This is a genomic window from Shewanella sp. SM73, from assembly GCF_025653795.1.
GTDB lineage: Bacteria > Pseudomonadota > Gammaproteobacteria > Enterobacterales > Shewanellaceae > Shewanella > Shewanella oncorhynchi.
The window spans coordinates 634,388-692,058 of record NZ_JAKKRY010000001.1 but is presented as its reverse complement, the minus strand read 5'-3'; the positions used below and the strand labels follow the sequence as shown (position 1 = coordinate 692,058).

Sequence of the window (57,671 nt, the reverse complement as noted above, 5' to 3'; positions counted from 1 at the left end):
ACACTGACATGTGTCGTGGACCGCACGTACCTAACATGCGTTTCTGCCAACATTTTAAATTAATGAGCATTGCCGGCGCTTATTGGCGTGGGAACTCAGAAAACAAGATGTTGCAACGTATCTATGGTACCGCTTGGGCCGACAAAAAAGCCCTGAGTACGCACTTAACCCGTCTTGAAGAAGCGGCTAAGCGTGACCACCGTAAAATCGGTAAGCAGCTCGACTTGTATCACATGCAAGAAGAAGCACCGGGTATGGTGTTTTGGCATAACGACGGTTGGAGCATTTTCCTCGAATTAGAAAGATTCATTCGCCGTAAGCTAAACCAATACACTTACCAAGAAGTGAAAGGTCCATTAATGATGGACCGCGTGTTGTGGGAACGTTCTGGTCACTGGGATAAATACTCAGAAGCCATGTTCACGACCAGCAGCGAAAACCGCGAATACGCCATCAAGCCAATGAACTGCCCAGGCCACGTGCAGATCTTCAACCAAGGGTTGAAATCTTACCGCGATCTGCCATTGCGTATGGCGGAATTTGGTTGCTGTCACCGTAATGAACCTTCAGGCTCGTTACATGGATTAATGCGTGTACGTGGTTTTACGCAAGACGACGCCCATATTTTCTGTACTGACAGCCAAGTTCAAGAAGAAGTGAGTGCCTGTATCCAGATGGTTTACGATACTTACGCCACCTTCGGCTTTGAAAATATCGTAGTAAAACTGTCGACTCGCCCAGAGAAACGTATCGGTGACGATGCGATGTGGGACAGAGCGGAAGAAGCACTTAAGCAAGCTCTGCGTGCCAATAATATTGAATTCACTATTTTGCCAGGCGAAGGCGCGTTCTACGGACCAAAAATCGAATTTACTTTACACGATTGTTTGGACCGAGCGTGGCAATGTGGTACTGTGCAGCTCGATTATGCGTTGCCAAGCCGTCTTGGTGCAACTTACGTTGCCGAAGATAACAGCCGTCAGACCCCTGTGATGATCCATCGTGCTATTTTAGGCTCTTTGGAACGATTCTTGGGTATCTTGATAGAAGAATATGCAGGACGTTTCCCAACTTGGTTAGCCCCAATGCAAGTTGTCGTGATGAATATCACCGATAAACAGGCTGATTATGTTGAAGAAGTCGTAAAATTCTTCAAAGAACAAGGTATTCGAGCGTCTTTTGACTTGAGGAATGAGAAAATAGGCTTTAAAATACGCGAGCACACCTTAAGGCGTGTCCCTTATTTGTTGGTCGTTGGCGATCAAGAAATGGAAAATAAGGAAGTAGCGGTGCGTACCCGTGATGGTATCGATTTAGGTAAGATGCGACTTGAAGATTTCGCCACTAAAATCCATCAACAGATTTCGCTCCGTAGTCTCAAATTGTTGGAGGAATAGGTCATAAAGATCAAAAAAACAGCAGGGCGTCAGCCGGCCCCTAATAGAATCAATGAAGAAATCACAGGTGTACCAGAAGTACGCTTAACAGGCATTGATGGTGAAGCTATTGGTGTGGTAAGCATCAGAGATGCTCAGAATTTGGCAGATGAAGCAGGTGTAGACCTAGTAGAAATCAGCCCAAATGCTGAACCTCCAGTATGTCGCATTATGGACTACGGTAAGTTCCTTTTTGATAAGGCTAAGTCAGCCAAGGAACAAAAGAAGAAGCAAAAGCAGGTTCAGGTCAAGGAAATTAAATTCCGTCCTGGAACTGACGAAAACGACTATCAGGTAAAACTACGCAACCTGATACGTTTTCTGGAAGACGGGGACAAAGCGAAGATTACGCTTCGTTTCCGAGGTCGCGAAATGGCACACCAAAACCTAGGTATGGATCTATTGAACCGTATCAAGGCTGATTTGGACGAGTATGCGGTTGTTGAATCTTTCCCGAAAATGGAAGGCCGACAAGCAATTATGGTGCTAGCGCCTAAAAAGAAATAAGTAGGGCAAAACTTAAAGTAGCAAAGGTCTATGGCCTTTGCTCGCCTTGCTTTTTATTAAACATCCCAATGCGGAGTTTTAGAAATGCCTAAAATGAAAACAGACAAGGGTGTAGCGAAGCGTTTTAAGAAAACCGCTAATGGTTTCAAGCGCAAGCAAGCACACTTACGTCACATTTTGACGAAAAAAAGCACTAAACGTAAACGTCACTTACGTGCCAAATGTTTAGTATCAAAAGCTGACGTTCCAGCAATCGCGCGTCAATTACCTTACGCTTAATTTAGGAGATTAGAAAATGCCAAGAGTTAAGCGTGGTGTAACCGCTCGTGCTCGTCACAAGAAAGTTTTAAAACTAGCTAAAGGTTATTATGGCGCTCGTAGCCGTACTTACCGTGTTGCTGTTCAAGCAGTAACTAAAGCTGGTCAATATGCTTACCGTGACCGTCGTCAGAAAAAACGTCAATTCCGTCAACTTTGGATTGCACGTATTAATGCTGCCGCTCGTCAAAATGGTCTGTCTTACAGCCGTTTCATCAACGGTCTGAAAAAGGCGTCTATCGAAATCGATCGTAAGATTTTGGCTGACATCGCTGTATTCGACAAAGTTGTATTTGCAACTTTAGTTGAAAAAGCAAAAGAAGCGTTAAACTAAGAAATTAGTTTGTTGCTGTAGAGAAGGGACCATTTGGTCCCTTTTTTTGTGCGCCATTTTTGACTTAACCTAATGATGTTATTTACCTAAACACTTATAAGCGCCCATCTAACTGGTACAAGATTAAGAATCGTGAAGGAAAGACACGTGCGCGCGTGAACAGTACTTACTGGTAAGCCCGCAAAAATTTTGCTATTGCTTAACGATTTTGACCTAAAAAAATAGCAGGCTAAACCTGCTATTCGTTGAAAAATCGAGTCTAGTTACTTCTTAGCGTCTAAATAACGCTCTGCATCGAGTGCAGCCATACAGCCTGTGCCGGCAGAAGTAATGGCTTGACGATAATGTTGGTCCATCACATCACCACAGGCATAAACACCTTCGATACTGGTTTGCGTGGCGTTACCTTGCAAGCCACTCTGAACTTTTAAATAACCGTGGTTCATTTCCAACTGGCCTTCAAAAATACCAGTATTAGGGCTGTGACCAATAGCGACGAACACACCAGCAACGGCTAAGTCAGTGATCGAGCCATCTTTAGTGCTCTTCATCTTCAGACCTGTCACACCCATGGCATCACCAACCACTTCATCCATGGTTTGATCTAAGTGAAGGATGATGTTGCCATTGGCGACTTTGTCCATCAGACGGTCGATTAAGATTTTTTCTGAGCGGAAGGTGTCACGGCGATGGATAAGGTGAACTTCAGCAGCAATATTGCTTAAATACAATGCTTCTTCAACGGCGGTGTTGCCGCCACCGATAACTGCGACTTTTTGATTGCGATAGAAGAAGCCATCACAGGTTGCACAGGCTGATACACCGCGACCTTTGAAAGCTTCTTCTGACTCTAACCCTAAGTAACGGGCAGAAGCGCCAGTTGCGATGATCAGTGCATCACAGGTGTACTCGCCATTGTCGCCTTTCAAGCGGAAAGGGCGCTCGGTTAAGGTGACTTCGTTAATGTGATCGAACAAGATTTCAGTATCGAACTTTTCAGCATGCTTCTGCATACGTTCCATCAAGGCTGGACCCGTTAAGTCGTCCGCGTCACCTGGCCAGTTTTCAACTTCAGTCGTCGTGGTTAATTGACCGCCTTGCTGCATACCTGTGATCATCACAGGTTTTAAATTCGCACGCGCAGCATAAACGGCTGCGGTATATCCTGCTGGGCCTGAACCCAAAATCAATAAGTTACAATGTCTGACCTGGCTCATTTTTATCTCCGTGCCTTTAGCAAATTGCAAGGATTGTAGGGAATTTACCTGTGGGGGTAAAGTGTTGGAGGGCGATTCTTTTAGATTGCACTAATCGAGTCCATCCGTTTTAGTATGGAGAGTGTCAGTTTTACTTTACTGTGAATAAATAGCTTAAGTGTGAACCACGAAATGAAGCACGGGATGAGCTTGTATAAATATGATGGTGCGATCGTAGTGGAGCCTATTTCTACCCAATAAAAAATCGGCCTCAATAGTATCGAGACCGATTTGAATTACATACTAAGTAAAGCCAGCTTAAATCCACATAAAAAGTTAAGTTAATTAAAAACTTATACTAATAGTGTCGCAGGAGATGTGAACGCTAAGTTTAGGGCGTGAGCCACTTCCTTACACACCACTTTACCGTGCATGACGTTTAAGCCATTAAGAAAATGCTTGTCTTGCAACAGCGCTTCTTTATAGCCTAAATTTGCTAACTTGAGAATGTACGGTAAGGTTGCATTATTAAGCGCAAATGTTGAAGTACGAGCGACCGCACCAGGCATATTTGCAACACAGTAATGCACAACATCATCAACGATATAGGTAGGATCTTGGTGAGTAGTTGCATGTGAAGTTTCAACACAACCGCCTTGATCGATCGCCACGTCAACGATAGCGCTGCCAGGCTTCATACGTGAAATCATGCTACGAGTAACCAATTTGGGCGCCGCAGCACCTGGAATTAGTACACCACCGATTACAAGATCGGCTTCAATAACATGACGTTCAATTGCATCCGCAGTTGAGTAAATGGCTTTTACAGCAGAACCGAATTGCACATTTAAACGACGTAGAGCATCAATACTGCGATCAAGCACAACAACATCAGCACCCATACCAACTGCCACCTGTGCTGCATTAGTACCAACCATACCGCCGCCAATAATGACGACTTTAGCAGGCTCAACCCCCGGTACGCCGCCCAATAACATACCGCGGCCACCAGAAGATTTCTCTAATGCCATAGCACCAGCTTGGATTGACATACGACCAGCGACTTCAGACATAGGAGCAAGCAAAGGCAGGCCACCACGATCGTCTGTCACAGTTTCGTAAGCGATACATACGGCACCACTTTTGATTAAATCTTCAGTTTGCGGTAAATCTGGAGCAAGATGCAGATAAGTAAATAAAATCTGATCGTGACGCAACATAGCGCGTTCAACTGCTTGAGGCTCTTTTACTTTTACAATCATCTGCGCTTTAGCAAAAACTTCAGCAGCAGTCGCTAAAATTGTGGCGCCAGCATCAATATAATCTTGATCTGAAAAACCAATACCTATGCCTGCATTTGTTTCAACAAAAACGTCGTGACCTTTGATCGCCAACTCGCGAACACTAGAAGGAACCATACCGACACGATATTCGTGGTTTTTAATTTCCTTGGGAACACCAATAATCATCTTTGAGCCTCAATTGCCTGAAATCCCACTTTTAATGGGCATAATTGTTATTTTATCGTGACCTGAACGTGATTAATTCAGGGATATCTAGTATAGTATCGGCGACGCAGTTTATGCTGCTGAACTTTCGGCATACGTAGAATAAAATGTTGTTTTAGTGATAAAGCAAGGTTAAATAAATGGCATATAATAAAAAGAGTCCTGTAAAAGACTTGGATCGCATCGATCGCAACATTCTTAATGAACTACAACTTGATGGCCGCATTTCAAATGTGGAATTGTCAAAAAGAGTCGGACTAAGTCCAACTCCGTGTTTAGAAAGAGTAAAACGTCTCGAAAAGCAAGGTTACATCAATGGCTATACCGCATTGGTGAATCCTCATTTCTTGGGTGCATCCCTACTGGTATTCGTGGAAATCACTTTAAGCCGTGATACTCCCGAAGTGTTTGATAAGTTTAACCGTGCAGTGCAACTACTCGATGATATTCAAGAATGTCATCTGGTTTCAGGCGATTTTGACTACTTACTGAAAACTCGTGTTTCAGATATGTCGGCTTATCGTCGCTTGTTAGGTGAAACTTTATTGAAATTACCTTCTGTTTCCGACACGCGTACTTATGTTGTGATGGAAGAAGTTAAGCACACCAGTCGTGTAGCGATAAATCATCTACTCTCAGATATCTAAATTACCCTGATTGTTTGGTTTTACAATAAGGGGCTTAGGCCCCTTATTTATCAGTAACGTCGATATATCCATCTCATTTAACGCTTATTGCTATTAGCCTTGTATTGCCCTTAAGTTTGCTAACTTAGGGGCTTCTTTTTGTGGCATTTTTAAACAAATTTGTTAACGGAAGTGTTTGTGTAATAACTCATTCCTTCCCCAAAGCACACTAAAACACCTCAATAGACCAAATTTTGCCAATCATGACCAATTCTGTATAGAAAAACAGGCTAATGTGCTCCACATTTAGTGGGATTCTGGTATCGTTAGCCCACCTGTTTTCACTTTTATGGATTACGTCGTTTGTCTCAAGGAAATAGTGTACGCACGCTCACTGGCCTGCAACGTCTGCTGGAAGGCGGACTCATCATTTGTTGTGTTCTCGCCACTTATATTTTGCTCGCATTGACGAGTTTTAGTCCGTCTGATCCTGGTTGGAGTCAGTCGCATTTTCAAGGCGATATTAAAAACTGGACCGGAGCAGTAGGGGCTTGGATTGCCGATATTCTGTTATATTTCTTCGGCGTTACGGCTTATATCATGCCAATCATTGTCGCATCGACGGGTTGGTTATTGTTCAAACGTGCCCATCATTTACTTGAAATTGATTACTTTTCAGTGGCCCTGAGATTGATTGGATTTTTACTGATCATTCTAGGATTTTCTGCTTTGGCGAGTATGAATGCCAACAACATCTACGAGTTTTCGGCAGGCGGAGTGGCGGGTGATGTCATAGGCCAAGCCATGTTGCCGTATTTTAATAAACTCGGCACTACCTTATTACTGCTGTGTTTCTTGGGCTCAGGCTTTACGCTGTTGACTGGGATTAGCTGGCTGACTGTGGTCGAGAAAATCGGCTTAGTCTCTATTTGGATTTATAAAAAGTTAAAATTATTGCCGCAAGCGATGAAGCGTGAGCATGAAACCGAGGATACCCGTGGTTTTATGTCCGTGGTGGATAAGTTTAAACAGCGCCGTGAATCCCAGTACGTGCTAGAAAAGCCCCCCATAGTTGAAAAGCCTAAGGTGCGTGAGCGTCATATTGGTCGTAGAGCTGAGATAACCCCAACGCTATATGCTGCCACTGATGATATGGTCATTGAACCTGAAGGTATTATTACTGAAACTGAGAATAATTCGTCGCCAAAAAACAAACTATCGGCGCTTGCAAAAATTCTGAGCTTGAATGGCAGTAAAAGTAAGAGTGCACAACGGGTTGAGCCACAAATCGATAATGATGATTTGGCCGCCCATGGCAATTTTGAAGCGCCACCTTGGTTAGCTGAGCCTCAACATTCAAATGCCAATGAGCAAGACAGTGCCGATTTTAATTCGCATTCATTCGATCATGATGACAATGAGCCAGTGTTTAGCAGTCAAGCATTTACAGAAGATGAGGATGATGAAAGTCTAGGTTTTAGCGATGATGACGTCATTGATTTTGATACTAAAGTGTCAACAGGTGCAGTGAATCAAGCGCAGCGTAATAAGCAAGATCAAAAAGCTAAAATTGTCGATGGCATTGTGGTATTGCCAGGACAAGAAGACAAACCCGCACCGAAAAAACCGATGGATCCTCTGCCGAGTATTAACTTGCTCGACATACCTGACCGTAAGAAGAATCCGATCAGCCCAGAGGAATTGGATCAAGTCGCTCGCCTTGTTGAGCTTAAATTGGCCGATTTCAACATCATCGCCAATGTAGTGGGTGTGTATCCAGGTCCTGTGATCACACGCTTTGAATTAGAATTAGCGCCGGGCGTTAAAGCGTCAAAAATCTCTAATCTATCAAAGGATTTAGCTCGCTCATTACTGGCTGAAAGTGTGCGCGTGGTTGAAGTTATTCCGGGTAAGGCTTATGTCGGACTTGAATTGCCCAATAAATTCCGCGAAACCGTGTTTATGCGCGATGTGTTAGATTGTGCTGCCTTTACTGAGAGTAAATCCAACTTAACTATGGTGTTAGGTCAAGATATTGCCGGTGACCCAGTTGTTGTTGATCTTGGTAAAATGCCACATTTATTGGTAGCCGGTACTACAGGCTCTGGTAAGTCTGTGGGTGTAAACGTGATGATCACCAGCTTACTGTATAAGTCTGGCCCAGAAGATGTACGCTTTATCATGATCGACCCCAAAATGTTGGAATTGTCTGTCTATGAAGGCATTCCGCATTTGCTATGTGAAGTCGTGACCGACATGAAAGAAGCTGCCAATGCGCTGCGTTGGTGTGTCGGCGAGATGGAACGTCGCTACAAGCTGATGTCTATGATGGGCGTGCGTAACATCAAGGGCTATAACGCTAAAATTGCCGAAGCGAAAGCCAATGGCGAAGTGATTTTAGATCCTATGTGGAAGTCATCCGACAGCATGGAGCCTGAAGCGCCTGCGTTAGATAAGCTGCCATCGATTGTTGTCGTGGTCGATGAATTTGCTGACATGATGATGATTGTTGGTAAAAAAGTTGAAGAGTTGATTGCCCGTATTGCCCAAAAAGCGCGTGCCGCAGGCATACATTTAATTCTTGCAACCCAAAGACCGTCAGTGGATGTGATTACCGGCTTGATTAAAGCCAACATTCCCACACGTATGGCGTTCCAAGTGTCATCGCGTATCGATTCGCGCACCATTTTAGATCAACAGGGTGCCGAAACCTTGCTTGGTATGGGTGACATGTTATTTTTGCCACCGGGTACTGCGGTACCGAATCGTGTTCATGGTGCGTTCGTTGATGATCATGAAGTTCACCGTGTCGTTGCCGATTGGTGCGCCCGTGGCAAACCGCAATATATCGAAGAAATCCTCAACGGTGCCAGTGATGGTGAACAAGTATTATTGCCTGGTGAAACCGCTGAATCAGACGAAGAATACGATCCGTTATACGATGAAGCAGTTGCCTTTGTTACAGAAACTCGTCGCGGCTCAATTTCAAGCGTACAGCGTAAATTTAAGATTGGTTATAACCGTGCAGCCCGCATTATTGAACAGATGGAAGCACAAGGTATTGTTTCTGCTCAAGGCCACAACGGTAACCGTGAAGTCTTAGCGCCGCCAGCACCAAAACATTATTAAGCCGCGCTAAGGCGTAGCTTTGATACACCCAAGGGTTTTACAGGGTAAGGAATAAAATGAAAAAACGATTATGCGCTGTGTTGTTAGCTTCACCTTTGCTATCTAGCGCGGCTGTGTTTGCCGATGATGCGCAGCAGCTTAGGGAAAAATTGATTGGTACCGCGTCACTAAAAGCCGATTTCAAACAAACCGTAACAGATGTCAATAAAAAGGTTATTCAAACGGGGTCTGGCATTTTTGCCTTAGCGTATCCGAATCAATTTTATTGGCATTTAACCCAGCCCGATGAATCACAGATTGTCGCTGATGGTAAAGATTTGTGGATCTACAATCCTTTCGCCGAAGAGGTGGTCATCATGGATTTTGCTGAAGCAATCAATGCATCACCCATCGCATTGCTCGTCCACCGCGACGATGCGACTTGGTCACAGTATTCTGTGTCCAAGAAACAAGATTGCTATGAGATCAAACCTAAGGCGATTGATTCGGGCATATTGTCCGTTAATGTTTGTTTCAAAAATGCCCAGTTAGTCAACTTTAATGTTGCCGATGATAAAGGTAATTTAAGCCTGTTTGATTTAAGCAATCAGCAAGCCATCACAAATAAAGACAAAGCCTTGTTCACCTTTGTGATCCCAGACAGCGTCGATGTTGATGATCAACGTCGTAAAGCAGCGCATTAGGCTATCGCGTGAGCAGTTTATCGTTTAATTTTGCGCCCGACTTTCGTCCCTTGGCCGCGCGCATGCGCCCAAGAACGATTGGCGAGTACATAGGTCAAGCCCATTTACTGGGTGATGGCCAACCACTACGCAAAGCATTGGAAGCAGGGCGCGCCCATTCCATGATGTTGTGGGGACCGCCGGGCACAGGTAAAACAACCTTAGCTGAATTAATCGCACATTATTCAAATGCTCACGTTGAGCGCATTTCCGCGGTCACCTCTGGCGTTAAGGACATTCGCGCCGCGATTGAGCAAGCAAAAGCCGTTGCAGAATCCCGTGGCCAACGTACTCTATTGTTTGTCGATGAAGTCCACCGATTTAATAAGAGTCAGCAGGATGCCTTTCTGCCATTTATTGAAGATGGCACAGTGATCTTTATCGGCGCGACCACAGAAAATCCGTCTTTTGAAATCAACAATGCCTTACTCTCGCGGGCAAGGGTCTATCTTATCAAGCGCTTAAGCCATGATGAAATCGCCCATATAGTGACTCAAGCCTTAAACGATAACGAGCGCGGTTTAGGCCTACGACAATTTGTAATGCCAACCGATGTGCTCACCACATTGGCACAACTTTGTGATGGTGATGCCCGTAAAGCGTTAAATCTTATTGAGTTGATGAGTGATATGCTCATTGACGGTGGCACCTTTACCACTGAAATGTTAATTCAAGTGGCGGGGCACCAAGTTGCTGGTTTTGATAAGAACGGTGATCAGTTTTACGATTTAATCTCGGCTGTACATAAATCCATTCGCGGCTCAGCACCCGATGCCGCGTTGTATTGGTTTTGTCGAATATTAGAAGGCGGTGGCGATCCGCTTTACGTGGCAAGGCGCTTACTGGCGATTGCCTCTGAAGATGTGGGCAATGCCGATCCTGCAGCGATGACTATCGCACTGAATGCCTGGGATTGTTTTCACCGTGTTGGCCCCGCAGAAGGTGAGCGAGCAATAGCACAAGCCATTGTTTACCTTGCCAGCGCGCCGAAGAGCAACGCTGTGTATACCGCATTTAAGGCGGCGCGTGCGTTAGCTCACGAAACAGGGCAAGTCGAAGTGCCGCACCATTTACGCAATGCACCGACTCAGTTAATGAAAGACATCGGTATGGGAGCAGGGTATCGATATGCCCACGACGAAGCGAATGCCTATGTCAGTGGTGAAAATTATTTCCCCGAATCCCTGCAAACAGCACAGTTTTATTTTCCGACTGAGCGAGGGTTCGAGAAACGGATCAAAGATAAATTGGCGCAATTAGTCCAGTTAGATCAAGCCAGTGAGAACAAAAGATATGACTAACATCTTATTAGTGGCTTTCGGTGGGTCAATTGGAGCAGTTTTACGCTATCTTATTTCAATATTCATGATCCAAGTATTTGGCAGCAGTTTTCCTTTTGGTACACTGTTGGTTAATGTTATAGGTTCATTTTTTATGGGCGTAATTTACGCTCTGGGGCAAATGAGTCATATCAGCCCTGAACTCAAAGCGCTTATAGGTATCGGTCTATTAGGTGCTTTGACAACGTTTTCGACTTTCTCTAATGAAACCTTGTTGCTGATGCAAGAAGGGGATTGGCTGAAGGCGATTTTGAATGTGGTGTTGAATCTAAGTCTATGTTTATTCATGGTGTACTTAGGTCAACAACTGGTTTTTTCTCGCATTTAACTATTAAGAATATATCACATGTTAGATCCTAAATTTTTGCGCAACGAATTAGAAGTTACCGCTGAGCGACTGGCTACCCGTGGCTTTATTTTAGACATAGCTCATCTCATTCAATTAGAAGAAAAGCGTAAGTCACTGCAAGTGGCTACCGAAGAATTACAAGCGTCGCGTAATGCCATTTCCAAATCCATTGGCCAAGCTAAAGCCCGTGGTGAAGATGTTGACGCGATTATGGCGCAAGTGGGCGATTTAGGTTCACAGTTGGATGCCAAAAAGATTGAACTGGCCGCCGTACTTGAAGAAGTCAATGCCATTGCCATGTCTATGCCTAACCTGCCTGATGAATCAGTACCAATGGGTGCCGATGAAACAGAGAACGTTGAAGTGAGACGTTGGGGTACGCCACGCACTTTTGATTTCCCGATTAAAGATCATATCGATTTAGGCGAAGGCCTAAACGGCTTAGATTTTAAAAATGCCGTTAAAATTACTGGCTCACGTTTTATCGTAATGAAAGGCCAAGTCGCCCGCTTAAACCGCGCCATTGGTCAGTTCATGTTGGACTTACATACCATAGAGCACGGTTATACCGAAGCCTATGTGCCATTACTGGTTAACGAGGCAAGCTTACTCGGCACAGGCCAGCTACCTAAGTTTGGTGAAGATTTATTCCACACTAAACCTGCAACTGAAGAAGGCCAAGGTTTGAGCCTTATCCCAACTGCAGAAGTGCCATTAACGAACTTAGTTCGCGATAGCATTGTTGATGAAGACGAGCTGCCAATAAAGTTAACAGCGCATACTGCATGTTTCCGCAGCGAAGCGGGCTCATACGGCAAAGATACCCGTGGTCTGATCCGTCAGCACCAATTCGATAAAGTTGAAATGGTGCAAATTGTTAAGCCTGAAGATTCAATGGCGGCACTTGAAGCGCTGACAGGTCATGCTGAAACTGTATTGCAGCGTTTAGGTTTACCGTATCGAACAGTGATTTTATGTACTGGCGATATGGGCTTTGGCTCAAGCAAAACCTACGATATCGAAGTCTGGTTACCAGCACAAAATACCTATCGTGAGATTTCTTCTTGCTCAAACATGAAGGATTTCCAAGCCCGTCGTATGCAAGCACGTTACCGCGTGAAAGCAGATAATAAGCCTGCGCTATTGCATACGTTAAACGGCTCAGGTTTAGCTGTAGGTCGTACTTTAGTGGCTATTTTAGAAAACTATCAAAATGCTGATGGCAGTATCACAGTCCCTGAAGTTCTGCGTCCTTACATGGGCGGTTTGACTCAAATAGGCTAATGGAACACAAAATAATACTATGGATAAAGGCCAGCGCTATCTCCGTTGGCTTTCCTATACCGCTGTGATTGCAGTATTTTTTGCTGTAATGCTTGCCACCGTAGGCAAAGCCATCTGGGTTGTGTTAGAAAACGTCAAATAACCCTATCAACTTTGTTCAAGTAAAAAGAAAGGCATGTTTCCCAAGGAAACATGCCTTTTTGTTTGTATCATGTTTACGTGATGACTTATTAAATACACTTAGCTGGTTTGGGCAGGCCAGCGATTTTCGTTGCTTGTTTCGCAGGTCCAATCGGGAATAGGGTATATAAGTATTTAGAATTGCCTTTGTCTGGTCCTAAGGCTTGGCCAATGGCTTTAACTAATACACGGATAGCAGGGCTAGTTTTATATTCGAGATAGAAATCTCGAACAAAGTTAATCACTTCCCAATGGGCTGGCGTAAGTACAATTTGCTCTTCTGCCGCTAACAACAGGGCCATATCGGGTTGCCAATCGTTAAGATTTTTTAAATAACCTTGATGGTCACGGGCGATTTCTGCGCCATTAAATTGCAATGGATTTACCACGTTATCACCTTGTCATGGAGTAATGATTGAGCCACAAACTCATTGTAATCGATAAGCATCACGTTCTTTAAACGTTCGGATAGGCCACGTGCGATAACATCGTCTTTTAAGACCATCAACTTGAAGGGCGATAATGCCATTGCCCACTGGCGCAGCAGTAACGCGTTAACGCCATCGCTCGATAATAAAATCGCATCTTCCTTACAGGCGTAACGTAAACAAAGTTTTAGCGCGCTATCTCGACTGGGAGATGTTTGAATATGATGTAAAATCATTAGAATACTAAGACCTCATCCACTTGGTTTAAATGGGCTGCGATGGCTTCATCGTTGACCACTGTCACTGGGATCGACAGTAAGCCATGGCTTAAGCCGTAATCGGCTAAAGATTGCTTACAGACAAACACAGAGCCAATATCATACAGCGGCAGTGCTTTAAAGGTGGAGATGTAATCTTTAGCACCGATAAGCTCAGGCTGTTGATCTTTAATCAAATGCAACACACCTTCATCCACAAACACTAAACTCACTTCTTGTTCGAAGCTAGCGCTAAGCAGGGCAAGATCTAAACCTTCGCGGCCACGAACAGTACCATGTGGCGAGCAGCGAAATAGAATACACAATTTTTTCATAGTAGCCCTGAGAGTTAAAAACTGATCAAACGATCGGCCGATTCAATACCTGTGATTAGCTCACCTAAACCGCCCATGATAAATGACTCGCCCACATTCCAGTGGCTTAGGCCATTCTCGCAGGCATCTTGCTGACTCACAATGCCACGACGTAGCGCTGCAGAAACGCAATTGACTAACGGGACCTGATGGGATTGCGCCAGCTGTTTCCAGTCACTGATCACATCATTTTCATCGGAGGCGGGTAAGCTTAAATCTGTGGAGTTATAAACGCCATCTTGATAAAAAAACACACAGATAATCTGATGCCCAGCTAAAAGTACAGCTTGGGAGAAGCGTAAGGCGTTAACACTCGCCGACGTGCCATAAGCGGGCCCGTTCACTTGGATAATAAATTTGCTCATTTAAAATAAAAATGGCCCTAAAAGTAGGGCCATTCTAACGCAAGTTAAGCTAAAAATCGCTAACTAGGATTAGTCATCATTGCCTATGCCCATCAGGTGCAACAGCGCGATGAAGAGGTTTAAGAAGTCTAGGTATAATGAGATAGTCGCGCGAATGTAGTTAGTTTCGCCGCCATTGACGATACGGCTAGTATCAAACAGGATAAAACCTGTCATCAGTAACGCCAAGCCTGCGTTAATTGCCATAAAGGCAACACTGTTACCCATAAAAATATTAATCACAGCGGCGGCGATCACCACAATCAAGCCGGCGAACAAGAATCCACGTAGGAAAGAGAAATCTTTCTTAGTGGTCACGGCATAGGCTGATAACGCAACAAAAATCACTGACGTTAACCCCAGTGCTTGCATGATCAGCTGTGGACCGTTTGCCATACCCGCGTAGTGATTGAGCATGTAGCCCAGTGAGGCACCTTCCATACCTGTAAAGGCAAACACCCAGAAGATACCCGCTGCAGACTCGGCTTTACGTAAAGTGACAAACAACAGTACTAGGCCACCAATCGATAAACCAATGGAGACTAACGGACTGATATTTAATGCCATTGCTAAACCCGCACACAGGGCAGAGAAGGCCAATGTCATCGATAACAGCATATAAGTGTTTTTAAGAAGTTTGTTCACTTCCAGTGTTGACGCACTCGTCGAATATAAGGTTTCTTGGGTCATGTTGATCTCCGTTGACACATTTCCAAACTGATCATTTTGATTTTTTACAGCACACTAAGTTCCCGTAAAATCCTAAAATGAACTTAACTGGTGCAATGATACCGTACATGAGATACGGGTGAAAGTCATAGAACCATGAATAACAAATTGTTAATCTTCAAAATTTTACTCAATTATTTATTTCAACTTTAACTGCAAAGCAAAAAAAATAAGATTCTTGTATCTGCGTCTTCATCCACTATGAAGGTAAAAATTTAGTCTGTACATAAGCAGACGGTACACAATCACACTCAATGCTGATTTCAATGACTAGATCAGCATATTGAGTTTAAACCAAGCTTAAGCCAGCCACTCTTTGTGCAATTTTTCAGTATCGCCAAGATATTCCAGCACCCAAGCGAGTGCAGGCGACATCTTGTCAGCATTCCACGCCAAGCAACAAGGGCTTGTCTGCTTTGGATTTTCCAGTTGTTTTTCAACAAGCGCACCCGCCTTAATAAACACGCTCGCTAAATGCACTGGCATATAACCGACGCCTAAACCTTCGCGGAAACAGTTAATGGCACGGATCCAATCAGGTACGACTAACCTGCGTTGATTCTCTAGCAACCAAGTCATACGTTTTGGAATTTCCCGAGAGGTATCTTCTAAACAAATCGAGGGAAAAGGGCGCAGCTCATCGTCACTTAATGGGCGGTCAATACTGGCCAAGGGATGATTTTTACTAACAAGAAACGCCCACTCAATATCCCCCATGTCTTTATATTGGTAAACACCACCGACTGGAATTGCGGTTGTCGCACCAATAGCAATATCACTGCGACCCGTGGCGAGCGCTTCCCAAACCCCGTTAAAGACCTCAATGCGAATAATTAATTCAATATCATGGAAGTGTCGATAAAAGTCAGCAATTAATACGCTGATCCTGTCGGCACGGACGATATTATCAAGGGCTATGGACAAGGTGGGTTGCCAACCATTTGCCACGCGCTGAGTGCCACGTTTCATCTCGTCCATCTGCGTGAGCAAGGTTCTGGCTTGCTTCACAAAATGTTCACCCGCTGGTGTTAAGGTTACACTGCGATGATGCCGTTCAAAAAGAATGACGCCGAGTTCTTCTTCTATTTGCTTGACCGCGTAGCTCACGGCAGAGGGCACTTTATGTAGCCGATTCGCCGCCGCGGTGAAACTACCTACACGAGCCACAATATCAATGAGTTCTAGCGCTTGTTCTGAGAGCATAACTGACGTCCATTCCAATGAAAATAATTGATAGCACAAGTCAAAAATAAACGTTTCCAATAAATTTAACAAGTCTTTAGACTGCACACTTTAGTCAATCTGACCCGATTATTTTATGAAAACGTCTAGTAACACCTTTGTAAACATAAAGTTCTTTATGTTTCTATTCTATTTAGCCATGTTGAGCATGCTTGGCTTTATTGCCACTGACATGTATTTGCCTGCTTTCAAAGCAATTGAAGGCTCATTTGACAGCACACCATCGCAGGTGGCAATGTCACTGACCTGTTTCCTTGCGGGTCTTGCCTTAGGTCAGCTGCTTTACGGCCCGTTAGTCAATAAAATCGGCAAACGTTGGGCACTGATCTTTGGCCTTGTTTTATTTGCCATTGCTAGCGTGTTTATTGCCAACAGTGATTCTATATTAATGCTCAATACCGCGCGCTTCTTCCAAGCCATTGGCGCCTGTAGTGCAGGGGTTATTTGGCAAGCTATTGTGGTTGAACAATATGATGCCGATAAAGCCCAAGGTATTTTCAGCAACATTATGCCATTGGTCGCATTATCGCCTGCATTAGCACCGATCCTTGGCGCTTATATTCTGAACGAATTAGGCTGGCGTGCAATCTTTATCTCCTTGTGTGTTATCGCATTTCTGCTGGTATTGATGACCTTGTACTTTGTTCCAGGCAAGAGTCAACATAAACACAGTGAACATGCTGCAGTATCTTATGGGCAAATTTTGAAAAACACCCGCTATTTAGGCAACGTCGTGATCTTCGGTGCCTGTTCCGGTGCTTTCTTTGCCTATTTAACTGTGTGGCCGATTGTGATGGAAATGCACGGTTATCAAGCGACTGAAATTGGGTTAAGTTTTATCCCGCAAACCATCATGTTTATTGTCGGTGGTTATGCGAGTAAGTTACTGATAAAACGCATTGGCGGGCATCAAACACTCAATATCTTGTTGTCGGTTTTCGCAGCCTGCGTTATTTCGATCATCATGTTCACGCTGATTTATCCCGCGAGCACGATTTTCCCACTGCTTATTTCGTTCTCGATTTTGGCCGCAGCTAATGGCGCTATTTACCCAATAGTCGTGAACAGCGCGCTACAGCAGTTTAGTCAGAATGCCGCTAAGGCCGCAGGATTACAGAACTTCTTACAGATCAGCATTGCCTTTGGTGCATCAAGCTTAGTCGCTATGTGGGCAAGTCTTGGTGAAGTGGCGATTGGTTGGGGTATCCTATGTTGCGCTATTTTAGTTGTGGTCGGCTATATACTTAAGAGTCAACAAGAGTGGGGCGACTTTGCCAAACATTTCACTAAGCCAGACCCCGCACGGGTAGGCATAATGTCCGATGTGAAGCAAAATCCAGCGGATTGAGTGTAATAGCAACAATTGACGCATAATTGAGAGTTAGTGCTTTACAGTCAACAGACTTACTTATATTATGCGCCTCGTTCGGAGGGGTGGCAGAGTGGTTTAATGCACCGGTCTTGAAAACCGGCGTGGGTTTATAGCCCACCCAGGGTTCAAATCCCTGCTCCTCCGCCATATTTAGTCAAAAAGCCGCTAAGCAATTAGCGGCTTTTTGCATTTTAGCTATTTTAGCCTTGCGTTTCTGATCCGAAACGCAGTGTTTCAGCCATATTTCACAAGCAAAGCCATCAGCAATGATGACTTTGCTTGTATTATTAAACTCTAGATTTCCTCATTCAACATGATGCCTGACAATCTCAGCCATCATTACACTTTGGGGAGTTTGTGTTGGATCATGGCAAGAGCAAAGGAATGCCAATCTGCATTAGCATAGCTGCTCACCAGATCTCGCAGGATAGTCGGTTCGCCAGCATTATCCACTGGTTGAAAAATTATCGGCAAATTCAGCGCATTGCAGTAATCTCGCCGCTCCACCACACAAAACTGCTTCTTGTAGGGGAATAGCAATGTGTCTTCAGCTTGCGCATTAAAATCACGCGCGGCTAAATAGCCAGTAAACCAATGATTGAGTAATGTGTCGCATTGCTTAGTGTGGAATAAGCCTCCCCAATCATCCCCGAGTGTGGCTTGACCCGACAGGACTCGCTGGCAATGATGAAAATCGATAAAACCTAGCTCACGTGTAATCACTTGTTGGCAATGCTTAAGCTGAAGATCTGAATGTGATATGCCCAATTTCGCCATTAAGGTCGCGACTCTTTGCTTGGCTAACGGCTCATCCTGCTGACATGCTTTGAGCAGTTTTTTAGCGCGAACTTTGGTTTCATTTAATGCGATGGCGCTTGAGTCTTTCATCTTGGCTAACTTCATTTTGCATTACCTCCATGACTGACTCGATTTGCTCGCGGCACGTGAATGAAAGGCCAAATATTGATGATCAATAAACTCAAGAGACAAGCTAAAATGTCCGCGATTGGAAAGGCCATCCATAACTCAATCAAAGCGTTTGGCATGATATTAATGTTTAATGCACCTGTGATAAATGAAATATCTGTAAAGGATAGTTGAGGTAACAGAACCAGCAGGGGCAGTAACAAACCATAGATTTTTATCCCAGATAATAGCAATGCAAGCTTAGGGCGATTTGTGCCTTGATACACAGCAATCGCAATACCTGTGATCCCCGCCAAAGGTAAAGCGATAAACGTCACACTCGAAATCTTAATACAAGCGTCAATGAGTGAGGGATCATCGGTGAAAATACCAAAAACCGAGGTAGGAAACTCCATAAATATAATTGTCACTACACTCAGATAACAGCAGGTCAAGACGATTCCCCATTTAGCACACGCTAACACCCGAGAAGATGCCATCGCCCCATAGTTATACGCACTGATCGTTTGCGCTGCGCTGGTAAGTGCCATGAGCGGCAGGGCGATAAAGATATTAAAGCGTCCGATCAAACCATAAGCGCTGATCATGTACGCGACCTCATTCGCGGCTGGCGTATTGGGCGTTACATTGGCTAAATGACTGACTAAAATATGATTTACCGATGAGATCACACAGGCAATCCCAAGATATGATAATAATATTGGGCTACCCAAGCCAAGAATCGCTTTTATCTCAGTGAGGTTGAGCTTTATCTGCTCCATTCTAAAATAAATAGGCTGGGTAGCTTGCTTATGAAGCACCTGTTTACTAGCAAAGCGGTTATTTGGGACAAAATAGACAACAGCGATAAATAGACTCACACACTGGCCCGCCACCGTTGCCCACGCCGCACCACTTACGCCCATCTCCAATACGGCAATAAAGAGTGTATCGAACAGAATGTTCATGACTGCCGACAACAAGATAACCAGCAGCATCATCACGACTTTGCCTTGTGCTCTGAGTAAATCGCCGCTAAGGGATAACAAAAAAGTGAATAGACTAAAACAGAGAATGGGTTGTAGATACTCTGTAGCAGCTAAGGCAAGTGTTGAGCTTACCCCAATAAACGCCAATAAATGATCAAGCTGGGCGAGTGACAAGATAGTCACTATCAGGCCGCAAGCTAGGGCTAACGCAAAACCAGTGTTCGCGATTTGACTCGCCTTATCAAACTCGTTTGCCCCTAAAAATCGGCTTACTAAGGTCGCAGTACCATTTCCTATCATGCAGGCCAAAGCAAAAATCATCATTTGTAACGGGAAGGCAATCGTCACCCCAGCCAATGCATCGGCACCGATGTATTTCAAAATAAAATAAGAGTCGACTAAGTTGTAGCTGCCGCTGAGCATCATGGCCAATGCCATGGGTAATGCAAAGCGCAAATACAAAGTAGGGATAGCTAACGTACCTAAGGACTCAGTTGACTGAGATTTCCTGTGGGAAGACGTTTCGGTGGCCTCCAAGGGTACAATGTCAGAAGGTTCAACATTGATACCGGCGGGTTTGAAAGTGTTAGCGGTTGCATGTTTCACAAACAATTCTCCTAAGTTTATTGGCATTCCGCTAAGCCAAACTTATTTGATTGCTGTGGGTTCGATATGAAATCGATTCGCAACGCTGTTAATTTATCAGAGTGATATCATCTTTTGCGGACAGGCTTCTCTGCAACCTGCCGCGTATTATTCTTACTCATCCGCCCGATGTCAATCATCAGCTTGTCGTATTTGACGGAGGCATTTAACCACTTCCCAGTAGATGAGCGATAAATTAATTACGTCATCCAACAAGCCACTTAAACCACTTTCTGTACCACAAGTTATCGCAAATTCAGTGCCTAGCGATGATATAAGAGTCCGTTGTACAAATACCTTTTAGTTGCGACACAAGCTGTCGCATCTATGCGTATAATATTAAAAAATAACGAATTGAGGTGCACTATGGATGGTCTAGTTATTGAGTCAATCAGCCTACTGACCTTGCTTGAAGTGGGTGATGTTCCATATACCGATCTGATGTTATGTTTCGCAAGCTGCCGTTTGCTGTAGTAAAAAACGTTATTGTTGATTTTACAGCTCGGGGCAGGGGGTTGGCTCGACCTTATTTAACCTGAGATCGGTTTAACTAGCCATAACTGCAATAGCATTAAAATCCCCGTTAGTGAGGTTCAGTTGTGGCTTATTGTCTTTTAATTGATAGGCGATGAGTCCCGCTATCATATTGAGCATAAATCCATGCACGCTGCGGTGTCTGGAGTGCTCTACTTGGGATATATTTTTTTGATGGTTTCTATGATGAAACGTCTCGACAGCATCGCTCTATCCCACAACGACATCGCTTTTGCTTTCATATTCTTACGCACGTTTGTCACCAGTGTGACGCCTTTCTCCAGCAAGTACTGAGTAGCTATCAGATTGCAGCACTGGCGACCCATGCTCACATTATGCCATTTTGGCACAACTGGTACTGGGTAACATCACAGAAAATAAGCCTTGACCTTCTCCCTGTAGCAAGGTGCAGAATTTTAGCTGCCCACTTAGTAAAGGAGATTTACGATGTTAACGTTAAAAATTACCGATATGACCTGCAACCACTGCTTTGGCTTGATCAACCGTGCAATAAAGGAACTGGACGCCGATGCAGTCGTAACAGCAGATCTCACCAGCCGTAGTATCAATGTACAAAGCAGCCAATCGCAAGACGAAATACTCGACGCTCTGGAGGAAATTGGATATCCGGCCAAACCTGAGTCAACCTGTTGCAGTGTAGATAGAAGCAGCAAGTCGCAAAATACCGCCAATTGACAGTGCACCTTAGTGGAGGCTTGAGCTGTGTGCAGTGAAAGTTGCATGTACGGTTCTTAGGAGAGCAGCACCTAAGTAACAGAGGTGCTGTTTATCCGACCCAAACGAGTTATAAATGGTATAATTTAAGGACAGAGTAATTGAATTTGTTTCCAAAAATGTAATATCACCGCCAATATAATGGTCTGACTCTCTATACCATTGCACCTGCTCCGGTCTAATTTTATCTCAGCACTTAATTTTGAGGCAGTATGGGTAGGTGTGTGTTGGGATAATGCCTTCATTGAGCGTTTCTTTGGTAGTTTAAAACACGATTGGATTTTTAATATTGCTCAATCAACAAGAGAGTTTTTGAAGCTAGATGTGACTGCTTAAATGAAATATTAGAACTTGGAGTGACGTCATTTTGCTAATGGTGAACTGTCAACTGTAGAGTTCGAAAATTCTCAATTAAAATTGTCTAATATGGGTTGAACAGTACACTGAACGCTCACAGACAGAAGTAAATCTAATGCAATTAAGGCAATGGCACTCATGCGCTAGCCCTGATCAAACACCTGAGTGATCACCACGAATTTAATCATAGTATCAGCTCCTCTTCATTTTGATTACTGCTCAGTCTGACACTTAAGACCAGAACATCATTTCCTGATTTCAGCCTGTATCTGCTTAGTTCTAAGCTCTAAATTTGCGAGTTTACATTGTCTCATACCCAAGTAGTCGAACAGTAAAACTCGCCAGTGTTTAATGCTGTTTGTTTGGAACTGCATTCAGGCCATTTCTGCTGTCAGCCCTAACATGAATGCAACCCGTCGGCTAAAGCTACAAGCAGTAACAACACTTCCAATCGCTCTCGTTTGTAAGTGCAGTGGTCGTAGCTGCCAAGGTCGTATGTCTGGCTTTTTTGTCGAGGAAGTTTTCTTCTATGTGCATGCCTTAATACTTAGCGATTTTCGTCGCTGATCATGATTTTTTCGTCATCAGAGTTAGACTTCGCTGCGTCTCGCAAGGCCCCCCTTATTAATCAAAAAAAACACTTGACCTTCTAAGCGTAGTAAGCCGGATAAATACAGTAGGAGCTACCTCGGCTCAGCAAAACTAACTGTCGACTGCTATCGAGAAAGGAAAAAATGATGAAGGTCAAACGCATAACCATAACCACTGTGGCGCTAAGCGTTGCACTCGCTATCACAGGATGCAAGGAGGCGATTCCCTCTGCCCGTCCCGCAAAGCCACCAAGCGTTCCGGTGGCCGAAGTGATCGTTCGTCCGGTGACGCCATTTGTCGAACTCACAGGTTCGCTGACCGCGGTCAAGCGGGTTGAGCTGCGCCCGAGGGTTGCTGGCTATATACAGAACGTAAGCCTGCCCGAGGGACGCTTCGTCGAAAAGGGCAGCGAGCTCTTTCTCATTGATCCTCGGGTGTTCCAAGCCGCACTGAACGCCGCGACGGCGCACCTGCGCCAGGCTGAAGCGGCATCGATACTTGCCCAAACGGAATATGCACGAGCCGAACAGCTATTTGCCCAAAAGATCGTTGCTCGTGATCGCTTCGACATCGCAACCGCCTCTATGAATGCAAGCAAAGCACAGGTCGACGCCGCAAAGGCAGCGGTGGATGCCGCACAATTGGATCTGAGTTTCGCACGTGTCACGGCGCCGATCAGTGGACGTGTCGGCCAAGCCCTCGTTACAGAAGGCAACTACGTCTTCAGCGGCGAGACGCCACTCACGACTATTGTTTCTATCGATCCCATCCACGTCTATTTCGATGTAGACGAACGCACTTATTTGCGATCGCTCGCCGCAGGCCGAGACCACACTACCACGCATGGTCCACTGGCGGAAAAGGTCATGGTGGCACTGCTCACCGACAAGACGTATTCGAGGCCAGGCCGTGTCGACTTCCTCTCCAACACCAGCGATCGTGGGACGGGAACAGTGCGTATCCGCGCTGTTGTCAAAAACCCAGATGGGCATTTGACACCCGGTCTTTTTGCCAAGGTCAAACTAGAAACCGGGGCGCCGCAAGCGAGGGTTCTGGTTTCCGATCATTCGATTGGTACCGATCAAGGTAGCCACTATGTGCTCGTTGTCGGCAAAGATGACAAGACGGAATACCGGCCCGTCGAGCTGGGTCCTGTGGTCGAGGGTTTGCGCGTGATCGAACAAGGTCTACAGCCCGGCGAGCACATCGTCGTCAAGGGGCTGGTAGGCCCTGGCATGCAGGTCACGCCACAGTCCGCTGCGATTGACGGTACACCTATTGCGGTGTCACAAACCTCGGGAGCCGTACAATGACATTCCCACGTTTCTTCATCGATCGCCCGATTTTTGCCATCGTCCTTTCAGTTTTGATGGTGCTCGCTGGCATCGTTGCTTTCTTCCAATTGCCGCTCAGCGAGTATCCGACCGTGACGCCGCCGACGGTTCAGGTGACCGCTTCCTACCCGGGCGCCAATCCCAAGGTGATTGCTGAAACGGTAGCCGCGCCACTCGAGCAGGCGATCACCGGGGTCGAGGGCATGCTATACATGTCGTCGCAATCAGCCACTGACGGCCGAATGATCCTGACCGTCACGTTTGCGCAAGGGACGAATGCCGATATGGCACAGATCCAGGTACAAAACCGCGTCTCGCGCGCTCTGCCGCGTTTGCCGGAGGAGGTGCAGCGCCAAGGCGTCGTCACGCAGAAGACTTCGCCGGACATCCTGATGGTGGTTCACCTGTTATCGCCAGACAAACGCTACGACCCTCTCTATATTTCGAACTACGCTTACCTCCAGGTGCGCGATGATCTGTCCCGTATCCCGGGAATCAGCGACGTTCTGGTTTGGGGAGCTGGTGAATATAGTATGCGGCTCTGGCTCGATCCGAGCCTAATCGCCGCACGAGGGCTGACAGCGGGGGATGTGATTGCCGCTGTGCGCGAGCAGAACGTACAGGTAGCAGCTGGCTCCGTCGGTCAGGCTCCCAATTCCAGTGCCGCGTTCCAAGTGACAGTGAACACGCTCGGGCGGTTAACTGATGAGGAGCAGTTCGGCGACATCATCATTCGTACAGGCGGCGACGGCCAGGTGACGCGCTTGCGCGATGTCGCCCGCATTGAGATGGGGGCCGATACCTACGCATTGCGCAGTCTGCTTGACGGTGAACCTGCCGTCGCGCTGCAAATCATCCAGAGTCCGGGCGCTAACGCACTCGACGTTGCGCAGGCGGTGCGTACAAACATGCAGCGGCTTGAAGGCAACTTTCCGGAAGGACTCAGCTCGCGCATCGCGTATGACCCGACGGTGTTTGTTCGTGCCTCGCTGGAGTCGGTGGTAACCACCTTGTTGGAGGCGATTCTTCTTGTCGTTATCGTGGTGGTGCTGTTCCTGCGCAACTGGCGTGCTTCGCTCATTCCCCTTATAGCGGTGCCGGTGTCGCTGATCGGCACCTTTGCCGTCATGCATCTGATGGGCTTCTCACTGAACACGTTGTCGTTGTTTGGCCTGGTGCTTTCAATCGGGATCGTCGTCGATGACGCGATCGTAGTGGTCGAGAATGTCGAACGTCACATCGAAAATGGTGAGGAACCCATTCAGGCCGCACGGCTTGCCATGGACGAAGTCACCGGTCCTATTATCGCGATCACCTCGGTCCTCGCCGCCGTTTTCATTCCGACCGCTTTTCTAAGCGGCTTGCAGGGTGAGTTCTATCGACAGTTTGCGCTCACGATTGCGATTTCAACCATTCTGTCAGCAGTTAATTCACTCACGCTCAGCCCTGCGCTCGCAGGACTCTTGTTGCGCCCGCGCCAGGCGGCAATAGTGCGAGTTCCGCGCAGTTTGCGTGGCCGCGCCGATCAGTTGTTTCGGACACTAGGCCAGCCGTTCCAGCATGCACCTGACGCTTATGGCAACACGGTGCGCAAGGTCGTGCGGATTAGCAGCGTGGCACTTCTGGTTTACACCGGACTCCTTGCGTTGACCTTCTTCGGATTCAAGGCCGTCCCGCCCGGCTTCGTGCCCATGCAGGACAAATATTATCTTGTCGCAATCGCCCAGCTGCCAAACGCCTCGTCACTGGACCGCACCGACGCAGTCGTCAAACAGATGTCGAAGATCGCGCTGACCGAATCAGGTGTCGAAAGCGTCGTTGCGTTTCCCGGCCTTTCTATCAATGGTTTCGTCAACGTGCCAAATGCCGCGGTCATATTCATCATGCTCAACCCGTTTAAAGATCGCACGACACCTGATCTCAGCGCGATGGCGATTGCAGGGCGCTTGCAAGCCCAATTTGCCAGCATCCCCGATGGTTTCCTCGGCGTGTTCCCGCCACCACCGGTGCCTGGCCTTGGCGCGACGGGCGGATTTAAGATGCAGGTCGAGGACCGCAGCGGTGCCGGGCTCGCAGCTCTGGTGCAGCAGACCCAGATCCTGATGACAAAAGCTACCGAGTCGGGCGAGGTGGCTGGGCTTATGACCAGTCTTGACATCAATGCGCCGCAGTTAGATGTCACCATCGATCGCACTCAGGTTATGAGCCAGGGGGTTCGTCTGGCGGATGTGTTCGAGTCGCTTCAGGTCTATCTCGGATCTCTATATATCAACGACTTCAACCGCTTCGGTCGAACCTATAAGGTGACGGCCCAAGCCGATACAGACCACCGCATGCAAGCCGAATCTATCGGCCGCCTGCAGGTGCGCAACGCGGCCGGAGATATGCTGCCGTTGTCCTCCTTTGTCACTGTGACGCCAAGTGCCGGCCCAGACCGCGTGATGCACTACAACGGTTACCCTACGGCCGACATCTCGGGCGGTGCGATGGCTGGCGTCAGCTCGGGGCAGGCTGTTGCGGTCATGGAACGATTAGCCAAGGAGGTTTTGCCTGAAGGCATGAGCTTCGAATGGACTGATCTTACCTACCAGCAAAAACTGGCTGGCGATTCTGCGCTGTTCATTTTCCCATTGTGCGTGCTGCTCGCTTATCTCATCCTCGCCGCGCAATACAACAGCTGGCTGCTGCCCCTTGCGGTTCTGCTGATCGTGCCGATGTGTCTTTTGAGTGCGATTACCGGCGTCTGGCTGGCTGGGGGCGACAACAACGTCTTTGTTCAGATTGGGCTTATCGTGCTCGTCGGTTTGGCGGCCAAAAACGCAATTTTGATCGTCGAGTTTGCACGCAGCCTCGAAGCTGCAGGAACAAGTGCGCTGGAGGCGGTCGTTGAGGCTTGTCGATTGCGGTTGCGGCCTATCGTGATGACCTCATTGGCATTTATTGCTGGCGTCGTACCGTTGATATTGGCAAGCGGTGCTGGGGCCGAAATGCGCCAGGCTATGGGGATTGCGGTCTTCGCAGGTATGCTCGGCGTGACATTGTTCGGATTATTCCTGACACCGGTTTTTTATGTAGTGATACGTGGCTTGGAGGCTCGCTTCGAGCGGTACAGTTCAAGTGCTAAGCCGCACATTGAGGAGAGCATGTCATGAGAAGTCCATACCAAGCAGTTCTGTTACCCCTGAGTGCGCTCATCTTGACTGGATGCACGGCGGTGGGCCCAAACTACTCACTACCTTCATCGCAGTTTCCGACCAGTTTCAGTGAGCCTCCCGCCGGTCTTGGAACAGGGGCAGTTGAGGTGAAGTGGTGGGGCACCTTCGACGATCCAGCTCTGAACATCATGATCCAGCGGGCGCTCGCGGTGAACCATGACATAGGTATCGCTGTCGTTCGGCTCGAAGAGGCAAAGGCCATGTTGGGTGAGAGCCGTCAGGGCTTCCTGCCGAGCGGTGGCGCTGAGCTTGGTTATGAGAACCGTCGCCGGAGTGAGGTCGAGACGCCCCATAGTCAGTCGCGTCAGATAGAAACCTATCGCGGCGCGGTCGACGCTTCCTGGGAAATCGATCTTTTTGGCCGTGTGCGGCGATCGGTGGAAGCCGCTCAGGCGCAAGCAGGCTCCCGCGAGGCTCTGCTGCGTGGTGTGCAGGCGGGGGTCGCTGCTGCGGTGGCTGCCACTTGGTTCGAGCTACGCGGTATCGAGGCCGAACTAGCTGTAGCCGCCGACATCAGCCAAAGCCAGCGCGAAAGCCTGAGCCTGGTCGAACGTCTCGTGCACGCCGGTTCTGCCAGCGAATTCGACCAGCTCCGTGCCGAGGCCTTGTTGCACCATGTCGAGGTGGCCGTGCCAGAATTGGAGCGCCGCCGTGCGGCCTCCAGCAATGCACTGGCCATCCTTCTTGGCGAAACGCCCCAGACGTTTAGACCACCCGCTGTAACGCCTGCGCGTGAAGCGCTTGCTGTTCGAATAATCGCCGTGGGCGATCCCGCAGCACTCCTTTCTCGGCGTGCTGATATTGCGGCGGCTGAACGGACTCTTGCTGCGGCGACCGCTCGGATTGGGTTCGAGACGGCTGGTCTCTACCCCGAGATCCAAGTGCATGGTTCAATCGGGCTTGTTGCTGGAAGTCTCGATGAAGTAAATGGCTCCGGAGTGTTGTCCAGCTTCCTTGGCCCGGTCATTCGCTGGTCTCTTTTCGATACTGGGCGCGTGCGTGCCCGCATCGCCGCCAGCGAGGCACGTACCCAAGAGGCGTTGATCGTCTACGACCAGACCGTGTTGCGCGCACTGCAGGAAACCGAGGATGCCTTCAAAGCCTATGGCGCCGCGGGTAGCACGCTTGAGCTGCGTCTGCTTGAGTCAGCTGCAAATCGCGAGGCGGCTCGTCTTGCCCATGTGCGGTTCTCAGCTGGTGAAGGCATCTACCTTGATGTGCTCGAAGCCGAACGGTCCGACTTTGCAAGCCGGCGTGCGCTGGCAATCGCTCGCACCCACCAACGGCTTGCCGTTGTCAGTATCTACAAGGCGCTGGGTGGCGGTTGGGAGATCTGCGCGCAGGCGGATCAGGACTGCAGTGGCGCCGACGGCATTTCGAACGGACGCGTCGTGAAATAAATCACACATAGGACTTGACCTTCCCATAGCTGGAAGCATTAAGCTTTTTTTAACTCAACATTTAAGGAGTAGTTCAATGGCTTCTGTTTCCTTGCCACAAAACGCCAATCAATCCGTGTCCGCAGGCACTCGTCTGAGCCTGCCTGTCGAAGGCATGACGTGTGCATCATGTGTCGGCCGTGTCGAGCGAGCGTTGAAAGCGGTCCCCGGGGTGCAGACGGCCGTGGTCAATCTCGCTACCGAACGCGCCGACATGACTTTCACCGGCGTAGCCGATCCGCAGGCGGTTGTCCACGCCATTCAGAACGCTGGCTACACCATTCGCGAAGAGACCATCGAGTTGGCGATCGAGGACATGACCTGCGCATCGTGTGTGGGCCGGGTAGAGAAAGCGCTCGTAAAAATTCCGGGCGTGCTCGAAGCCACTGTAAATCTGGCGACCGAGCGCGCGAGGGTGCGCCATTTTGCAGGGGTCGTCTCCACGGCAGATCTTGAAGCCGCTGTCGAACAGGCGGGCTACAAGTCCCGTCGCTTGTCCGCCGAAACGGCGAATGCTAGCGATCAGGACACTGAGCGTCGTGAGAGCGAGGCGCGGGCACTGCGACGTTCTTTCATCACTGCAGCCATCCTCACCTTGCCCGTATTCATCCTTGAGATGGGCTCTCACCTTATTCCCGCCATGCATCATTGGGTGATGGGGGTTCTGGGGCAACAGACCAACTGGTATGTGCAGTTCGTGCTCGCCACCCTGGTCTTGTTCGGTCCTGGTCTGCGCTTCTTCCTAAAAGGGGTACCGGCGTTGCTGCGCGGTGCTCCCGACATGAACTCACTGGTCTCGGTCGGCACCGCGGCGGCTTATGGTTATTCGATCGTCGCAACCTTTGCCCCTGAAGCGCTGCCGCAAGGCACTGCCAACGTCTATTTTGAAGCTGCTGCGGTCATCGTTACCTTGATCCTGCTCGGACGCATGCTGGAGGCGCGCGCCAAGGGGCGAACCTCGCAAGCGATCAAGCGGCTCGTCGGACTTCAGGCTAAGACCGCGCGCGTCCAGCGCAACGGCGAAACGTTTGAAATACCGCTCGATCAGGTGATGACTGGTGACATAGTGTTCGTTCGTCCGGGCGAGAAGATTCCGGTCGACGGCGAAGTCGTCGAAGGTGCCTCTTATGTTGACGAGAGCATGATCACCGGCGAGCCGGTGCCCGTATCTAAAGGGGTGGGAGCCGAAGTTGTCGGCGGCACTATCAACAAGACGGGCGCTTTCAGTTTTTGCGTCACCAAGGTCGGCGCGAATACGGTGCTCGCGCAGATCATTCGTCTGGTCGAGCAAGCGCAGGGGTCAAAGCTGCCGATCCAGGCGCTGGTCGACAAAGTGACCATGTGGTTCGTCCCAGCGGTGATGGCAGCTGCCACGCTGACCTTCCTCGTCTGGCTAATCTTCGGCCCGTCCCCAGCGCTGACCTTTGCGCTAGTTAATGCGGTCGCGGTTCTTATTATCGCTTGTCCGTGCGCTATGGGACTGGCCACGCCGACCTCAATCATGGTTGGCACCGGCCGTGCGGCCGAGCTCGGCGTACTCTTTCGTAAGGGCGAAGCCTTGCAGGCGTTGCGCGATGTGAGCGTTATCGCGCTCGACAAAACCGGCACGCTGACCAAAGGACGCCCCGAGCTGACCGATCTCGTGCCTGCCGAAGGATTTGAATACAAAGAAGTTATTGCTCTTGTTGCGGCAGTCGAGACCCGCTCCGAGCACCCGATTGCCGAATCGATCGTCACAGCCGCAAAGCAGTTGAACCTCACCCTTGCACCTATCGAGAGCTTCGACGCAACACCGGGCTTCGGCGTGTCGGCCAAGGTCGCAGGTCGTACCGTCGCCGTTGGTGCGGATCGGTTTATGACGCAGCTCGGTCTGGATGTGTCGAGCTTGCAGTCCACCGCCCTGCGTCTCGGCGAGCAAGGCAAGAGCCCACTTTATGCCGCGATCGACGGCCGCTTGGCAGCGGTGATTGCAGTCGCAGATCCAATCAAAGAAACAACGCCCGAAGCAATCAAGGCGCTGCACGTGCTCGGACTGAAAGTAGCGATGATCACTGGCGACAATGCGGCGACCGCTGCGGCGATTGCCGAGCAGCTTGGCATAGATGAAGTCTTAGCCGAGGTCCTCCCCGATGGTAAAGTCGAGGCGCTGAAGAAGTTCCGGAACAATGGCGCGCGAGTCGCCTTCGTGGGAGACGGTATCAACGACGCACCAGCACTCGCCGAAGCTGATGTTGGGCTCGCTATCGGCACGGGAACCGATGTAGCGATAGAAGCTGCTGACGTGGTGCTAATGTCGGGCGACTTGCGTGGCGTGACGAATGCGATCGCGCTTAGTCAGGCCACGATCCGTAACATTAAGCAGAATCTTTTCTGGGCCTTCGCCTACAACGCCGTGTTGATACCGGTTGCGGCGGGTGCACTCTACCCGTTGAATGGCACCTTGCTTTCGCCAATTTTCGCAGCGGCCGCAATGGCACTTTCCAGTATATTTGTGCTCGGCAACGCGCTCCGACTCAAGCGCTTCAGGGCTCCGATGATGGTTTAAACCCACACCAAGTCATTGGCTTTTGGGGTGGTAGCACAAAAGTCACGCTTGATAGACGAATATTGTTGAAGGAGTAACACAACATGTTTTCACCAAATATGCCCTTGGATCACCTCAAGGACGATTATAGCGACGCCCGAGAACATCTCTTTGCCACTGCAAGAGTCGTCACACCTGAGGGTGTGGCGGGACTATATGCATTTGATCACCACATTAGCTCTGAGCAATCTTCAGATGGAATATAGACAACATGAATGCGATCTGAATACCTGTATGCCGACGTGTTCTTTACGCCCAGAGAAATATCTGTGCGCAGGTAAACCTCAGTTTTTGAGCGTATTTGATTAATTTACTAGAAGGAGATAATGATGAATATTGGTCAAGCAGCCAAGTTGTCCGGCATCTCGGCGAAGATGATTCGCTACTACGAACAGATTGGCTTGATACCCAAAGCTAATCGTTCTGATGCTGGCTACCGAAATTACAGCTCGGCAGACGCGCAAAGCTTTCGCTTCATCCGTCGCGCACGCGACCTTGGCTTTTCTGTCGAACAAATCTCGGAACTCTTGCTCTTGTGGTGCAACCGAGATCGCGCGAGCGCCGACGTTAAGGCGTTGGCGCTCTCCCATGCCGACGGACTGAAGGCGAAGATCGTTGAACTACAAGCTATGGTGCAAACGCTCGAGCAGCTAGCCGAAAATTGCCATGGCGATGGCCGCCCGGATTGCCCGATCCTTGCTGATTTGGCTGAGCCAACCGCCGCAGCGAAAGAACGTTCGCAAGTTCCACATAGAACACCTCGATTTGGGAGTGACACACCCGCCTCGTCACGCCATCGTCCGCCACGGTGACTAACTCGTGAGCTTCTTCGATGGCGGCGTTTTCCAAGTTAGTTGCCACTATTGACTTACGCATCGAAGAAGCCCAAAAAGCACAATCATCAAGTTCTGTACAAGAACCAATACTAATCAAAATCAGCTCCAGAGGATGACCTATATGATGAATGTTCAATAAAATTACGCTAAGCACGATACTCATTTTTTGTTTTTCAGCCCAGGTATAAAGCCACCGCCAGCAATATAATTTGCATTAATTATGTGGCCTAATTGATATTCGCTTTTTAATCATAAAAAATATAAATAATCCGAACATCGCAGCCTTAGTAAATCGGAGAAAAGTGCACGCAAACGTAGGCACTATTTAGTGCTTACTCCATTTCAGCGAAGGTCATTCTCGTACCGCTCTCGCAAGTATGCTGGTCAGTAGAATCAGTGTGAATCGATGGATATCAGTGTTATGGGAAACAGGTTAGATTGCTGTTTGATGAAACTAAATTTTACTTCATTTCTCTCGCAAAGAAGGCGCTGGCCTTTTTTTATAATTTATTTCTCCATGCATAATCATTTGTTTTATATGATAAATTACTTCAACTCATTACGTTCAGACTATTCAAAGGTAAGGCCTTGCTGCAAGGCTTCGTGTTTTTCCTTCCAGTTGTAAAGCAGACTAGTGCTAACTCCAAGAGGCTTTGTCGCATCGGCAACACTATAACCTTGCTCCAGCACCATCAAGACGGCTTCATCCTTAAATGCCTGCGGATAACTCTTATGTGATTTGTTCAGACTCATATTGACCTCTTAATTTATTGACCATACTGTCTCAAAGTTAAGTGTCCGATGGGATTAGACCAGAACACGCTATCAGGGGCAGTGTTATGGACATCAATCCCATTTAAAGTCATTCGTATTAATAACTAACCGTAACTGTTCAACATTAAGCTACTCAGAAGTTATGGAGGTTAAGCCGCTTAAGCAGGCGTTATCCATAGAAATTTTAATTCTAAATTCACTAATTCGAGCTAAAAGTCTAACTTGAAAATGTCCAGAAATGAGCTGGGTGGGGTCGAGTTGAGATTGTCCGATTAAGTCTAGCTATTTAATCAACACTGTCAGTTCATATATGAGCTAGTACACATAATGATTTTTGTCCAAAAGTAGGTTAGGGCGCTTCACTCGATATCTATAAAAACTCCTGAAAATGACATATTTATGTCCATGGCGGCTCAAAATCGGCAACATCTTAGTATTTCATTGTGATTTTTTGGACAAGCATAAGCGCGTTGCTAGGTGTTTCTGGCTAGTTTGCGAGTCCAATATACCAAAGCATTCACGTAGCGACGATTAAATTGTTTAAGATACCGTCAGGTGAAACTGGTGATGTGTTCGAGCGACTCCGATGTTGATAAATCACGTCATCAACATTACAACAAATTAATAGGTAAGATTAAGCAGTGGAAATATAGCTACGAACCAATTTCAATTAAGCTTGGTAAACCGATGAATTATTGTAAGTAATCATTCTAATGGAGCGACATGATTTGATTGGGACATTGTTTCATAAAATTCATTTCTAACACGTCATCTATACTTCAAAAGAGTTCGCATAGCTGCGTGTGAGGTGCACTTTGTCAAAAAGCAGCAAACACAAAATTTAATGCGCTCTGGATGAACAGCTTTGCACCATAATAGAGCAAAGCTGTTGGCGGAGTGAATTATAGCCTTGATATATAATAACAAAATTCAGACTCACGAAATGACACAAAACTCATTTGGAATGACAAGCCACAAAAAAGAGCTGCGATGGGAACCGCATAGAGAGTATTTAACATAATATACATTGTGCGCAGCTTTGTATCTAATCACTCTATGCCTTTCAAATGGTCGATTGGTTTGTTGAATGCACTTTCATGACGTTCAATTTGGCTTGTGTGCAAATATTGCGATGTAGTGTCGATACTTTCGTGGCCAGCATCGGCTTGTACATGGGATAACGGTCTGCGGTTGATATTGATATCGTGCGTAATGCCAGTGTGGCGAATATTGTGGGCAGTTAGTTTGCGCATCTGCGCCGCATCTTGTGTAAAGCCATCGATTTCTATACGTTCTGCAGCCAAATTAATTATTTTTTGAATTTCGTCGCGAACATGACGAATGCCTAGATTGGCATTGAGGATACCAACATCTCGGCCGCGTCCAGCAGCTTTGTGCCGTACAAACAAAGGATGATTTTCGTTTGGTCCTGGATAATCCGTTAATCCTAAAAACTGACGATATTTGACTAACGCATCGAGCAAAGCTTTTGAAATCGCAACGCTGCGTCTTTTACCACCTTTACTCAACGGAATATGAAAACTCCAGATGCCCGTTTGCTGATTACGTTTAAACTGGTTCATCACCGGCGAATAACCCGCACGTGCAGACACATCTGAAATGCGTAAATAACAGCAATAAATCAATGTAACGAGGAATAAACTTCTTTGATGTAACTCAGGAAATTCTTCTGCAAGTTCAGTAATGGTCGTCATAATATATGACCACTGTAATTCAGTGAATGCGAGACTATTTTCATCTTCATGACTTTGACACTGATATTGCCTGTTTGCTGCAAATCGACTGTGATTAAGCCAGATTTGAGCAGGATTCCGCTCACAATATTCTTCACTTGTCAGATACGAATAAAACGAAGACAAAATGGCCATTTTTGTTTTTAACGCATTATCGCTTAACACATAAGGCTGGATTTGCCCGAGTTGTTTTTTGCCGACAAATGGTCGCCATTGCGAGTTTGGAACCCGTTCATCATGCAGTTTATCGTACTTAAACTGTGGCACATTAAAATAACCGATCAGTGCTATCGGCGGTGCTTGGCAATAATCAACGTAACGACTCATGTCTTTGCGCGTAACTTGAATGGGAGACATTGAAACCACATCAAAACACCAATGCAGAAACGTAGTGAGTTCACTGCGATAAGCTTTATAGTTGTTTTCGTTATGCTTTTGCTCAAATAGCCAATCACTGGCATGCTCGATGACTAAGCCCGCATCAACTACCTTTTTCATGCTAATTTGGGTGATATATTGGTTAACAATACTATTGCCAACTTGTATGAATTCAAATGAGTCAAATAACGGGATTACTGGAGGAAGTTGCATATTACATCTGAATTATAAGAGTTTCTTGTATGATAATACTTAAACGCAAATGCCGATAATGTTATTTATCGGCATCAAGATATGTCAGATTTTTAGTGCAACTTGAAAATGAACATTGCTGACAAGTAATACGCTTTTTGCAACAGATCAAGCATAGCTGCCACACTTGCTGTTTCGATTGGCTATCTAAGCACGTGAAGTCAGATGCGCAGATGTGTCCATCATGTATTAGCTGTGCCAATTTATGCGCTGAAATTGATAAGTTAATTCGATTAGTCATGCCCTTTCCCTCCCTATCATTGTTTGATAGTAACAGAATACACAAATGAGAATCGTTATCAACAATGTAATTTAAGGATTGCCACTCACCTCGCTATTTTATGCAAGATTTTGCACCGCTTTGAAATGTGTCTACTACACTGATTATGTGATCATTATTTTTACTTGAATGAGGTATCGGATGCTGATTGATCTTGCAAAGAAAAACCCTCTTTTTTCCGGTAAAAAGTCTACCGAGACAACAGAGTCTGGTATTCCTTGGAAGGTATTAGTGGTCGATGATGAACCTGATGTTCATACCGTCACTAAGCTTGCCCTCTCCCGCTTTAAACTTGATGGCCGTGCCCTCACCTTTATTAATGCTTATAGTGCCGAACAAGCAAAAGAATTACTCAATCAAGAACATGACATCGCCATTGCCTTTATTGATGTTGTCATGGAAAGTGACCATGCGGGGTTAGAACTAGTAAAGTGGATCCGTGAAGAATTATTGAATAAAACCACTCGATTGATCTTACGTACAGGCCAGCCAGGGCAAGCACCTGAAGAAGACGTTATCGTCAATTACGATATCAATGATTACAAAGCAAAAGCTGAACTGGATTCCCGTAAACTGATGACTAGCGTCTACTCAGCCCTTCGCTCTTATCGCGATATCATGGAAATCGAGCAAGCAAGGCGCACCCAAATAAATCACCGTAAGGGCTTAGAAAGAGTACTAGAAGCTACCTCAGGATTATTTGAACTGCGCACCCTGCATAAATTCGCCGATGGGCTACTGACTCAAGTGGCCACTCTACTTAATCTCGATTCAGAAACGCTACTGCTGACTTGTAATGCAATTGATGCGATTAGTGGTCATGTTGAACCTGTCAATATAGAAATCCTTGCAGGTACTGGTCAATTTGCTAATAAATCCCACATTACGCAACTACCTGAACATATTGATCGTCTACTGCGCAGTGCGCTCACCCAACAGCGGTGCCTTTATGAAGACAATTGTTTTATCGGTTACTTTCCCACCAAAGGCGGTTTAATCAATCTACTTTATATGGATGGTATTGATAGAATTGATGATCTTGATAAGAAACTCATTGATATTTTTGCCATCAACGTGGGCATAGCCTTTGAAAATTTGCTGCTCAATCAGGAGGTGGAAGATACACAATCAGAGCTTATTTTACGTTTAGGTGATGTTGTTGAAAGCCGCTCGAAAGAAGCTGCCAATCATGTGAAACGTATGGCGGAGTATTGTTCTCAATTAGCATTACTCGCCGGTTTAAGTGAATACGAAGCCGATTTACTGCGCCGTGCCTCACCAATGCATGACATAGGTAAAATTGCGATCCCCGATGCTGTCCTACTTAAACCCGGCAAATTAGATGACGAAGAATGGAAAGTTATGCGTCAACACCCTATGATTGGCCATCAAATTCTTGCAAATTCTGAGCGACCAATACTAAAGGCCGCATCAATTATTGCACTGCAACATCATGAAAAATATGATGGTTCTGGTTATCCTGCAAATCTAAAACAAGACGAAATTCACATTTTCTCGCGGATTGTGGCAATCGCAGATGTGTTTGATGCCCTTTCCCATGCCCGCTGCTATAAAACAGCTTGGCCTTTAGAAGAGGTTTTAGCTGAAATGCGTAAAGGGGCGGCAACACACTTTGATCCTCACTTATTACAGCTCTTTATTGAAAATGTAGATATTTTTGTCAAAGTAAAAGAAAACTGGAAGGATCACTAATCTGTATAGTTGATTGTCTTGATGTTTAGAAATCCATATCAAGCACTTTCAAAGATATATCTAACCATTGTCATCTGCGAGAAAATCAAAAACAGCCGTTTTAGTTTCACCATTAACGCTAAAACTCACAAAGCCACGCCAAACCATGTAGCCACTACTACAAGAACCGTAGACTAACTGACCGATATAAGTCATTTCATCAGTTTGCTTCACATTTACAGGAATAACGCCCATAAACATGTCTCTTCCTTCTAAGCGGATTTGCACATTAGAAATTGGCATGGAAGATAACAACTGTAATGTCAATGGCTTTTCGCTTGGTGCACTCCCTGGTGACAAGCGAAAAGTGAGCTCAACATCCCCAACTTTTTTAACACAATCCCCCTTAGAAAATTGGCAAAGTGAAGGATCAAGACTGCTTTTAAGTGTGACTTGCTTTGCATCTTCCTTACAAGCTGTGAGATTGAAGCTAAATAATGCAGTAAATAAATAGGGACTCAGACGAGTTAGCACAAAGATTAACCTTATGATGCAATATGTTAACATTCTATGGCGTAGGTTGATCTAGATCAACTTTCCACACCCCTTCTTTGGTATCTTTTTTGATATGGCTCAAGTATCATTGCGAAACCTCATATTTGAGCAAAAATATGCAGGGTAACGCATTGACATCACTCAGCAACCTTAATAGGGAGGCTGAGTTTTATGTCATTTATAACAGGTAAAGCTTGTCTTTACTAAAAGTAAAAGTAATAAGCAGTGGAAGCATTATGATGAACCATTCCCAGCCAACAGGCGCTGATTACAATTACGCCATTGTCCGCCAATTTGCCTTAACCACAGTTTTGTGGGGTATTGTTGGTATGTCAGTCGGCGTATTAATTGCGGCTCAGTTAATCTGGCCTCAGCTGAACTTTGACACTCCTTGGTTAACGTATAGTCGCTTGCGACCATTACACACCAATGCGGTGATCTTCGCGTTCGGTACATCAGCCCTTTTTGCAACATCCTATTATGTCGTACAACGCACCTGTCAAACCCGACTATTTGCACCTAAGTTAGCCGCATTTACGTTTTGGGGATGGCAAGCCATCATTCTGTCAGCAGCTATTTCTTTACCAATGGGTTTCACCCAAGGAAAAGAATACGCTGAATTAGAATGGCCTATCGATATCGCAATTACTATCGTTTGGGTGTCCTACGCTATCGTGTTCTTCGGTACTATTATCAAACGAACAACTTCGCATATTTATGTGGCGAACTGGTTCTTTGGTGCCTTTATTATTACCGTTGCCGTACTACACATAGTTAACTCTATGGCAGTACCAGTCAGTCTGTTCAAGTCATACTCTCTGTATAGCGGCGCTGTCGATGCTATGGTGCAGTGGTGGTATGGTCACAACGCTGTAGGTTTCTTATTAACCGCAGGCTTCTTGGGGATGATGTATTACTTCGTACCTAAGCAAGCAGGTCGTCCTGTGTACTCTTACCGTCTTTCTATTGTCCACTTCTGGGCACTGATCGCACTGTATATCTGGGCTGGTCCTCACCACTTACATTACACAGCTTTACCTGACTGGACTCAGTCTTTAGGTATGGTGATGTCACTGATCCTATTCGCACCTTCTTGGGGTGGTATGATTAACGGTATCATGACCTTGTCAGGTGCTTGGCATAAACTGCGTACTGACCCTGTGTTACGTTTCTTAGTTGTTTCTCTGTCTTTCTACGGTATGTCTACCTTCGAAGGCCCTATGATGGCAATTAAGACAGTTAACGCATTATCACACTATACAGATTGGACTATCGGTCACGTTCACTCCGGCGCGCTAGGCTGGGTTGCAATGGTGTCAATCGGTTCTCTGTATCACTTGATTCCTGTATTGTTCGGTCACGGCCGTATGTACAGCATCAAGTTAATTAACGTCCATTTCTGGTTAGCGACTATTGGTACTGTACTTTACATCGTCTCTATGTGGATTTCAGGTGTAATGCAAGGTCTGATGTGGCGCGCAGTGAATGCTGACGGTACTTTGACTTATAGCTTTGTTGAAAGTCTGGAAGCTTCTTATCCTTTCTACTTCGTACGTTTCCTTGGCGGTTGTTTCTTCCTGACCGGTATGCTGATCATGGCATATAACGTGATCCGTACTGTGAAAGCCTCTAAAGATTCATTGCCAGCATTGGCTGAACCAACAGCGGCTTAAAGGAGCAAACTCGATGAAATTTAATCATGAGATAGTTGAAAAAAACATCGGTTTGTTAGCGATTTTTACCGTTATCGCTATCAGCTTCGGTAGTCTCGTTGAAATCACACCGTTGATTTTTCAAAAAGATACGACTGAGCCAGTTGAAGGTTTAAAGCCATACACTGCCCTGCAAATTGAAGGTCGTGACATTTATGTTCGTGAAGGTTGTTATAACTGTCACAGCCAGATGATCCGTCCTTTACGTGCAGAAACTGAACGTTATGGTCACTACTCTGTCGCGGGCGAATCAGTTTGGGATCATCCATTCCAATGGGGTTCTAAGCGTACGGGTCCTGATCTTGCACGTGTTGGCGGTCGTTATAGCGATAAATGGCATGAAGTTCACTTAATCGATCCTCGTGCTGTAGTTCCTCAATCGAATATGCCAGGGTTCCCATGGTTAGCCGAAAACAAGTTAGACGGCAAACTAACGGGTGACAAGATGACTATCCTACGTAACCTGCATAAAGGCGGTTACAAAGGTAATGATCTTTATACCGATGAAGAAATCGCAGGCGCACAGCAAGCTGTTGCAGGTAAGACAGAAATGGACGCCTTGATTGCATATCTTCAGTCTTTGGGTCACGCACTCAAATAAGGAGGCAATATATGGATTACGGCACATTACAAGGCATTTTAACCATCATTGTGATGCTGACCTTCGTCGGTATATTTGCTTGGGCATATAGCTCGCGTCGTCAAAAATCATTTGATGAAGCAGCTAACCTTGTGTTTTCCGATGAGGAAGTCAACAAGGTATCGAAGGACTCAGGAGAGAATAAGTGATGAGTAGCTTCTGGAGTGTTTGGATTACTGTACTCTCGTTAGTCGTGATCGCGGGTTGTTTTCTATTACTGCGTGTGTGTTCTAAGAACACCACTGACGTAAAAGAAGGCGAATCCATGGGTCACAGTTTCGACGGTATTGAAGAACTCAATAACCCACTGCCAAAATGGTGGAGTTATATGTTCTATATCACTATCGTGTTTGGCTTGATCTATTTGGCCTTATTTCCTGGTTTAGGTAACTACAAAGGCCTATTAGGCTGGACCAGTTCTAACCAGAGTATCGGTACAGAGCATGGCATTAAAGCCGATTCTGCTGCAGCGATTGAGCTAGCAGCAAAAGAAGGTCTTTATGTTCAGTATGATCAAGAAGTAAAACACGCTGATGAAAAATATGGCCCAATCTTCGCCGCTTACTTGGCAACACCACTAGAAGAATTAGTGAAAAACCAAGAAGCGTTGAAAGTGGGTGGCCGTTTGTTCCTGCAAAACTGTGCTCAGTGCCATGGTTCTGATGCACGTGGTAGCAAAGGCTTCCCTAATCTTACCGATGGTGACTGGTTATATGGTGGTGAATTAGCCACGATTAAGACCACTATCATGGCAGGTCGTCATGGCATGATGCCACCCAAAGGTGGTTTGCCAATCGAAGATAGCGAGATTGCTGGTTTAGCTGAATACGTTGTTAAATTGTCTGGTCGTGAGCATGACGAGAAACTCGCTGCCCAAGGTCAAGGCTCATTCATGAAAGGTTGTTTTGCGTGTCATGGTATGGACGCTAAAGGCAACAAGTTTATGGGTGCTCCTAACTTAACTGACGATGTTTGGTTATATGGCGGTAGCCGTGGCATGATCGAAGAGACCATTAAACATGGTCGCGCAGGTGTGATGCCAGCGTGGAAAGACGTTCTCGGTGAAGAGAAAGTTCATGTCATTACAGCTTATGTTTATAGCTTGTCAAACAAGTAATTAGGTATAAGTAACACTAAGGCCTCGAAGACTTCGAGGCCTTTTTTTTAAAGTGCTAAAACCGTCTTTTAACGGTAAAATGGCGCAAATTTTTTGAATGGGTATCTGACATGAGCGAACAACAAGCCTGGTATAAGCAGTTCTGGCCTTGGTTTTTAATTATTCTTCCTTTATGTGCCGTCGTCGCAAGTTTTACCACGCTAAAAATTGCCCTTACGAACTCGGACTCTTTAGTCGCCGAGGATTACTACAAAGATGGCAAAGCCATTAATATGGACTTAAGTAAAGTGAAGTATGCCAAACAAATAGGCATGAATTTTTCACTCGATCAAGCCAATAATGAGATTTTACTGACGCAGCAAGGGGGACCTGCATATCAAGCCGCCTTGAAAGTCGAGTTCTATCATCCAACCATTGCCGACAGAGATATGAAACTCACTGCGACGGCCGATGCCAGTAATGTGTATCGCATTACCATCCCTACTACCCTAACCGGCCCTTGGGAAGTTCGCCTCGAAAGTTACGACGGTAAATGGCGAATTCACCAACGCGTTGAATTAAAAGATCACGTCCAACTTTGGCTGAATTGATTGTGGTTAAATAAGTAGCGCTATGACGTATCCAAGTTGTTTTCACTGCCAAGAGCCCGTTCTGACGGGCCAGCAGTTTGTGACTCGCATTAATGACCGTGATGAACTGATGTGTTGCCCTGGCTGTCAGGCAGTTTCTCAAGCGATTGTCGATGCGGGATTACTCAGTTATTACAAGTTCCGCACTGAGCCTGGCAATAAACAGAATGCCCTAGTCCCCGAAGCATTAACGCAATTTAGCGCCTATGACTTGCCCGAAGTGCAGCAAGACTTTGTGCATTCTGAGGACAATGTCGAATCAGTATCACTCTCCATCGATGGTATCACCTGTGCCGCCTGTGCTTGGTTAATTGAACACAAAGTCAAACAACTTGCGGGCGTGAGCCAAGTGCTAGTCAACTCAACCACCCAACGCGCCATGATCAGTTGGGATAAACGCAAGGTAAAACTTAGCGATATTCTCGGACAAATTAGTCGTATTGGCTATCAAGCCGCGCCCTACCAAGTTGACGAACAAGAGCTCAACAATAAACTCAATAGTCGCAAATTTTTACTGCGTTTAGGCTTAGCTGGCTTTGCGACTATGCAAGTTATGATGTTCGCCCTCGCCCTTTATACTGGCTACTTCACCGATTTAGACGTGCAATATCGGGACTATTTCCGCTGGGTTAGCATGATTTTTGCCACGCCTGTGGTGCTTTATTCGGCGCAGCCCTTCTATTTTAGTGCCATTCGTACCCTGCTCAGCGGCAAACTCAATATGGATGTGTCTGTTTCGATTGCCATTGGTGGTGCCTATACCGCAAGCTGTTTTGCCACAGTGAATGGCACAGGCGAAGTGTATTTTGAATCCGTATCCATGTTTACTTTCTTTTTGTTACTTGGGCGTTACTTCGAGCAAAAGGCAAGACAAAAGGCCTCGGTCAGCTCCAGTAATTTACATAAATTGGTGCCGCTCACTGCACACTTAGTCACCGAAAATGGTCAAGAAGAAATTCCGGCCAAAAAGTTACGCCTCAATGATGTGATCCTTGTGAAACCAGGGGAAATGGTTGCGGCCGATGGTGTGGTGATTGAAGGCCACACAAACATCAATGAAGCTATGCTCACAGGTGAGCAAATGCCCATTGAAAAACAGCAAGATCAGCAAGTGTACGCTGGTACTATCAACGTCGACCAACCGATAAAAGTTAAAGTTACCGCATTGGGGCAAGACCAACTCGTGGCTGAAATTATTCGACTGCAGGAGCTGGCATCCAATACAAAACCTGCGATAGCCCTATTAGCCGATAAATTATCCCGCTATTTCTCGGGTACGATTCTAACAATCGCGACGATCACCTATTTGGTTTGGCAACAGATTTCCCCAGAGGATGCCTTTTGGGTAACGCTATCGGTTCTAGTCGCAACTTGTCCTTGTGCCTTAGCGCTAGCGACACCGACCGCCGTCACCTGTGCAACCGCCATTTTTACCCGTCTTGGGATCATTACCCGCAAAGCCGGCGTATTTGAAAAACTGCCGCAGATTAAACATGTGGTCTTTGATAAAACTGGCACCCTTACCTGTGGTACGCTCTCTATCGGGCAAACGCAGTGCATGGCCGATTTAACAAAGACGCAGGCCTTAGCCATTGCCGCAGCGCTGGAAACGGGCTCTCGTCATCCGATTGCGGCTGCATTTGCCCTATTTGCCGATAATACCTTGGTCGCGGAGCAAGTTCACCATGAAGTCGGCTTTGGTGTTCGAGGCCGTATCGAGGGGACTGACTATTTAATTGGTAATGCTGTATTTACTGGCGCACGTATCGATACTCAGGACCCAACCCAAAAGATTTGGTTAGCACGCTCAGCCAATGAGCAGCTTGAAGTGCTTGCCAGCTTTGAAATTCAAGACAATATTCGTCAAGACAGTAAGGCCACGATTGAGATATTAAAGCAACAAGGTTGCCGCATTAGTATCGCCAGCGGCGATAGCTCCGGACATGTGCATCAACTGGCCAAAGAGCTGGGAATTGAAGATGTGCACAGCGGATTAACGCCCGCGGGTAAACTTGCCCTAGTAACGAAATTACAACAGCATACTCGCGTGGCGATGTTTGGCGATGGCATCAATGATGCGCCAGTACTTGCGGGGGCTGATTTGTCGGTCGCCATGGGCAGTGGCAGTGCGATTGCCAAAAACAGTGCCGATTTGATTTTGCTGGGCGATCATCTATCCCGTTTCACCCAAGCTGTCGCGGTCGCTAAACTGACCACGCAAATTATTAAACAAAATTTAGCGTGGGCGTTGGGTTACAACGCCCTTATCTTGCCTTTAGCTGTCACTGGTCATGTGGCACCTTATATTGCCGCGATTGGCATGTCGGCGAGTTCTTTGATTGTGGTCGGTAATAGCCTGAGATTATTACGGGTAAAAGTGTGATCATAATAAAACGTTTAACCAGATACTAAGAGGTCATTATGGAAATTATTTATGTGCTTATCCCCATTGCCATGATCTTCGTCGCCATTGCGGTAATGGTATTTTTCTGGGCAGTGAAATCTGAGCAATTTGACGATCTTGACCGTCAAAGTGTTTCTATATTGTTTGATGAAAATACTGACAAACCAGGCCATCTACCCACCCCTGCCATTCAGTCAACAGCAGAACATGATGACATCGCAGCGCAGCAAGCGATAAAAAATCAGCAAAAAGGCATGCCTTTGTGATTGAGTACAATGTCACCGGTGCCTTTCTCGTCGGCTTGATGGGAGCTGCACATTGTTTTGGTATGTGTGGCGGTTTAGTGGGCGCTTTTTCCGCCCAAATCCCTCATCCTAAAATAGGTAACCAGCTGGCCCATCAGCTTAAATATTTACTGAATTACAATTTAGGCCGTATTTTAAGTTACACCTTAGCAGGCGGCTTAGTGGGTGCATCGTCGGCAGGTCTTGGTCACTTATTTGAACTGGATATTTATCTGATTGTCCTGCGCATGGTTGCTGGACTGATGATGATTGCAACAGGGCTTTACATCGCTAAAATTTGGGTTGGAATAGTGCAAATTGAGCGTGTAGGTCAATGGCTATGGCAATATTTAAAACCGCTAGCGCAGCGCCTTGTTCCAATCAAGAATCCGAGCCAAGCAGTCATGGCAGGATTCATTTGGGGCTGGCTCCCCTGCGGCCTCGTCTATAGCACCTTAACTTGGTCGGTTGCATCTGGCTCTGCCAGCCAAGGCGCCTTAATTATGTTAGCCTTTGGCTTGGGTACTTTACCCGCGCTATTAAGCGCTGGCGTTGCGGCAAAACGCCTTGCTGCATGGGTACAAAAGAAAACCGTTAGACTATTGAGCGGCTTACTGTTAATTGCTTTTGGTGGTCAAACTTTATATATCGCACTCGCGCAGCTAAACTAGCCCAAGTGAGTGAATTGGTTTAACATGGTTGCAGTGGATAAACTTGAGAATCAACATGACAATTGAACAAAATAAGAATCGTCGTCCTGCCGCTAGCGGATGCACAATCCATTGTCACGATTGCAGTATGGGTACCCTTTGTATTCCTTTTACCCTCAATGCAAGTGAGCTAGATCAGCTCGATGATATTATTGAGCGTAAAAAGCCAATCCAGAAAGGCGAGCAAATTTTTAAGTCAGGTGATGCATTGAAATCCCTGTTTGCGATCCGCTCTGGCACCATCAAAAGTTACACTATTACCGAGCAAGGTGATGAGCAGATAACGGGCTTCCATCTTGCGGGTGATGTGATTGGTTTTGATGGTATTCACGCTCAGTTGCACCAGAGTTTTGCACAGGCCCTCGAGACCTCTATGGTCTGTGAAATCCCCTTTAATATCCTCGATGAACTTTCGGGCACTATGCCTAAGTTACGTCAGCAGATCATGCGTCTAATGAGTAATGAGATCATGAGCGATCAAGAAATGATCCTGCTGCTCAGTAAGAAAAATGCCGAAGAACGTCTAGCAGCGTTTATCAGCAATTTAGCAAATCGTTTCGGCAGCCGTGGCTTCTCACCCAAAGAATTCCGCTTAACCATGACCCGCGGTGACATTGGTAATTATCTCGGTTTAACCGTTGAGACCATCAGCCGCTTACTTGGACGCTTCCAAAAGTCAGGCTTGATTGAGGTTAAGGGTAAGTACATCACTATCCTCGACTCGCAAGAGCTGAATCTGTTAGCGGGTAATTCTCGCATCGCGAGATAGTCAATCGCAAGAGCATTAACCGTGAGAGGTCAAGCCTAAATAATTGTCGCCAATAGCATAACAGTTTAATGGTAAAAGCTGTGCTTGCTAGACATGTCATGCAGATTAAGGCATGATTTTTAAGCGAGTTTTAATCAATTTCAAATGAGTTTGATCTAGAACAATACAGCTCACTGCCAAAGGCTCATGATGATATTGAGCCTATGACTAAAGGAACCAAACATGAAGGATTATCAAAAAATACTGGTTGTGGTTGACCCTACCACTGAGAATCAAGTTGCCCTTGCACGAGCGGTCGCCTTGGCCAGTAAATGCAACGCTCAAGTCACTGTGTTTCTTTCTATCTTCGACTTCTCTTACGAAATGACTTCGATTCTGTCGAATCAAGAACGCGAAGCCATGCGTCAAGGTGTCATAGATCAACGGCTCGCTTGGATCCAAGACTTACTCGCCGCTTATACTCATCTGCAACTCAATATCGATACTCAAGTCATTTGGCATAACCGCCCCTTTGAAAGCATTATTAATCATGCTATTTCAGGGCAATACGATTTGATTGTTAAAGGCACCCATGCCCACGACAAACTCAAGGCGGTGATCTTCACTCCAACTGATTGGCATTTGATGCGTAAAGCCCCTGTGCCAGTGTTGATGGTGAAAGCCCATGACTGGCCAGCCACGGGTAAAATCCTCTGTGCTGTGAATGTGGCAACCGAAGATACTGATCATCAAATGCTTAACGGTAAAATTATTGAACATGCAAAAGATTTGGCGAAAAAGTTCTCTGCTGAAGTACATTTAGTTAATGGTTATCCCGGCACGCCAGTTAACTTAGCCATCGAGCTTCCTGACTTTGATGCTCAGTCATACAACGAAACCATTCGCATGCAGCATGAGCAGCGCGTGAGTTATCTTGCTGGCGCTTATGATATTAATCCAAGTCATTGCCATGTAAAAGAAGGTTTACCAGAGGATGTGATCCCTGAGCTTGCTGAAAAACTTGATGCTGAATTGGTGATCCTAGGGACTGTCGGTCGTACCGGATTTTCAGCAGCATTGATAGGCAATACAGCTGAACATGTTATCGATAGCATCAACTGCGATTTATTGGCTATAAAGCCCGACGGTTATAAATCACCGTTAGAAGAAGCCTAAGCAATACGCGGCTCTTTACCCCGCCAAAGATAGCTGGAATAATACGCGCCCTGAAACTGTGTTACTGGGCGCTTTTTTATGCTTGAAGCTATATCTGAAGTTACGGTAAATCCTATGCCGGAAGAATTATCAAAAAAACAAACTACCCGTCTGAATAAATTACAGAAGCGGCTTCGTCGTGAAGTGGGTAGCGTGATTGCCGATTACAATATGATTGAAGATGGCGATAAGATCATGTGCTGCCTCAGTGGCGGTAAAGACAGCTACGCCATGCTCGATATTTTGATGAATCTGCAGCAACGCGCGCCCATTCAGTTTGAAATCATTGCGGTTAATTTAGATCAGAAGCAACCGGGCTTCCCTGAACATGTATTGCCTGCCTATCTCGATAAGCTCAATGTGCCTTATCACATCCTCGAGAAAGATACTTACTCGATAGTGAAAGACAAAATCCCTGAAGGTAAAACCACCTGCTCCTTGTGCTCTCGCCTGCGCCGCGGCACGCTTTATGGCTTTGCTCAGCGTATCGGCGCCACTAAAATCGCCCTAGGCCATCACAGGGATGACATTATCGAGACCTTGTTCTTAAATATGTTCTTTGGCGGTAAGATGAAAGCAATGCCGCCAAAGCTGCTGTCGGATGATGGCGCTAATATCGTCATACGTCCCCTAGCCTATTGTCGCGAGAAAGATCTCGAAGAATATGCCAGCTTAAAAGAATTTCCAATCATTCCATGCAACTTGTGTGGCTCACAGGAAAACTTAAAGCGCGCCGCAATCAAAGACATGCTAAATCAATGGGATAAACAATACCCAGGACGCATTGAAACAATATTCACCGCCATGCAAAACACCGCACCATCACAGGGTGTTGACCGTGAGCAATTCGACTTTGTGTCTCTAACACGTGACTCTGATGCGCCTATGCGTGGTGATGTTGCTGAAGCCAATCTACCTGCATTCGATTTTCTTGATATAGCCAATAGCGGTCGTATCGATTTGGATGCAGCAAAACGCATTGATATTGTTAACACTTACGAAGTCTAACTTAGACTGAATTTAGCGCCTAATCAGTAAGAGAAGTTAACGCAACGAAAGTAAGCAAGATAAATTAGCACAACAAAATGCCCACTTAATGTGGGCATTTTTATGGTTACAGAATAAGTTTATCTTTGAGCCAGCGCTTGTGAATCGCTTATCTCAAGACGCCTATTCAAAAAATACAAAATGATTACTTCACCCAAGGACTCAAGACTAATGGCTGGGCACTGAAGCTTAGCGTGGTGATGCTTTCAAGCTCATTAGCGGCTAATTTATAACTGCCTTTTATCGCTTCTTCTCGACCATTAAGGCGCACATAGACTTCTTGTTCAGGTGAGAATTCAAAGTTTAAGCCAGTAATGGATTCCCTAAAATAACGCATCGGGAAGCCTTGCATAGCACCGAGCAGCGTGTCCATCTCAGTCATGATTTGTTGTAAGCGCGTTTTATCGTACTCGGCTAATGTCTGTTTTGCTCTAACTTGCATTGCAATACCACATCCCTCAGCGCTGCCAGCGAAATTCAGATTAACCAAGGCTCGCTGATCTTTTAAATCATCATCTAAGGGAATGAATAACCGCTGTGCATCAGTATACGTCAGTGGCGTTGAGGTTTTTTCACTGGAAATAGAACCACTTTGGATCAAACAATTCTTTTGCATTGGAACACTAAAAGCCACTTCCACGAGTTGATAACCGCCTTTATTGACTTGTTTTAACCTATCATAAAAGCCTTTATATTCAAGGGATACAGTTTCTGCGGCGGCGCTAGTTGCCAACAAAAACAGGCTACTAAACAACAGTTTTTTATACATCGACATTCACCAAATATTTTTCATTATGACGTAACATATCAAGCAGCTCATCAATATAAGCTTCTTGTCTTTCAGAATAATTCACTAAACCGTAAATCAATTGATCCGCTGTTGGCTCTAGCTCCTGTGAACGTAAATCAGCTCGAATAGAGCGAAATAACGCATAGGCAGTATTAGAATTTAAATTACGCATATAGGATGAAACCGATTCATCGACCGATGAAAACACTTTCACCTCATGACTTTTACCCGAACCACGTGAGGACGGCACTATGCCGCAGCCAGAAGTAAAACACCATTCACCAAAAAAGTTAAAACCTTCTCTGGCAAAACGTGAACTCCCCCAACCCGATTCATTCGCGGCTTGAATTAACACCATAGATTCCGGCACGATATCGACACGTTTAAGTAAGCTTGCTAATGACTTAGCATCTACGTTACGCGCCGCATATTGGTATTTATCAAATAACGCATTGATCTGCGCTAATTCAGTATCAGATAAACTCTTACCATTATCGACTAAGGCAAGCATCTCATTGATAAAGCCACGCTCCATCAAGATAATGGCATTCTGTTGCTGAACAATCGGCCGCAGGAAATCAAAAAAAGCTTTCTTCTTTTCGGTAATGTCGCTGATCGCTGAAAAGTCAGGGACTTGCGTAACAGGATCGACATCGCTGACGAATTGGGGCGCAATAGCGGATGAGTCATTCGAGTGAGGAATGATCCAAACTCGTAATGCAAAAATCGCCACTATGACCATGGCTAATGCCAATGTAAACGAACCGATTCTACCCGTTTTCAATCATTCACCTTAGGTGTAACGCCCTTATTGGGCAAATAAAGGCCGGATTATAAGCTATTTGTCAGATTTCACGAAATTTGCCCATCATCATGTTCACGAACTCAGGTACAATATTACGCCTGAGGCACCATTATCGAGTCGAGCTTGCTATTACGCCGTCGTTTATAGATGCAAGCATTTGACTGAGTATTTATACTAAGGTTCCTTAGCGTTATCACCATTGCACAACGGTTCATGAGTCATCCCGCTTATAGCGACAATGGATGGCTATGACATTAAATTTTCGGGTATTCAGGAAGGAAAAACCCAGATGCAGCATTTGATGTTAAATCAATTTGAACGTGTCGTCGCCATCGGCGGAGGCCATGGTTTAGGCCGAGTATTATCCTCGCTCGATTTTTTAGGCAACCGCCTTACAGGGATTGTCGCCACCACTGATAATGGTGGTTCTACTGGTCGACTGAGAGCCGAGCAAGACTGTATTGCTTGGGGAGATTTACGTAACTGCTTATCCCATTTAGCTAATCGTCCTTCCGTTGGCTCGCAATTGTTCGAATATCGTTTCCAAGGTGCCACTGAACTCAGTGGCCATAATTTAGGTAATTTAATTTTACTGGCTCTTGATCAACTCTGCGTTCGTCCATTAGAAGCGGTTAATCTCATCCGTAACTTACTTAAGATAGAAACCCAACTTATTCCCATGTCAGAGCAGCCCACTCACTTAGTGGCCCTGCAAGCCTGTGGCAGTAAAGTCTTTGGGGAGATCAATGTCGACAGTATGGATGAAGCGCCTATCGCGCTCTGCCTTGAGCCACAGGTCGATGCCACCTTTGAAGCCTGTGAGGCCGTGAGGCACGCAGATTTAGTTATCCTAGGCCCTGGGAGTTTCTTAACCAGTATCATGCCGCCGCTGCTGTTACCTAAGTTCGCGAAAAGCCTCGCCGCTACTAAAGCACAGGTGATCTTTATCGATAACCTTGCCGAAGAGGCCTCACCCGCAGGTCGGTTTAGCATTGAGCAACGTATCGCTTGGTGTCACCAAGTGATTGGCAAACCCATTATTCACAAAGTACTTCGCCACGGTGAACAAACGCGTTTAGGGCCACTGATCAACTATTTTCCGTTGAAGAACCGCCATAATCCCAATCTACATGATCAAGCTAATTTATTAGATGCATTAAGCGCCCTGCTGCGGATCAATGATCTCACTCAACAACCGCTTGCCTGCTAGCTCTGACCTGTTAATCATTCAATCGAAATAATAAAGGACAGCAAATGCTGTCCTTTATATTGTAAAGCTAAAAGGAATGTCCCTTTAGTCTGTCTATAGGGCTGCTATAACCATTACAACACTTGTGCTATGGCTTTACAGATAACAGGCATATTCGTCTTAGTCATGCCTGCAACGCTAATGCGTCCAGAGCCGACAATATAGACACCAAACTCGTCTTTCAAACGTGCCACTTGGGCTTTGTTTAAACCTGAGAAACTGAACATGCCATTTTGGCGAGAAATAAAACTGAAGTCCTGAGTCACGCCTTCAGCCTTTAAGCTATCAACAAACAGAGTACGCATTTCGGCGATACGTTCACGCATCTCTTTGACTTCCTGCACCCACATGGCTTTCAGAGCTGCATCATTTAATATCGTGCTGACGATCAGTGCGCCGTGGGCTGGCGGATTAGAATAGTTGGCACGTATGGTACGTTTCACTTGGCTAAAAGCACGTACGGCAGCATCAGCATCTTCAGCCACCACAGTTACGGCGCCAATACGCTCGTTGTATAGACCAAAGTTTTTAGAGAAAGAGTTAGCGACCAGTAACTCAGACACTTTAGACGCGACTAAACGCAGACCTGCCGCATCTTCTTCAATGCCAGCACCAAAACCTTGATAAGCAAAGTCAAACAGTGGCACGAGTTTCTTATCAGCACACAATTGAGCAACAAGTTCCCATTGCGCCAACGTTAAATCGATACCCGTTGGGTTATGGCAGCAACCGTGTAGCAGCACGACATCACCCGCATTCGCGTTAGATAAATCAGTCATCATGGTATCGAAATCGATGTCATGGGCTTCTGCTTTGTAATAACCGTACTCTTTAACCGTTAGGCCTGCCGTTTCAAAAATATTCTGATGGTTGGCCCATGTTGGATTACTCACCCAAATCGTGTGCGAATCGGTATTACGCAGTAAAAACTCAGCAGCAATACGCAGTGCTCCTGTACCACCAGGAGCTTGCGCTGTGGCAGCACGGCCAGAAGAAATTAATGCACTGCCTTCGCCGAACAACAAGGTTTGTACTACACGGTTATAAGCTTGAACGCCTTCAATGCCTAAGTAGTTTTTGGTCTTCTCTTGCTCAAGTAAAATGGCCTCGGCTTTTTTCACTGAAGGCAGAACGGGAGTCTGTCCTGCCTCATCCTTATAAATGCCAACACCAAGATTAACTTTATCCTGACGCGGATCAGCTTTAAAGGTATCGGTTAAACCAAGAATTGGATCAGCGGGTGCGAGTAATACTTGAGAGAAAATCATGACTACGTATCCTAATATGCGCGTGTAGGGGAAATTTCGGCTTATTTATACCACTGTCTTTAAGGGGGTAATAGCGACTTAAGTCCCTTCTTAGGGAAATTATTACACTATTGTCGATTCAACAATAAAAAGTACATTTTATTACGCAATTATTAGCCAAATAGTGACATTACTTAAATAAAGCGATTTACAACATCTAGATCACAAAATCACTCAGTTTTGTATTGTAGAAAAGAAACAGGTCAGAAGTCGCAATACTGAATGAGTAAAATAGTGGGCTTGGGCCTAACCAATCTATAGCTGTAGTGATACTAGATTAAGAATCATGAAATGTGGGTGTAGAAGTTATAAAGCAAAAAAGCCCTGACATCAGTCAGGGCTTTTCTGTTTTTTGGTACCCGAGGCCAGACTTGAACTGGCACGCTGTTACCAGCGAGGGATTTTAAATCCCTTGTGTCTACCGATTCCACCACTCGGGCAAACTCTTTATATTAACGACGGGAATCGTGTCATTAATACTTTAATCTATGGAGGCGCGACCCGGAGTCGAACCGAGATCGACGGATTTGCAATCCGCAGCATAGCCATTCTGCCATCGCGCCCAAACTGCCAAATTTATTAAAATTTGGAGCGACATATCGGGTTCGAACCGATGACCTATACCTTGGCAAGGTATCGCTCTACCAACTGAGCTAATGTCGCCTATCATTGCGCTTAATCATTTGAACTCATGCTCAGCATGCTTTCCCCTGACTGCGGATTGGCATTCTACCGATTTAGACCTCAGAGTCAATCAACAATTTTTAAAAAATGATCTAAGCCGTATCGTTTGCCCAATAAACCGCCACACCTCAGTAAAGTTGATGTTTCATTCATCAATTTAGGCTTTTTACCGATACTGATGCTACCGCTAATTAAACGCGGCAGATAAACAGGGGATGATGGTGAATTATGGAGTCGAGTCAAGAAGTATAGAAAAACAAAAGCGCCCTATTGGGCGCTTTATTCAAAGGTTAGGCAAAGTCATTAATCACTCGAGCAAAACCTACATGGGCAATTTACGCAGGTAGAGATAGCGTCGTTAAACCTAACATAGTTTGCATTACGCCAACCACTTGGCAACTGTAACCAAATTCGTTGTCATACCATACATAAAGAATGGCACGCTTGCCTTCTGCAATAGTCGCTTGTGAATCAACCACACCCGCGTAGCGAGAACCCACTAAATCGCTCGATACAATCTCAGTAGAGTCTGTGTAGTCAATTTGATTTTGCAGTGGTGATTGTAGCGCCGTATCTTTCAGATACTCGTTAAGCTCATCTTTACTGGTCTCAGCATTCAGGTTCATGCTGATGATCGCCATAGAGACGTTAGGCGTCGGCACACGAATCGCGTTACCAGTTAACTTACCAGCTAATGCAGGTAAAGCTTTAGCAACCGCTTTTGCTGCACCCGTTTCAGTGATCACCATATTTAATGGTGCACTACGGCCACGACGGTCAGCGGTATGATAGTTATCAATCAGGTTTTGATCGTTGGTATAAGAATGAATCGTTTCAACGTGACCATTCTCGATACCATATTTATCATTCACAGCTTTCAGTACTGGCGTAATAGCATTGGTGGTACAACTCGCCGCTGAAACGATAATGTCTTCTGGGGTAATATCGCCTTCGTTCACACCGTAAACGATATTCTTAATCGCGCCTTTTGCAGGAGCCGTCAGTAATACTTTGCTGGCACCTGGGCTCTTAAGGTGTAAACCAAGACCCGCTTCATCTTTCCAAATACCTGTATTATCAACAATCAATGCATCATTGATGTCGTATTTAGTGTAATCCACTTCGTCGGGTGAATTAGCATAGATCACTTGGATATAAGTGCCGTTGGCTATGATGGCGTTGTTCTCTTCGTCAACTTCAACAGAGCCATTGAAAGGACCATGAACTGAGTCACGACGCAGTAAACTCGCGCGTTTTTCTAAATCGCCTTTCTTACCGCCACGTAAAACGATAGCGCGTAACCTTAACTTATTGCTGCGACCTGTGCGTTCAATCAGCAAGCGTGCCAATAAGCGACCGATACGGCCAAAACCATAAAGCACGACGTCACGCGGCGCGACATCATCGGCATGGTCGATAGCATCGGCCAATTCTTTTGCCATATAGCTTTCAATTTCGCTGACATCAGTATGGTCGCGCCAGTAATTAACTGCGAGTTTACCAATATCCACTTTACATTGTTTAACTGCGAGTTTGCTCAAAGCTTGAACGAAGGGGAAACTCTCGCGTAAACGTAATTTTTCACCGACATGACGACGAACTAAACGGTGCGCTTTAATGATTTCAATCGTAGAAGCATTGAGTAACGGCTTGCCATAGACCACGACTTCAACGCCTTGGTTACGGTACAACTTGCCTAACAAAGGCTGCATCGCCTCTGCCATTTCAAAACGTTCTTGCCAACTTTGTAGGTGTTTATCAGCGCTCATTTACAGATCCTTTATCTCACTTTTCAATAAAATGTACTGAAAGGTTTGAGTAACATGACGAAAAGACCAATAATCTAATGCGGGTTTTAGGAAAACCCTGTTTTGGTCGGCGCCATTGTAATGAAAGTCGCGCTTTGTTGCCAGTAAGATATTTTCTGTAAATCTGTAATTTTATTAGAAAAATTATCGTTTGGAGAGTGTTTTGAGACAAAATCTAGTAATAATTACATCATTTACCTTAGGGATGAGCTTTTTCGGTCTTTTCGGTTGTGATAATGACCGAAATATCTCAGCAATTTGTAAAAATAATCCTGAAATTTGTGCCGATTTGCATAAGGATAGCTGGTGTTTGACTGAAAAGACCAAACTTATCCAAAACCGCTACAAGTTGAAAGACAACGAAAACCTCACAGGTAAGCAGCTCTACTCACAATTAACCTACCTTGAGGATTACAGCCGTTGCATTGAACTCGCCTCTGGCGTTCAGCATATCATCCACACCAATCGCACAGCTGATAGAGCCAGAGCCTTTAGACTAAGCACTCAAAATTTAAGTTTACTACAAGATCAAACCCGTGAACGGCAAGACCCTTTTATGTCCTATTACCAATGGACTCGCTTTGGCGATACCGCAGCGTTAAATAGATTATTAGAACAGGAAAACGCCGGCGAAGTGACTGACCCCTTTCTACTTGCCCAAGTCGCAACCTATTACAGCAATCGAAATGCCATCAAAGCGCAACAACTCTATCTTAAAGTCTTTGCGGAGATCCAATACGATGATTTCGACGTTAACTGGTTACTTGGGCTCGCATCTGCCTATCGCCAGCAACAGGTTTTAGATAAATCCTATATGCTAACAAAAGCAAATTTACTACTTACGCAGCAGAAGTATTCTGAAGAAAAAATGCTAGCCTTGCTCGGTGGCAATAAAACGCTGGCGACTGAACTCGATTTAAAAGCCCAAGCCCTTATCGATGCGCTAAAAAAGGGCACTTATTCTATGAGCCTAGTAAGACAATGGCTTGATCCTCAAGCGGTTGCCCAAGCGCCAACTGAAACCGAAGCTGTGCAGCCTGCGCCTGTCGAAAAAGTAAACTAAGCAACTGATGGCAAAATGTTTGCCATCTTGTAATTTTTTACCCAATTAACGCGTGAAAAATGGCGATTTCGCGACCGATGTAAAAAAATACCTAATTTGTTAATCAAGACAGCGGTAAAATGCCGATTTAACTTGACGATAGCTGTCAGTTTGGTAATTTTACTACCAGTTGAATTTTATAATCACCAGAGGGATATGAGATGACTATCCGTGTAGCAATAAATGGCTATGGCCGTATCGGTAGAAACGTATTACGCGCCTTGTACGAAAGCGAAAAAGCTTATCCAATCAAGATTGTCGCTATTAATGATTTAGGCGACGCTTCAATCAACGCTCACCTGACAAAATACGATTCTGTTCACGGTCGTTTCAATGCGAAAGTTGACCATGATGCCGAAGCCATTTATGTGAATGGCGATAAGATCCTCACTTTCCAAGAACGTGATCCTGCAAAACTGCCATGGGCTGAGTTGCAAGTTGACGTGGTTTTCGAATGTACCGGTATCTTCACTTCTAAAGAAACCGTTCAACCACATTTAACCGCTGGCGCGAAGAAAGTGATTATTTCTGCTCCAGGTAAAAATGTGGATGCCACAGTTGTTTACGGTGTGAACAACAACGTGCTGACGTCAGACATGACAGTGATTTCAAATGCTTCTTGTACAACAAACTGTTTAGCCCCTTTTGCTAAGCCGTTAAATGACGAGATTGGTATCGAATCAGGCCTGATGACCACCATTCACGCTTATACCAACGATCAACGTTTATCTGACGTGTACCATACAGATTTACGTCGTGCCCGTGCTGCGGCACTGTCAATGATCCCAACTAAAACTGGCGCAGCTGCTGCTGTAGGTTTGGTTGTACCTGAATTACAAGGTAAATTCGACGGTTTAGCGGTTCGTGTACCTACAGTTAACGTATCACTCGTGGATTTATCTTTCATCGCTGCCCGTGACACGACAGTTGAAGAAGTGAATGCCATTATCGAACGCGCTGCCAGCGTTGCGCCATTGAGCGAAGTGTTAGCGGTAAACAAAGAGCCATTGGTGTCTATCGACTTTAACCACAATGCGTTTTCTTCAAACTTTGACGCAACTCAAACCCGTGTAAACGGTCGTTTAGTGAAAGTGATGTCTTGGTATGATAACGAGTGGGGATTCAGTAACCGTATGTTAGATAACGCGGTTGCACTGATGAACGCAAAGTAATCTAGTCACTAGATTCCGCGTTACTCAATTAAGCCTCGCATTTGCGGGGCTTTTTATTGTCTTAAATTTGATGAAACAACAGACATAAAAAATCCCCACGCTATGGTAGGGATTTTTATTCGGCTGAAGAAAAGCTAAATAATGGGCTTAGGCATTACCCTTCACTTTCATATTCAGTGTCTTGGCAAAATCCAGCATACGCGTCAGCGGAATAAGCGCCTTAACTCTTAAGTCTTCATCCACAAAAATCTCATGGGTGGTTTTATCGCTGTCGGCGAGTGACGCTTCAATGGCCTGCAAACCGTTCATCGCCATCCAAGGACAGTGGGCACAGCTCTTACAGGTTGCGCCATTTCCGCCCGTTGGCGCTTCAATTAAAATTTTACCTGGCGCCGCCTGCTGCATTTTATAAAAAATGCCGCGATCGGTTGCCACGATAAAACGCTCATTTGGCATGGTCTGCGCTGCTTTAATCAGTTGACTGGTAGAGCCAACTGCATCGGCCATCGCCACCACACTGGCTGGCGACTCAGGATGCACAAGAATAGCTGCATCTGGGTAAACGCTTTTCATATCGCGCAGCGCATTAGATTTAAACTCATCGTGAACGATACAATCGCCCTGCCACATCAACATGTCGGCGCCCGTCTGTTTGGCAATATA

General features: G+C 46.0%; 51 protein-coding genes, 4 tRNA genes and 4 pseudogenes (2 of these 59 running past the window's edge). 36 read left to right on the top strand and 23 right to left on the bottom strand.

Translation table 11 applies throughout. From position 1 onward, the window contains the following. The 4 genes from thrS to rplT all read left to right on the top strand — a co-directional run. Positions 1-1,397, top strand: partial view of a threonine--tRNA ligase gene (gene thrS, locus L5M51_RS03095; protein WP_028759936.1) — the 3' portion only. The gene continues 532 nt to the left of window position 1, outside the view; 1,397 of the gene's 1,929 nt are visible here — the last part of the coding sequence; the start codon falls outside the window, past its left edge; the stop codon is at positions 1,395-1,397. Between the two features lie 3 nt (positions 1,398-1,400). After that, complete coding sequence (infC, locus tag L5M51_RS03090) at positions 1,401-1,943, top strand: translation initiation factor IF-3 (RefSeq protein WP_012089240.1); 543 nt, start codon at positions 1,401-1,403, stop codon at positions 1,941-1,943. Positions 1,944-2,027: 84 nt separating this feature from the next. Further along, entirely contained in the window at positions 2,028-2,222 is a 195-nt protein-coding gene (gene rpmI, locus L5M51_RS03085; RefSeq protein WP_006081653.1) for a 50S ribosomal protein L35, read from the top strand. Positions 2,223-2,238: 16 nt separating this feature from the next. Then, entirely contained in the window at positions 2,239-2,595 is a 357-nt protein-coding gene (gene rplT / locus L5M51_RS03080) for a 50S ribosomal protein L20 (protein WP_006081652.1), read from the top strand. 263 nt (positions 2,596-2,858) lie between these two features. On the opposite strand, the gene trxB is transcribed toward rplT, so the two are convergent. Both trxB and ald read right to left on the bottom strand, forming a co-directional pair. Further along, complete coding sequence (trxB, locus tag L5M51_RS03075; RefSeq protein ID WP_007647644.1) at positions 2,859-3,812, bottom strand: thioredoxin-disulfide reductase; 954 nt, start codon at positions 3,810-3,812, stop codon at positions 2,859-2,861. 332 nt (positions 3,813-4,144) lie between these two features. Beyond that, positions 4,145-5,260, bottom strand: a complete 1,116-nt coding sequence (gene ald / locus L5M51_RS03070; protein ID WP_028759938.1) for an alanine dehydrogenase — start codon at positions 5,258-5,260, stop codon at positions 4,145-4,147. A 179-nt stretch (positions 5,261-5,439) separates the two neighbouring features. Between ald and lrp the strand changes: the two genes are divergently transcribed. From lrp to L5M51_RS03035, 7 genes are all read left to right on the top strand, one after another. After that, positions 5,440-5,946, top strand: a complete 507-nt coding sequence (gene lrp, locus L5M51_RS03065) for a leucine-responsive transcriptional regulator Lrp (protein WP_006081649.1) — start codon at positions 5,440-5,442, stop codon at positions 5,944-5,946. 342 nt (positions 5,947-6,288) lie between these two features. After that, the gene (locus L5M51_RS03060; RefSeq protein WP_219252354.1) at positions 6,289-9,054 is read left to right on the top strand and encodes a DNA translocase FtsK; all 2,766 of its coding nucleotides are present in this window, start codon (positions 6,289-6,291) and stop codon (positions 9,052-9,054) included. Between the two features lie 56 nt (positions 9,055-9,110). After that, positions 9,111-9,737, top strand: a complete 627-nt coding sequence (gene lolA / locus L5M51_RS03055) for an outer membrane lipoprotein chaperone LolA (RefSeq protein WP_263171537.1) — start codon at positions 9,111-9,113, stop codon at positions 9,735-9,737. Between the two features lie 8 nt (positions 9,738-9,745). Continuing rightward, positions 9,746-11,077 (top strand): replication-associated recombination protein A, encoded by a 1,332-nt coding sequence (locus tag L5M51_RS03050; protein WP_263171534.1) that lies wholly within the window; start codon positions 9,746-9,748, stop codon positions 11,075-11,077. Continuing rightward, positions 11,070-11,444: a fluoride efflux transporter CrcB gene (crcB, locus tag L5M51_RS03045; RefSeq protein WP_028759942.1), complete on the top strand. Its 375-nt coding sequence runs from the start codon at positions 11,070-11,072 to the stop codon at positions 11,442-11,444. The genes L5M51_RS03050 and crcB overlap by 8 nt, the downstream gene beginning before the upstream one ends. An 18-nt stretch (positions 11,445-11,462) precedes the next feature. Beyond that, entirely contained in the window at positions 11,463-12,749 is a 1,287-nt protein-coding gene (gene serS, locus L5M51_RS03040; protein ID WP_263148304.1) for a serine--tRNA ligase, read from the top strand. 19 nt (positions 12,750-12,768) lie between these two features. Continuing rightward, positions 12,769-12,891, top strand: a complete 123-nt coding sequence (locus tag L5M51_RS03035; RefSeq protein WP_028759944.1) for a hypothetical protein — start codon at positions 12,769-12,771, stop codon at positions 12,889-12,891. 88 nt (positions 12,892-12,979) lie between these two features. Here the strand turns inward: L5M51_RS03035 and L5M51_RS03030 are convergent, their stop codons facing one another. The 6 genes from L5M51_RS03030 to punR all read right to left on the bottom strand — a co-directional run bounded on the left by L5M51_RS03030 (position 12,980) and on the right by punR (position 16,324). After that, positions 12,980-13,318 carry a TusE/DsrC/DsvC family sulfur relay protein gene (locus tag L5M51_RS03030; protein ID WP_105252498.1) on the bottom strand — a complete coding sequence of 113 codons (339 nt, stop codon included), beginning with the start codon at positions 13,316-13,318 and terminating at the stop codon, positions 12,980-12,982. Beyond that, positions 13,312-13,593, bottom strand: a complete 282-nt coding sequence (tusB, locus tag L5M51_RS03025; RefSeq protein ID WP_168827719.1) for a sulfurtransferase complex subunit TusB — start codon at positions 13,591-13,593, stop codon at positions 13,312-13,314. The genes L5M51_RS03030 and tusB overlap by 7 nt, the downstream gene beginning before the upstream one ends. Further along, positions 13,593-13,949 carry a sulfurtransferase complex subunit TusC gene (tusC, locus tag L5M51_RS03020; protein WP_028759947.1) on the bottom strand — a complete coding sequence of 119 codons (357 nt, stop codon included), beginning with the start codon at positions 13,947-13,949 and terminating at the stop codon, positions 13,593-13,595. Before tusC ends, tusB begins: the two co-directional genes overlap by 1 nt. A 14-nt stretch (positions 13,950-13,963) precedes the next feature. Continuing rightward, positions 13,964-14,353 (bottom strand): sulfurtransferase complex subunit TusD, encoded by a 390-nt coding sequence (tusD, locus tag L5M51_RS03015; RefSeq protein ID WP_131525568.1) that lies wholly within the window; start codon positions 14,351-14,353, stop codon positions 13,964-13,966. Between the two features lie 69 nt (positions 14,354-14,422). Continuing rightward, positions 14,423-15,082, bottom strand: coding sequence for a Bax inhibitor-1/YccA family protein (locus tag L5M51_RS03010; RefSeq protein ID WP_028759949.1), 660 nt, complete (start codon positions 15,080-15,082; stop codon positions 14,423-14,425). A 339-nt stretch (positions 15,083-15,421) separates the two neighbouring features. Further along, positions 15,422-16,324 (bottom strand): DNA-binding transcriptional activator PunR, encoded by a 903-nt coding sequence (gene punR, locus L5M51_RS03005; protein ID WP_028759950.1) that lies wholly within the window; start codon positions 16,322-16,324, stop codon positions 15,422-15,424. Positions 16,325-16,439: 115 nt separating this feature from the next. Between punR and punC the strand changes: the two genes are divergently transcribed. Together punC and L5M51_RS02995 are read left to right on the top strand one after the other, a co-directional pair. Further along, complete coding sequence (gene punC, locus L5M51_RS03000; RefSeq protein ID WP_263148311.1) at positions 16,440-17,711, top strand: purine nucleoside transporter PunC; 1,272 nt, start codon at positions 16,440-16,442, stop codon at positions 17,709-17,711. A gap of 80 nt (positions 17,712-17,791) precedes the next feature. Beyond that, positions 17,792-17,882: transfer RNA gene (locus L5M51_RS02995), tRNA-Ser, on the top strand. 192 nt (positions 17,883-18,074) lie between these two features. On the opposite strand, the gene L5M51_RS02990 is transcribed toward L5M51_RS02995, so the two are convergent. The 3 genes and pseudogenes from L5M51_RS02990 to L5M51_RS02980 form a co-directional block, all read right to left on the bottom strand. Further along, positions 18,075-18,638: a hypothetical protein gene (locus L5M51_RS02990; protein ID WP_263148313.1), complete on the bottom strand. Its 564-nt coding sequence runs from the start codon at positions 18,636-18,638 to the stop codon at positions 18,075-18,077. Continuing rightward, complete coding sequence (locus tag L5M51_RS02985) at positions 18,635-20,236, bottom strand: MATE family efflux transporter (protein WP_263171531.1); 1,602 nt, start codon at positions 20,234-20,236, stop codon at positions 18,635-18,637. Before L5M51_RS02985 ends, L5M51_RS02990 begins: the two co-directional genes overlap by 4 nt. Positions 20,237-20,821: 585 nt before the next feature. Then, positions 20,822-21,096 (bottom strand): annotated as a pseudogene (locus L5M51_RS02980) (transposase); the annotation flags it as partial. 160 nt (positions 21,097-21,256) lie between these two features. Between L5M51_RS02980 and L5M51_RS02975 the strand changes: the two are divergent. From L5M51_RS02975 to L5M51_RS02940, 8 genes and pseudogenes are all read left to right on the top strand, one after another. After that, positions 21,257-21,505 carry a heavy-metal-associated domain-containing protein gene (locus L5M51_RS02975; RefSeq protein ID WP_105252492.1) on the top strand — a complete coding sequence of 83 codons (249 nt, stop codon included), beginning with the start codon at positions 21,257-21,259 and terminating at the stop codon, positions 21,503-21,505. Between the two features lie 255 nt (positions 21,506-21,760). Next, positions 21,761-21,979: pseudogene (locus L5M51_RS02970) on the top strand (IS3 family transposase); the annotation flags it as partial. 656 nt (positions 21,980-22,635) lie between these two features. Next, on the top strand, positions 22,636-23,805 hold the full coding sequence (locus L5M51_RS02965; RefSeq protein ID WP_317629919.1) for an efflux RND transporter periplasmic adaptor subunit: 1,170 nt from the start codon (positions 22,636-22,638) through the stop codon (positions 23,803-23,805). Next, entirely contained in the window at positions 23,802-26,978 is a 3,177-nt protein-coding gene (locus L5M51_RS02960; protein WP_263171529.1) for an efflux RND transporter permease subunit, read from the top strand. Before L5M51_RS02965 ends, L5M51_RS02960 begins: the two co-directional genes overlap by 4 nt. Further along, the gene (locus tag L5M51_RS02955; protein WP_317629918.1) at positions 26,975-28,441 is read left to right on the top strand and encodes a TolC family protein; all 1,467 of its coding nucleotides are present in this window, start codon (positions 26,975-26,977) and stop codon (positions 28,439-28,441) included. Before L5M51_RS02960 ends, L5M51_RS02955 begins: the two co-directional genes overlap by 4 nt. Positions 28,442-28,517: 76 nt before the next feature. Continuing rightward, entirely contained in the window at positions 28,518-31,025 is a 2,508-nt protein-coding gene (locus tag L5M51_RS02950; protein ID WP_263148321.1) for a heavy metal translocating P-type ATPase, read from the top strand. A 368-nt stretch (positions 31,026-31,393) separates the two neighbouring features. Further along, the gene (cueR, locus tag L5M51_RS02945; protein ID WP_049821695.1) at positions 31,394-31,876 is read left to right on the top strand and encodes a Cu(I)-responsive transcriptional regulator; all 483 of its coding nucleotides are present in this window, start codon (positions 31,394-31,396) and stop codon (positions 31,874-31,876) included. Positions 31,877-32,160: 284 nt separating this feature from the next. Continuing rightward, positions 32,161-32,316 (top strand): annotated as a pseudogene (locus L5M51_RS02940) (IS630 family transposase); the annotation flags it as partial. On the opposite strand, the pseudogene L5M51_RS02935 reads toward L5M51_RS02940, so the two are convergent. The 3 genes and pseudogenes from L5M51_RS02935 to L5M51_RS02925 all read right to left on the bottom strand — a co-directional run. After that, positions 32,312-32,653: pseudogene (locus L5M51_RS02935) on the bottom strand (transposase); the annotation flags it as partial. The pseudogenes L5M51_RS02940 and L5M51_RS02935 sit on opposite strands and share 5 nt — an antisense overlap. Positions 32,654-33,723: 1,070 nt before the next feature. Further along, positions 33,724-35,019, bottom strand: a complete 1,296-nt coding sequence (locus L5M51_RS02930; RefSeq protein ID WP_263171527.1) for a tyrosine-type recombinase/integrase — start codon at positions 35,017-35,019, stop codon at positions 33,724-33,726. Positions 35,020-35,080: 61 nt separating this feature from the next. Beyond that, on the bottom strand, positions 35,081-35,299 hold the full coding sequence (locus L5M51_RS02925; RefSeq protein ID WP_081729032.1) for a hypothetical protein: 219 nt from the start codon (positions 35,297-35,299) through the stop codon (positions 35,081-35,083). Between the two features lie 180 nt (positions 35,300-35,479). Here L5M51_RS02925 and L5M51_RS02920 point away from each other — a divergent pair, with 180 nt between their 5' ends. After that, positions 35,480-37,051: a DUF3369 domain-containing protein gene (locus tag L5M51_RS02920; RefSeq protein ID WP_113940482.1), complete on the top strand. Its 1,572-nt coding sequence runs from the start codon at positions 35,480-35,482 to the stop codon at positions 37,049-37,051. Positions 37,052-37,111: 60 nt separating this feature from the next. On the opposite strand, the gene L5M51_RS02915 is transcribed toward L5M51_RS02920, so the two are convergent. Beyond that, positions 37,112-37,597 carry a hypothetical protein gene (locus L5M51_RS02915; protein WP_411568997.1) on the bottom strand — a complete coding sequence of 162 codons (486 nt, stop codon included), beginning with the start codon at positions 37,595-37,597 and terminating at the stop codon, positions 37,112-37,114. Positions 37,598-37,821: 224 nt separating this feature from the next. Here L5M51_RS02915 and ccoN point away from each other — a divergent pair, with 224 nt between their 5' ends. The 11 genes from ccoN to ttcA all read left to right on the top strand — a co-directional run bounded on the left by ccoN (position 37,822) and on the right by ttcA (position 48,052). Then, a complete protein-coding gene (gene ccoN, locus L5M51_RS02910) occupies positions 37,822-39,258 on the top strand; it encodes a cytochrome-c oxidase, cbb3-type subunit I (RefSeq protein ID WP_028759964.1) in 1,437 nt (478 codons plus the stop codon). Positions 39,259-39,271: 13 nt separating this feature from the next. Next, positions 39,272-39,898, top strand: a complete 627-nt coding sequence (gene ccoO, locus L5M51_RS02905; RefSeq protein WP_028759965.1) for a cytochrome-c oxidase, cbb3-type subunit II — start codon at positions 39,272-39,274, stop codon at positions 39,896-39,898. Between the two features lie 11 nt (positions 39,899-39,909). After that, positions 39,910-40,086, top strand: a complete 177-nt coding sequence (locus L5M51_RS02900) for a CcoQ/FixQ family Cbb3-type cytochrome c oxidase assembly chaperone (protein ID WP_028759966.1) — start codon at positions 39,910-39,912, stop codon at positions 40,084-40,086. Beyond that, positions 40,086-41,054 (top strand): cytochrome-c oxidase, cbb3-type subunit III, encoded by a 969-nt coding sequence (ccoP, locus tag L5M51_RS02895; RefSeq protein WP_028759967.1) that lies wholly within the window; start codon positions 40,086-40,088, stop codon positions 41,052-41,054. The genes L5M51_RS02900 and ccoP overlap by 1 nt, the downstream gene beginning before the upstream one ends. A 110-nt stretch (positions 41,055-41,164) precedes the next feature. Then, positions 41,165-41,644 carry a FixH family protein gene (locus tag L5M51_RS02890; RefSeq protein ID WP_113940485.1) on the top strand — a complete coding sequence of 160 codons (480 nt, stop codon included), beginning with the start codon at positions 41,165-41,167 and terminating at the stop codon, positions 41,642-41,644. 22 nt (positions 41,645-41,666) lie between these two features. Next, positions 41,667-44,066 (top strand): heavy metal translocating P-type ATPase, encoded by a 2,400-nt coding sequence (locus L5M51_RS02885; protein WP_219252327.1) that lies wholly within the window; start codon positions 41,667-41,669, stop codon positions 44,064-44,066. Positions 44,067-44,104: 38 nt separating this feature from the next. Then, a complete protein-coding gene (gene ccoS / locus L5M51_RS02880) occupies positions 44,105-44,353 on the top strand; it encodes a cbb3-type cytochrome oxidase assembly protein CcoS (protein ID WP_173244909.1) in 249 nt (82 codons plus the stop codon). After that, complete coding sequence (locus L5M51_RS02875) at positions 44,350-45,042, top strand: sulfite exporter TauE/SafE family protein (protein ID WP_263149184.1); 693 nt, start codon at positions 44,350-44,352, stop codon at positions 45,040-45,042. Before ccoS ends, L5M51_RS02875 begins: the two co-directional genes overlap by 4 nt. A 55-nt stretch (positions 45,043-45,097) precedes the next feature. Continuing rightward, positions 45,098-45,850 carry an electron transport transcriptional regulator EtrA gene (gene etrA, locus L5M51_RS02870; RefSeq protein ID WP_006081599.1) on the top strand — a complete coding sequence of 251 codons (753 nt, stop codon included), beginning with the start codon at positions 45,098-45,100 and terminating at the stop codon, positions 45,848-45,850. Between the two features lie 222 nt (positions 45,851-46,072). After that, a complete protein-coding gene (gene uspE / locus L5M51_RS02865; protein ID WP_168827704.1) occupies positions 46,073-47,005 on the top strand; it encodes a universal stress protein UspE in 933 nt (310 codons plus the stop codon). A gap of 78 nt (positions 47,006-47,083) precedes the next feature. Then, a complete protein-coding gene (gene ttcA / locus L5M51_RS02860) occupies positions 47,084-48,052 on the top strand; it encodes a tRNA 2-thiocytidine(32) synthetase TtcA (RefSeq protein ID WP_263171524.1) in 969 nt (322 codons plus the stop codon). A 184-nt stretch (positions 48,053-48,236) separates the two neighbouring features. Here the strand turns inward: ttcA and L5M51_RS02855 are convergent, their stop codons facing one another. Continuing rightward, positions 48,237-48,860, bottom strand: coding sequence for a DUF2987 domain-containing protein (locus L5M51_RS02855; protein WP_263149188.1), 624 nt, complete (start codon positions 48,858-48,860; stop codon positions 48,237-48,239). After that, positions 48,853-49,665: a glucosaminidase domain-containing protein gene (locus L5M51_RS02850; RefSeq protein ID WP_028759975.1), complete on the bottom strand. Its 813-nt coding sequence runs from the start codon at positions 49,663-49,665 to the stop codon at positions 48,853-48,855. Before L5M51_RS02850 ends, L5M51_RS02855 begins: the two co-directional genes overlap by 8 nt. Before the next feature lie 310 nt (positions 49,666-49,975). Here L5M51_RS02850 and L5M51_RS02845 point away from each other — a divergent pair, with 310 nt between their 5' ends. Beyond that, the gene (locus L5M51_RS02845) at positions 49,976-50,896 is read left to right on the top strand and encodes a YvcK family protein (RefSeq protein WP_263143457.1); all 921 of its coding nucleotides are present in this window, start codon (positions 49,976-49,978) and stop codon (positions 50,894-50,896) included. 113 nt (positions 50,897-51,009) lie between these two features. Here the strand turns inward: L5M51_RS02845 and L5M51_RS02840 are convergent, their stop codons facing one another. From L5M51_RS02840 to L5M51_RS02820, 5 genes are all read right to left on the bottom strand, one after another. After that, positions 51,010-52,203 carry an amino acid aminotransferase gene (locus L5M51_RS02840; protein ID WP_263171522.1) on the bottom strand — a complete coding sequence of 398 codons (1,194 nt, stop codon included), beginning with the start codon at positions 52,201-52,203 and terminating at the stop codon, positions 51,010-51,012. Between the two features lie 392 nt (positions 52,204-52,595). Further along, positions 52,596-52,682 (bottom strand) — tRNA-Leu (locus tag L5M51_RS02835). Positions 52,683-52,731: 49 nt separating this feature from the next. After that, a tRNA-Cys gene (locus tag L5M51_RS02830) sits at positions 52,732-52,805 on the bottom strand. A gap of 24 nt (positions 52,806-52,829) precedes the next feature. Next, positions 52,830-52,905 (bottom strand) — tRNA-Gly (locus tag L5M51_RS02825). A 356-nt stretch (positions 52,906-53,261) separates the two neighbouring features. Then, positions 53,262-54,695 (bottom strand): glyceraldehyde-3-phosphate dehydrogenase, encoded by a 1,434-nt coding sequence (locus L5M51_RS02820; protein ID WP_028759978.1) that lies wholly within the window; start codon positions 54,693-54,695, stop codon positions 53,262-53,264. Between the two features lie 202 nt (positions 54,696-54,897). On the opposite strand from L5M51_RS02820, the gene L5M51_RS02815 reads away from it, so the two are divergent. Together L5M51_RS02815 and gap are read left to right on the top strand one after the other, a co-directional pair. After that, positions 54,898-55,797: a DUF2989 domain-containing protein gene (locus tag L5M51_RS02815; protein ID WP_263171520.1), complete on the top strand. Its 900-nt coding sequence runs from the start codon at positions 54,898-54,900 to the stop codon at positions 55,795-55,797. A gap of 200 nt (positions 55,798-55,997) precedes the next feature. Beyond that, positions 55,998-57,008, top strand: coding sequence for a type I glyceraldehyde-3-phosphate dehydrogenase (gene gap, locus L5M51_RS02810; protein WP_006081590.1), 1,011 nt, complete (start codon positions 55,998-56,000; stop codon positions 57,006-57,008). A 147-nt stretch (positions 57,009-57,155) separates the two neighbouring features. Here gap and nadA read toward each other — a convergent pair whose 3' ends face one another. Then, on the bottom strand, positions 57,156-57,671 hold the end of the coding sequence (gene nadA, locus L5M51_RS02805) for a quinolinate synthase NadA (RefSeq protein ID WP_263171518.1). 567 nt of this gene lie beyond the right edge of the window; 516 of the gene's 1,083 nt are visible here — the last part of the coding sequence; its start codon lies off the right edge, out of view; it ends in the stop codon at positions 57,156-57,158.

Excerpts from the sequence above, each read along its gene's own strand:
- L5M51_RS02975 (WP_105252492.1), top strand. The coding sequence starts at position 21,257 with ATGTTAACGTTAAAAATTACCGATATGACCTGCAACCACTGCTTTGGC.
- ccoS (WP_173244909.1), top strand. The coding sequence starts at position 44,105 with ATGGAAATTATTTATGTGCTTATCCCCATTGCCATGATCTTCGTCGCC.
- uspE (WP_168827704.1), top strand. The coding sequence starts at position 46,073 with ATGAAGGATTATCAAAAAATACTGGTTGTGGTTGACCCTACCACTGAG.
- ccoP (WP_028759967.1), top strand. The coding sequence starts at position 40,086 with ATGAGTAGCTTCTGGAGTGTTTGGATTACTGTACTCTCGTTAGTCGTG.
- L5M51_RS02840 (WP_263171522.1), bottom strand. The coding sequence starts at position 52,203 with ATGATTTTCTCTCAAGTATTACTCGCACCCGCTGATCCAATTCTTGGT.
- tusC (WP_028759947.1), bottom strand. The coding sequence starts at position 13,949 with ATGAAAAAATTGTGTATTCTATTTCGCTGCTCGCCACATGGTACTGTT.
- L5M51_RS02930 (WP_263171527.1), bottom strand. The coding sequence starts at position 35,019 with ATGCAACTTCCTCCAGTAATCCCGTTATTTGACTCATTTGAATTCATA.
- L5M51_RS02855 (WP_263149188.1), bottom strand. The coding sequence starts at position 48,860 with ATGTATAAAAAACTGTTGTTTAGTAGCCTGTTTTTGTTGGCAACTAGC.
- L5M51_RS02885 (WP_219252327.1), top strand. The coding sequence starts at position 41,667 with ATGACGTATCCAAGTTGTTTTCACTGCCAAGAGCCCGTTCTGACGGGC.
- etrA (WP_006081599.1), top strand. The coding sequence starts at position 45,098 with ATGACAATTGAACAAAATAAGAATCGTCGTCCTGCCGCTAGCGGATGC.
- lolA (WP_263171537.1), top strand. The coding sequence starts at position 9,111 with ATGAAAAAACGATTATGCGCTGTGTTGTTAGCTTCACCTTTGCTATCT.
- L5M51_RS02845 (WP_263143457.1), top strand. The coding sequence starts at position 49,976 with ATGCAGCATTTGATGTTAAATCAATTTGAACGTGTCGTCGCCATCGGC.
- L5M51_RS02915 (WP_411568997.1), bottom strand. The coding sequence starts at position 37,597 with ATGTTAACATATTGCATCATAAGGTTAATCTTTGTGCTAACTCGTCTG.
- rpmI (WP_006081653.1), top strand. The coding sequence starts at position 2,028 with ATGCCTAAAATGAAAACAGACAAGGGTGTAGCGAAGCGTTTTAAGAAA.
- rplT (WP_006081652.1), top strand. The coding sequence starts at position 2,239 with ATGCCAAGAGTTAAGCGTGGTGTAACCGCTCGTGCTCGTCACAAGAAA.
- L5M51_RS02950 (WP_263148321.1), top strand. The coding sequence starts at position 28,518 with ATGGCTTCTGTTTCCTTGCCACAAAACGCCAATCAATCCGTGTCCGCA.
- L5M51_RS02920 (WP_113940482.1), top strand. The coding sequence starts at position 35,480 with ATGCTGATTGATCTTGCAAAGAAAAACCCTCTTTTTTCCGGTAAAAAG.
- ccoO (WP_028759965.1), top strand. The coding sequence starts at position 39,272 with ATGAAATTTAATCATGAGATAGTTGAAAAAAACATCGGTTTGTTAGCG.
- L5M51_RS02900 (WP_028759966.1), top strand. The coding sequence starts at position 39,910 with ATGGATTACGGCACATTACAAGGCATTTTAACCATCATTGTGATGCTG.
- L5M51_RS03035 (WP_028759944.1), top strand. The coding sequence starts at position 12,769 with ATGGATAAAGGCCAGCGCTATCTCCGTTGGCTTTCCTATACCGCTGTG.
- L5M51_RS02990 (WP_263148313.1), bottom strand. The coding sequence starts at position 18,638 with ATGAAGTTAGCCAAGATGAAAGACTCAAGCGCCATCGCATTAAATGAA.
- ccoN (WP_028759964.1), top strand. The coding sequence starts at position 37,822 with ATGATGAACCATTCCCAGCCAACAGGCGCTGATTACAATTACGCCATT.
- L5M51_RS03010 (WP_028759949.1), bottom strand. The coding sequence starts at position 15,082 with ATGACCCAAGAAACCTTATATTCGACGAGTGCGTCAACACTGGAAGTG.
- L5M51_RS02965 (WP_317629919.1), top strand. The coding sequence starts at position 22,636 with ATGATGAAGGTCAAACGCATAACCATAACCACTGTGGCGCTAAGCGTT.
- serS (WP_263148304.1), top strand. The coding sequence starts at position 11,463 with ATGTTAGATCCTAAATTTTTGCGCAACGAATTAGAAGTTACCGCTGAG.
- cueR (WP_049821695.1), top strand. The coding sequence starts at position 31,394 with ATGAATATTGGTCAAGCAGCCAAGTTGTCCGGCATCTCGGCGAAGATG.
- lrp (WP_006081649.1), top strand. The coding sequence starts at position 5,440 with ATGGCATATAATAAAAAGAGTCCTGTAAAAGACTTGGATCGCATCGAT.
- punC (WP_263148311.1), top strand. The coding sequence starts at position 16,440 with ATGAAAACGTCTAGTAACACCTTTGTAAACATAAAGTTCTTTATGTTT.
- punR (WP_028759950.1), bottom strand. The coding sequence starts at position 16,324 with ATGCTCTCAGAACAAGCGCTAGAACTCATTGATATTGTGGCTCGTGTA.
- tusB (WP_168827719.1), bottom strand. The coding sequence starts at position 13,593 with ATGATTTTACATCATATTCAAACATCTCCCAGTCGAGATAGCGCGCTA.
- ttcA (WP_263171524.1), top strand. The coding sequence starts at position 47,084 with ATGCTTGAAGCTATATCTGAAGTTACGGTAAATCCTATGCCGGAAGAA.
- L5M51_RS02820 (WP_028759978.1), bottom strand. The coding sequence starts at position 54,695 with ATGAGCGCTGATAAACACCTACAAAGTTGGCAAGAACGTTTTGAAATG.
- L5M51_RS02890 (WP_113940485.1), top strand. The coding sequence starts at position 41,165 with ATGAGCGAACAACAAGCCTGGTATAAGCAGTTCTGGCCTTGGTTTTTA.
- ald (WP_028759938.1), bottom strand. The coding sequence starts at position 5,260 with ATGATTATTGGTGTTCCCAAGGAAATTAAAAACCACGAATATCGTGTC.
- tusD (WP_131525568.1), bottom strand. The coding sequence starts at position 14,353 with ATGAGCAAATTTATTATCCAAGTGAACGGGCCCGCTTATGGCACGTCG.
- gap (WP_006081590.1), top strand. The coding sequence starts at position 55,998 with ATGACTATCCGTGTAGCAATAAATGGCTATGGCCGTATCGGTAGAAAC.
- crcB (WP_028759942.1), top strand. The coding sequence starts at position 11,070 with ATGACTAACATCTTATTAGTGGCTTTCGGTGGGTCAATTGGAGCAGTT.
- L5M51_RS02955 (WP_317629918.1), top strand. The coding sequence starts at position 26,975 with ATGAGAAGTCCATACCAAGCAGTTCTGTTACCCCTGAGTGCGCTCATC.
- trxB (WP_007647644.1), bottom strand. The coding sequence starts at position 3,812 with ATGAGCCAGGTCAGACATTGTAACTTATTGATTTTGGGTTCAGGCCCA.
- L5M51_RS02925 (WP_081729032.1), bottom strand. The coding sequence starts at position 35,299 with ATGACTAATCGAATTAACTTATCAATTTCAGCGCATAAATTGGCACAG.
- L5M51_RS02960 (WP_263171529.1), top strand. The coding sequence starts at position 23,802 with ATGACATTCCCACGTTTCTTCATCGATCGCCCGATTTTTGCCATCGTC.